We start from the raw sequence: 55,238 nt of genomic DNA, 5'->3' as shown, positions 1-55,238 counted from the left end.
CAGGCCCTGTCGGATCAGCGTCCAGCGCCAGGGCCCGCTGCTCGTCGAGGGGCCGGTCGAGGTGGAACTGGAGGACGGCACCACCGTCGCCTCCGACCGCTTCCGGGTCGCCCTGTGCACCTGCCGGCGCAGCCGCCGCTATCCCTGGTGCGACACCAGCCACCGGGAGCGGTCCTAGCGACCCGGCCCTGGCGACCCGGTCCTGGCGACCCGGTCCTAGCCGGTCCTGACGACGCGGCCTTGGCGACCGGCCCCGGCGACGCTGTCCCGGAAACCCTCCGGCGCGCCTTTCTGCCCGTTCCTCCCCTACGTGCACCGGAGACCGGCGGGCAGCCCCACACTGCCCGACCGGTCTCCGGGTACGGAATCGCGCTGCTCCCGTGCCAGGGGCTCGCACTCCCCACCTCACGAGCCTCTCTCGGCGTCCACGGGGACCACGCGATCCCGGTCTCAGAACGCGAAGAGGCTGCTCCTGGCAGCGTTCTTCACGCACTCGTTGGAGAAGGCGCGCTCGAAGGAGACGCGCTTGCCCTGCCATACGCCGTCGACGGTGACGACCACCGGGTCGTACTGCCTCGTACAGACGGCGTCACCCGGACCCGCCAGGGCGTCGAGGTCGCCGCCGGCGGCGCGCAGTTCGGCGCAGGCGAGGGCGGCCGCGGGATGCGTGCCAGAGGGCGTCGGGGCGCAGTTCAGGGTGACGGCCCGGGCCGCGTTGGCGGTGGCGGCGTTCTCTCCGTGACCCACGGTCAGCACGAAGGCCGACGGGGCGTAGAGGGAGGTCGGCGCTGCGGCCGGGGCGGCGAGCGCGGACCCGGTGAGGGATCCGCAGATGGTGGCGGCCGTGAGGCCGAGGGTCGCTGCCCAGCGCGCGGTGTTCCGCATTGTGTGCATCCTTCCGCTCGATTCGGGGGGTGCCGGTCCGGCTCGGTCGGTGTCGAACTCGGCGAGCGCGAGTCTGCCTAGTCCGGCGCCGAATCTCACATCGACCCCATGGGTTTCAGTAACCTTGCGTATTGAATCAGTGGCGAGAAGTGACGGAATTCGAACGTTCCAACGCCGGAAGCAAGCGCTTCATGATCCCGCCGGTCGACTGGATGACCGGTTTCCATAGCTTCGTTAATCGGCCTGAAACATTCCGCTCAAGCGCTCCGCTCCCTCCGCACACCCCTCGCTTCCGCTCTCGGCGGACTTCTTCTCGACCCCTTGCGTTCATGTACCAGCGGAGTAATCGTCATTACATGATTACGACCGAGCAGAAAGAGAAGCTGAGGGGCTGGTTCGCGGGCCGGCTGCCCGACGACCTCTTCGAGGGACCGGCCGAGGTGACGGTCGACCGCGAGGAGATCACCGTGATCGGACGCATCCCCGCACCCCGGCTCGCCGAGGACGCCCCGCCCGCCGAGCGCGAGGCGGCCGTCACCGCCCGTATCCAGGAGTTCCGGGAGCGCACCCGGGAGATCCGGATCGCCGTGGCCCGCGACGCCGAGCACCGGTTCCGGCGGAAGGTCGCCTGGGGTGTGGTGTGCGACGGGGAGCGCGCCCTGTTCACCCACATCGCCGCGCCCGTCATGACCCGGCTGCGCCAGCCCGAACGCCAGGTCCTCGACACCCTGATCGCCGCGGGCGTGGCCCGCAGTCGCAGCGACGCGCTCGCCTGGTGCGTGCGGCTGGTCCAGCGCCACACCGACGACTGGCTCACCGAGCTGCGGGACTCCCTCGAACACGTCCAGCGCGTGCGGGCCCAGGGACCGGACACGGGCCCCGATCCCCACCCCCACCCCGATCCCCACCCCCACCCCGGTTCCGACCCAGGCTCCGGCTCCGGCTCGGGCTCGGGCTCGGGCTCGGGCTCCGGCTCAGGTTCCGAACACGAAGGGGTGGCGGATTCGTCCACTCCCGGCACGGAAGAAGGATGATTCGTCCTCTGGTCGGGGTCTTGCCCCACGCCGTAGGTTCGGCAGACCCCGATCAGTGACGGCATCCGCCCGCGTCGCCCACCCCGCGACGGGACGGCCGTTCACCGTGCCGCGCCACCCCGCGCGCTCCACCGTCGACCGCCTGTTGCTGGAGCCCCCTTGACCCCGCCCTCCCCCGAACCCGCGCCGTCCGCGTCTCCCCCGTCGCTCACCGAGGTCGAGTCCCACGGCGTGGACCGCATCCCGGACGCCGAGCGCACCGCGACCCCCCTCGACCTGTTCCGGCTCGCCTTCGGCGGCGCGAACACCTTCTCCACCTGCGTGCTCGGCGCCTTCCCGATCCTCTTCGGCCTGTCCTTCTGGCAGGGCCTCGGCGCCACCCTCCTCGGGGTGGTCGTGGGCGCACTGATCCTGTGCCCGATGGCGGTGTTCGGGCCGGTCAACGGCACCAACAACGCGGTCTCCTCCTCCGCGCACCTCGGTGTGCACGGCCGCGTGGTCGGCTCGTTCCTCTCCCTGCTGACGGCGATCGCGTTCTTCTCCATCTCGGTGTGGAGCTCCGGCGACGCCCTGGTCGGCGGCGCGCACCGGCTCTTCGGCCTCCCCCGCGGCGATCTGACGTACGCCGTCGCCTACGCGTTGTTCGCCGGGCTGGTGCTCGCGGTCTGCGTATACGGCTTCCGGTTCATGCTGTTCGTCAACAAGGTCGCGGTCGCCTCGGCCACGGTGCTGTTCCTCCTCGGCGCGATCGCCTTCGCCGGTGATTTCGACGCGTCGTACGCGGGCGTCTTCACGGACTCCGCGGACGCGGCCACCGACGCGCTGTTCTGGCCGTCGTTCTTCGGCGCGGCGCTGATCGTGCTCTCCAACCCGGCGTCGTTCGGAGCGTTCCTGGGCGACTGGTCGCGCTACATCCCGGCCGCGACCCCGCGCCGCAGGGTGGTCGGCGCCGCGTTCCTGTCGCAGATCGCCACCCTGCTGCCGTTCGTCTTCGGCCTCGCGACGGCGAGCATCATCGCGTCGAAGGCCCCGGAGTACGTCGACCCGGCCGCGCCCGACTTCGTGGGCGGGCTACTGGCGATCTCACCGACCTGGTTCTTCCTGCCGGTGTGTCTGCTCGCCCTGATCGGCGGGATGTCCACGGGCACGACCTCGCTCTACGGCACCGGTCTGGACTTCTCGTCGGTGTTCCCGCGGCTGTCGCGGGTGCGGGCGACCGTGCTGGTCGGTCTGCTGTCGATCGTGTTCATCTTCGTCGGCCGGTTCGGCCTCGACCTCGTCCAGTCCATCTCGACGTTCGCCACGATGATCATCACGTGCACGACGCCGTGGATGGTCGTGATGATGCTGGGCTTCTACACCCGGCGCGGCTGGTACGACCCCGAGGCCCTCCAGGTCTTCAACCGCCGTCAGCGCGGCGGGCGTTACTGGTTCGCGCACGGCTGGAACTGGCGCGGCATGACCGCCTGGTGGGTGTCGGCGCTGCTCGGTGTGCTGTTCACGAACATCCCGGGCCAGTTCGTCGGCCCGCTGGGTGATCTCGCGAACGGCATCGACATCGGTCTGCCGCTGTCCCTGGCCGTCGCCGCCGTGCTCTACCTGGCGTTGCTGCGGCTCTTCCCCGAACCCCGGGCGGTGTACGGGCCCGAGGGGGCGCGGCTGGCCAGGACCGTGGAGGCCCCGGTGCCGCCGATCACCGGTCCGGGCACGAACGCCGGCGAACTCGCCGCCGTACCGTCCGGGTCGGCCGTCGACTGAACCGCCGGGCCCCCGCCACCGACCCGCCGGTATGGTCGCCCTGCGACGACGACCGCGACCGCGACTGCGACTGCGACTGCGACTGCGACGATCGACCACGGGACGGCGAGAGGCGGGACGTACGGATGGCGAAGCACTGGGCGGACTTCCAGTACGAGATCTATCTCAACGGGATGACGGGCGCGGTCCCCCGGCTGCCCACCGACCTGACCCGGCTCGAGGAACTCACCGAGCAGCGCCTCGGGCCCGGGCCGGTCGGCTACGTGGCGGGCAGCGCGGGGGACGGCAGCACGGCGCGGGCGAACCGTGCGGCCCTGGAGCGTCGCCGGATCGTGCCCCGCATGCTGCGGGACGTCCACGAGCGGGACCTGTCGGTCGAGGTGCTGGGCCGCGCCCTGCCCGCGCCGCTCGCTCTCGCGCCGGTCGGTGTGCTGTCGATCATGCATCCGGAGGCCGAGTCCGCGGCGGCCCGGGCGGCGGCGGCGCAGGGGGTGCCGTTCATCCTGTCGTCGGCGTCCAGCACGCCGATCGAGCAGGTGGCCGAGGCGATGGGGGACGCCGAGCGGTGGTTCCAGCTGTACTGGTCCAAGGACCGCGAGGTGACCCGCAGCTTCCTGCGGCGGGCGCGGACGAGCGGGTTCACGGTGCTCGTCGTCACCCTGGACACCCCGCTCCTCGCATGGCGGCCCCGCGATCTCGACCAGGCCTATCTGCCGTTCCTGCACGGCGTGGGCACCGCCAACTACTTCACCGACCCGGCCTTCCTGGCGGGCCTGGCCAAGCCGGTCCACGAGGACCCGAACGCGGCCGTCCTGCACTTCGTCAACCTGTTCGCCGACCCCGGCAAGACCTGGCCGGACCTGGCGTTCCTGCGGGAGAACTGGGAGGGGCCGATCGTCCTCAAGGGCGTTCTGCACCCCGACGACGCCCGGCTGGCCGCCGACGCGGGGATGGACGGCGTGGTGGTCTCCAACCACGGAGGCCGGCAGGTCGCCGGTTCGGTCGCGGCCGCCGACGCGCTGCCCCGGGTGGCGCGGGCGGTCGGCGACCGGCTGACGGTGCTGTTCGACAGCGGGGTGCGCACCGGCGACGACGTCTTCAAGACGCTCGCCCTCGGCGCGCGGGCGGTGCTGCTGGGCCGTCCCTACGCCTACGGTCTCGGCCTGGACGGACAGCCGGGCGTCGAGCACGTGATCCGCTGCCTGCTCGCCGAGTTCGACCTCACCCTGGCGCTGTCCGGCCACGCCGGCCCGGCGACCGTGGGCCCGGCGGACCTCGTCGAGGACGCCGGGTGACGACGGGCGGGTGACCGCGCGGCCACCGGTCGCCGCCGTACAGCCGGGCCGTGCAGCCGGCGGAGGCGGAGGCGGAGGCGGGGTCCTTCGCCCCTCAGGCGGTGCCGTCCGCCAGGTCGATCGGCTGGGCCGACGGGGGCGCGTCCGTGCCGGTGACCGCGAGGGAACCGGGGGTGGCGGAGGCGACGTCGGTGAGCCAGCGCTGGCCGGTGGAGTGGTCGCGGACCTTCACGACCACGTCCGCGCCCGGGTCCTCACCGGCCGGTGAGAGGGCGAGCGCGTCGTCCCAGCGGGGCAGCAACTCGCCCTGGACGGTCAGGTCGTAGCGGACGTCGTCCCCGCGGGCGTCGGTGTCGTCCACGCACGAGCCGAGGATGACCACCCCGGCGTCCGCGTGCGAGTCCACGCACAGGCCGGGCCCGGCGACGCTGCGCAACTGCCCGTCGTCGTCGTACGACCACTGCTGGGTCGCGTCGGAGGAGCAGTCCGCCAGTTCGACGGAGGCGCCCGCCCTGGCCTCGCCCCGGACGTCCAGGCAGAGGTCGGCGGCGGCGTTGCGCAGCCTGGTCTGCCGTGGCGCGGTGGGCAGTTGGGCGGTGTCCGGGGCGGTCGGCGAGGCGGTGGCGGCCTGCGAGTCGATGCCGGGGACGCTGCCGCTGGTGGAGGCGGCCGGGTCGGCGCCGCCGTCGTCCGACCACATGCCGGCGGCGAGCAGGGTGGTCAGCAGGCCCGCCGAGGCCAGGCCGACGCCGGTGAACAGCGCGCGCGGTGAGCGTCCCTCCCCCGACGACCGTCGGCGGGGCGAGGGGAGACGCGAGAGCAGGTTGCCGCCTCTGCCACGGCTGCCACGACCGCCGTGCCGTGCGGACCCCTTGAGCCGTACGGTCTGCTGCTTGGCGCGGCCGGGGCGGGTGTCGTGGTAGCGGCGGGCGCCCCAGCCGAGCACCGCCTCGGCGAGCAGCACGCCGAGGCCGCTCTCGAAGTGGCCGAGCTGTTCGGCGGCGGCCCGGCAGTAACGGCACTCGTCCAGGTGCTTGCGCACGTCCGGCAGGAGGTCCCCGCCGCGGCGGATCGGGACGTCGAGAAGCCGGTTGTAGAAACGGCAGTCCTTGCTCGGCGCGAGCTCCCGGTGGGCGCGGACCACACCCTCGCGCAGCTTGTCCCGGGCCTGCTCCAGCACGGCGGCCACGGTGTCGGTGTCCATGCCGAGCAGACCGGCGGCGGCGGTGACGTGTTCGGCCTCGACCTCCACATGCCACAGGGCGCACCGGGCGACCGCGGGAAGGCCCTGGAACGAGCGCTCCGCCAGCACCCGGTTCTCCGGGGTCATGGACTTCGCGGCCCGCATCCCCCGGGCGCCGGCCGGCTTGCGCAGCACCGGCAGCACGCCGGACAGTTCCTCGTCGGCGGACCACAGCCGGGCCATGTCCCGCACGGTCACCAGCAGTCGGGGCCGCAGCGCGGTCCCCGGCTCGCCCAGCTTCAGCCGGTCGAGGACCTGGTGGAAGGCGGCCGCGGTGACCATCGACGCGACGCTCCCGGAGGAGGCGAGGCAGATGACCGCGTACTCGTGCACCGGCCGCCAGTGCCGGGCTATCAGCAGAGCGGTGGACTGGGCGACCTCGCTGTCCGCGCCGCCGCGTATCCCCGCGGCGAGCGACTCGTCGGATTCTCCGGGGCCCCCGCCGGGCGGAGGGTAGGGCGGACGAGGAGGCTGAGGGGTGGGCACTGAGCGCATTCCTTTGGTACGTACCTGTCCGATGCGGCAGGGAGCGTGAATTCGCCTCCGCCGACGAACGCAAGGGGTGTGGTCATGACCCCCCGCACGGGCGGTTCACCTTTGCACAACTAAGTCGCGCACAACAAGGCGAGAGCTCAAGCTGCGCCTTGTTGATAAAAAGTCGATAGGTGGGGCCGACTCGCACCGGCCGTCGGGCCTTTCGACGGTCTCTGCCGGACCGGCCGAAATCCGCCCTTGCGCCCCGTGTGAAACACGCGCACACAGTGGGGCGCCGCACACGCTCCCGGCGCACCGGCCCACGCAGTTGGCTGGAACCGGCCACTTCCTCGGAGGCCCCGCGCAGGACGGCGGCTCTCCTGCGCGAAACGGCCGCCGGCCTTGTTCCTCCCGCCCTCGGCCGGCGGCCCGAAACTCTTTGCGGATGCCTAGGGTCTGTCGTTTGGATCATGCCGCGCGCCGGTCAGGCCGGCCTGATCCAAACGACAGGCCCTAGATCTGCCAGGACCGCAACCGGTCCGCCGCGCCGTAGACGTCCGTCTTACCGTCCAGCAGATCGCGGGCGAGGTCGACGAGCGCGCCGTACGGCGGATCGATGCCGACCCCGCTGGTGAACATGTACGCCACCGCCGTCGCGCAGGCGAAGCGGGCGTTGGCCGAGGGCAGGGGTTTGAGCAGGGTGAGGGTGTGCAGCAGCGCGGCGGCCCGCCACGCGGGGTCGGAGTCCACGCCGAGCTTGGGCGGATCGACCCGATGCCGGGCGACGGCGGCGACCAGCGCCGAGAAGTCGTTGACGGTGGGCTGCTCCGGGAGAACCTCTTCGTGGCGCTGGAGCAGCCAGGGGACGTCGATGTGGATGACGGAGGTCATCGGTCAGGCGACCCGCCCCTCGCCCCGCACGGAGCGTTCGTCCTCGGGGAAGGCGGCGGCGAACTCGTCCGCGTGCGAGGCGAAGAACCTGCGGAAGGCCTCCGCGCCCTCCTGGAGCGCCCGGTGCCGCGCGATGTCGGCGGCGGCCGCCTCCCGCACGAGTGCCTTCATCGACGTACCGCGTTCCTTGGCGATCTGCCGCAGGTCCTCCAGCTCGCGATCGCTGAATTCCACATTGAGGGCTGGCATGCCCTTCACGGTACCGCGCGGGTACTTACTCGTAAATATCCCCAGGTCAAACTGATGACCGCGCGGTACCGGAGAGTGTCCGACCCTGCACACAACTGATCAGGGAAGGTCAATTGCCGCTCTGCCCTATCCCTGATCCGCCACGAAGGAGGCCAGTCGGGCCAGCGCCGCGTTCCAGTTGATCGCGGTTTCGTTCGTGGACCAGGACTGGATGTCGTCGATGTAGCAGAACTGGCCCACGCAGCCCTGGAGCTTGCTCTGCGCGTAGGGGTCCTGAATGCTCGAGTTCGCGCCTCCCGAGAGGGTCCCCCGCGGCGGATCCGGCAGGCTGGGGTCCAGCTGGCCCGCGTACCAGCGACTGTGCTGGTGGTGGGCGTTCACCTCACCGTATCCGGTGACGTACGACAGGTTGAGCGCGTTGCGCCCGAGGACGTAGTCCATGCTCTGGACGGCCCCGGCCCGGTACTTCGAGGCGCCGGTGAGGTCGTAGGCCGTGGCGATGACCACCGCGTTGTTGAGGACCTGGTGGCTGGAGCCCCAGTCGTAGCGGTTGCCGTCGGGGGCGTAGGGCATGCCGTACGGCTGTCCGGCCAGCGTGGCGAGATAGGTGTCGGCGCCCCGCACGACCGACGCGCGGACCTTGTCGCGGCCGGGCAGCCTGTTCGGGACGGTCGCGAGGTCGAGACGGCCGGCGGCGGCCGTGCGGGACCAGTCGAAGCCGTTGGGGACGAAGAGGTCGGCCGTGTGCACCGGGGAGTTCACCACCCGGTCGGCGAACTGCTTCTCCCCCGTGCTGAGATACAGCTCGGCCGCCGCCCAGTAGAACTCGTCGGTCGCGTCGTCGTCGTCGTAGGCGCCGCCGCCGACGCCGTCGTTCGGGTCGGCGTACACGTCCGGATGCGCGAGGGCCGCCGTGAAGGCCTTGCGCGCCGCTGTCAGCGCCTTCGCCGCGAAGACCTTGTCGTAGGGCCGGTACAAGCGGGCCGCCTGGGCGGCCGTGGCGGCCAGGTTGAGGGTCGCGGTGGTGGTCGGCGGGTGCAGTTCGCGCTTCTGCGGATCATCGCTCGGCAGCAGTGGCAGGCCGGTCCACTGCTCGTCGTGGATCTTGTGGTGGGCCATGCCGGCGAGCGGCTGCCCGTCCGGCACCTGCATCTTCAGCAGGAAGTCGAGCTCCCAGCGGGCCTCGTCGAGGACGTCCGGCACCTTGTTGCCGCTCTCCGGGAGGGCGAGCGTGCCGTCGCCGAGAGCGGCCGGGTCGCCGGTGCGGGCGAGCAGCGAACGTTCGTAGGTGCTCAGCAGCTCCCAGGTGGCGATGCCGCCGTTGACGACGTACTTGCCGTGGTCGCCGGCGTCGTACCAGCCGCCGGTGACGTCGAGGGCGTAGTCGCACACCCCGGGCTGACACGGGACCGCGGAGTCGCCCTGGTTGGGGGCCGCGTTCACATGGCCGGCCGCCCTGCCGTAACCGGGCCGCAGGTCGTCCCGGATCGCGATGCCGCTGCGCTGCGTGTAGTAGTACTTCACCGCGTCCAGGCGCAGCTGGTCGTAGGCGGCGGTACCGATGTCGAAGGGGCGGCTGGTCTCGCCGTCGGCGACCAGCGTGAAGCCCGTCCCGCGCGTGCGGTAGGCCCCGAAGTCGATGGAGTGGACGTGCTGTCCGGAGGAGACGTCGAGGCCGCGCGGCACGCTCCAGCCGTGCGCGACCGTCGCCCCGGAGCCGTTCTTCAGCTGCCAGGGCAGCTTCGCGCCGGCCTCGGTGACCAGGGTGGCGTTCTTCGGTCCGGTGGGCAGATAGGCGACCTGGTTGACGCGCACGCGCGGCCCGGTGTCGGGCTCGTACACCTCCGGCGGCACCCCGCCCAGCAACGACACGTCGTCCAGGCAGAACCGCCAGGGATCGGCGCTGCCGCCGACCTGGAAGGCGACCTGCCCCTGGGTGCTGTCGACCGGCGAGGTGAACGTGTACGTGTAAGCGTCTCCCGACTCGCTCAGCACCGGGGTCGCCTCGTACCAGGTGTCGTACGGGGAGACGCCGAGGCCCACGATCGCCCGCACCACATGCCCCTCGGGCACTCCGGAGGCGCTGAAGGAGAACCGGTACGACGACCCCTTGACCAGGGTGATCGCGTCCTGACCGACGGCGGAGTCCCAGCGGTTGACGGTGCCGCCCGGCACGTCCGCGCACAGCCGGCCGTCGGCGGGAGCGGGGGTGACGTTGCTGGTCCACCAGGGGTCGGCGGTCGTGTCGAAGCCGCCGTTCCTGACCTGTTCGACCTCGTCGGCGCCGGCCTGCTGCACGGGCAGCGCGGTGAGCGCCGCGCCCAGCAGGGCCGCGAGGGACAGCAGGGTGGTTCTGCGTCGTTTCACGTCCGGGCTCCTCGGGGAGGTGCGGGACGCTCCGTACGGGATGCGGGTGCCATCTCGTGGGAGCGCTCCCAGGGCGGGGTCGCAGGACATGGTTGTTGGAGTCATGACGCCCCGTCAACCGTCCTGACGAGATGGCTTCGAGGCCGTTGTCAGTGGCGCGTCCTAATGTGGACCGTCCGAGCACCGATCACCCATGACGAGGAACCGGAGTTCTCCATGACCACCCTGCCCGACCGACCGAACACCGCCCTGCTCGTGATCGACGTCCAGAAGGGCCTGGTGGCGGGCGCGCCCCGGCGCGACGAGGTGATCGCGAACATCCACACCCTGATCGACGCGGCCCGCGCGCAGGAGGTGCCGGTCGTCTGGGTACAGCACTCCGACGACGACCTCGAACGCGGCAGCGAGAACTGGGAGTACGTCGAGGAACTGGTCCGCCTCGACGCCGAGCCCCTCGTCCACAAGAACTACCAGGACTCCTTCGAGGCCACCGAGCTGGAGTCGGTGCTCGCGGAGCGCGGGGTGGGCCGGGTCGTCGTCACCGGGGCGCAGACCGACGCGTGCGTCCGCTCCACGCTGCACGGCGCCTTCGTGCGGGGATACGACGTGACCCTGGTCGGCGACGCGCACACGACGGAGGACCTGAGCCAGTACGGCGCTCCGGCGCCGGAGCAGGTGATAGCCCACACCAACCTGTACTGGTCGTGGCAGAGCGCACCCGGACGCGCCGCGGGCACGGTGGACACCGCGAAGGTGACGTTCGAGGCGGCAGCCGACGCGAGCTGAGGAGCCTGCGGCGCGGGGCGATCGACGACGGCAGCGCCCGGCCGGACCGGACCGCCGCCTGGTCCGGCCGGCCGGGCCGCCTCGCCCGAGCCGTCCCCGGTCACCAGCGCGAGTCCGGGCCGGAGCGCTCCGGGCCGGGGCGGCGGCCCGGGCCGTGGGCGGCGGTCCGAGCTGGACGTGCGGCCGTGGCGGTCCGGGCCAGTGGTCCGGGCCGGGCGGTGCAGGCCAGCGGTCCAGGCCGGGCGGTGCAGGCTGGGCGGTCCTGCCTAGGCCGCATGGGAAACCCGCCGGCGAGCAGGCCGGCCGGTCAGCCGGTCATGATGCCAACTTGGTGATGCGGACCGAGCCTTGGGGTGTGCCGGGTGCGCTGCTGGTCAGGGTCAGCCGCAGCCTGGAGCCGCGGACCGGGTCGAAGGTGAGAGCCGTCGGCGCGTCCGATGCGGTGGCCCAGTCGACGGTCGCCCCGGTGACCGGCACATAGCGCTCGCCGTCCCAGACCTCCGCCTCGACCGCCGCGGGCAGACTGTGCGTGGCGTCCACGGTGAAGGACACCTCCACCCGGTCGAAGTCCCGGGTGCGCCCGTAGTCCACCGAGACCCAGTCCCGCGGCCGGGCCCCGGCGAAGGCGGGCAGCAGGGCGGTGGCCGCCTTGGTGAAGGCGTTGGACCAGCCGGTGGCCGGGTCGCCGTCCAGCAGGGCGGCGGGCAGCGTGTCCGGGCGGCCCGAGTAACTGGCGTCCGCGTAAGGGGGGTTCACGGGCGCCGGCAGGTCGGGAGTGAAGGCGGCGGGCGCAGTCGTCGCCTTCGAGCGGGCATGCGTGGTGCGCACGGTGGCCGTGCCCTTGCGCAGGCCGTCCACGCGCGCGGTCACTTTCAGGGCGCCGGTCCCGGTGCCGGAGCGGACGATGGCGAGGGCCTTGCCGTGGAAGGCGGTGCGCGTACTGGCCTGGTAGCGCTCGGCGCTCTCCTGGCGCCCGTTGTCGAGGCCGGCGAGGGAGCCGCCGGTCACCTCGAAGGAGATGAGGTGTTCGGCGTCGGGCACCACGGTCCCGTGCGCGTCGACCACGTCGGCGGTGACGAAGACCAGTGAACGCCCGTCCGCGGGAAGGGACTTGCGGTCCGGGGTGAGGCGTACGGCGTGCGGGGCGCCGGCCGTGCGCAGGACGTCGGTGGCGACCGTCCGGCCACCGCGACGGGCCACCGCCTTCAGCTCACCGGGCCGGTAGGGCACCCGCCAGGTCAGGTGCAGCTTGCCCGCGCTGCCGTTGGGACTGGTGTAACTGCCGGGATAGGGGCCGGTGGTGAAGGTCTTGTCGTCGCCGGTGGCCTCGGTGGTCTCCAGGTAGGCGCGGCCGTCGACGGTCCTCTTGGCGTCGAACTTCCGTATGCCCAGGGACTTTCCGTCGAGGTACAGCTCCACGGTGTCGACGTTGGAGTAGGCCCATACCTCGACCGTGTCGCCCGCCTCGTGGTTCCAGGTCGTCGGCAGCAGATGGACCATCGGCTCGTCGACCCACTGGCTCCGGAAGAGGTGGTACATGTCCTTCGGGAACCCGGCCGTGTCGACCGCGCCGAAGAACGACGCCTTCACCGGGAAGACGTTGTACGGGGTGGGCTCGCCGATGTAGTCGATGCCGGACCACAGGAACTGACCCGCGAACCACTTCCGGTCGCGGTCCTTCTTGTGCCCGTACTCGCCGCTCATCGTCCAGGAGGCGAGGTTGTTGTCGTAGGACGAGGTCGCCCGCCTGCCGGGGGTGTGGTTCTCGCCGGTGTTGAGGTGCTCGGGCTCCTGGTAGGCGCCGCGGGTCGAGGTCTCCGAGGACGACTCGGACTCGAAGAGGAACAGGTGCGGGTAGGTCGCGTGCAGGACGTCCACCGACTTGGCGGTGTTGTAGTTGAGGCCGAGGCCGTCCAGCTTGGCGAGCATCAGGTCGGCGGCGGAGCCCTTGGCGGGCGGGGTGCGGTACTTGTCCGAGCCGATGATGAGCGGACGGGTGTCGTCGGCCGCCCTGATCGCGGTGATGATCCGGTCCGCCATGGCGAGGCCGGCGGTGGAGGTGGAGTCGGTGATCTCGTTGCCGATGGACCACAGGAGGACGGCGGGCGAGTTGCGGGCCGCGAGCACCATCTCGGTGGCGTCACGTTCGCACCACTCGTCGAAGAACCGCCCGTAGTCGTACCGCGTCTTGCCGGTCCGCCAGCAGTCGAAGGCCTCCACCAGCATCACGATGCCCAGTTCTTCGCAGATCCGGATCATCTCCGGCGACGGCGGGTTGTGTGAGGTGCGGAAGGCGTTGACGCCCATCGACTTCATGATCGTCATCTGTCGGCGGACGGCGTCGACGCTGATCGCGGCGCCGAGCGCGCCCAGGTCGTGGTGCAGGTCGACGCCCTTGATCTTGGCGTACCTGCCGTTGAGGTGGAAACCCTCGTCCGGGTCGAAGCGGAAGGTGCGGATGCCGAACGGGGTGCGGTAGGTGTCGGTGACCCGGCCGGCGACGCGCAGTTCGGTCTCCAGGGTGTAGCGGCGCGGGGTCTCGAAGTCCCATCGCTGCGGATCGGTCACCGTGAGTTCCTGGGTCTCCGTGGCCCGGTCGGAGACGGCGACCGTGGAGGAGGCTCGGGCGACCGTGCGGCCGTTCGGGGCGAGGACGCGGGAGACGACCTCGACGTCCGCGCTCGCGCCGGACGCGTTCGCCACGGTGGTCGCGACCCGGACGACGGCCCGTTCGTCGGTGACCTCGGGGGTGGTGACGTACGTGCCCCAGCGGTCCACGTGGACCGGCTCGGTGACGACCAGGCGGGCCTCGCGGTAGATACCGCTGCCGGAGTACCAGCGACTGCTCGGGAGCCGGTTCTGCACCTTGACCGCGAGCACGTTCTCGGTGGTGCCGTCGGTGTGCAGCAGGTCGGTGAGATCGAGGGCGAAGCCGGTGTAGCCGTAGGGGTGCCGGCCGACCTCGGTGCCGTTGCAGTAGACGTACGAGTCCATGTAGACGCCGTCGAACTCGATCGAGACGCGCCGGCCGGCGTGGCCGGGGGGCAGGGTGAAGGCGAGGCGGTACCAGCCCAGGCCACCGGGGAAGAAGCCGGTGCCGCTGGTCGTGCCGTTCTGCGTGGTGGGGGTCTGCTCGATGCTCCAGTCGTGCGGTACCGCCACCGCACGCCAGGTCGAGTCGTCGTGGCCGGGGTCGGCGGCGTCCGCGTACTGGCCGGTCGGGTCGGTGATCCCGCCCGGATCGACCAGCGCGAAGCGCCAGCCGTCACGCAGCGCGACCGTGTGGCGGCCGGAGCCGCTCACGGCGGCCGCGGCGGCCTGCGCCGCCGGTGTGCCGAGGAGCGCTCCGGCGGCCGGTGCGGCCGCGGACGCGAGAAGGACCGATCTGCGAGTGACCGTCATGGTCGGCTCTCCCTCATCAGGAACCAGAAGTACTCACAACTGATCGTTAATAAACAGAATCTGACGACGGGCCGCTCCTGCCCGTCAAGGGGCCGGAGACCTCCACTCGTCCCGGCGGCGCACCGTGGCCCCTTCGCACGGGGATCGCACGGGGATCACGCGGGATAGGCCGGTTTTAGCCCTTGACCTCGGCGGGAACTCGCTGTTCAGCCGAGCTGTGGGGGTTCCCGTCCGCAGGGGAACGGGACACACTAGGCTGGAACGGAAGTGGCGTGCCTGTTCACTGTGAGTGTCCGCGATGGAGTGCCGAGATGAGTCCGGAGTATCCGTTCGACGAGGCCGCGACGGCCCGGGCGGTCGTCGACGACTCCGGCGCGCTGATCGGGTGGAACGAGGGCGCCCGGGCCCTGCTCGGCTGGAACCCGGCCGATGTCCTGGGCCGGCCCGCCGTGGAGCTGCTGACCGACGGGACGCCCGACTTCACCGGTGTGCGCTGGGACGGAACGGTCACTTTGCGCCATCGCGACGGTCGTCCGGTCCGGGTGTGGCTGCTCGCCCACCGCTTGCCCGCCCGTGCCGACGACCCGGGACACTGGCTCGTCGTCACCCCGCTGGCCGGAGGCGGCTCCGGCTCCTCGGACGGTCTCCTCGCCGCGGCGGGCCTCGTCCAGTCCCCCTGCGCGGTGGCCGTCTACGACGACCGGCTGCGGCTGCGCCGGATCAACGACGCGATGCGTGACGTCATCGGACTGCCCGAGGAGCGCATCCGGGGCCTGCGGCTCGCCGAGATCGGCGGCGGACCGCAGAGCACGGAGCTCGAACAGCACATGCTGCGGGTGCTCACCAGCGGCCGGGCGCAGGACGTGCAGACGTACATCCGCAGCGGCGGCGAGTCGCGGGCCCACGCCTGGCTGGCCCGGATGGCGCCCGTCACCGACGCGGAAGGCCGGATCCGGGGCGTGTGCCTGTCCGCCCACGACTTCACCGAGAACTACCTCGCACGCGAGCGGCTCCAGCTGGTCAACGAGGCCAGCGTGCGCATCGGCAGCACCCTGGACGTCATCCGGACCGCTCAGGAACTGGCGGAGGTCTGCGTGCCCGCGCTCGCCGACTTCGTCAGCGTCGACCTGCTCGACCCGCAGGACGGCGGGGAGCTGCCGAGCCGGTTCAACCCGCCGGTGGGGCTGCGGCGCGCCGCGCACCACTCGGTGAACCCCGGCAACCCGGAGGCGGTGGCCAAGCCCGGCGAGGTACAGGAGTACCCGACCGGGTCCCCGCAGGCCGACTCGCTGGTCGCGGGGCACACCATCATCGGCTCCCTGGCGGGGGGCGGTCTGGACGCGTGGCTCGCCTGGGACCCGGCACGCGGCGCCCGCGTGCGGGAGCTCGGCATCCACTCCACGATGTCCGTGCCGATCCTGGCGCGCGGTATGACGCTCGGCGTCGCCGTCCTCACCCGGTTCCGCCGGCCGGACCCGTTCACCCCGGACGACGTGCTGCTGGCCGAGGAGATCACGGCCCGGGCCGCCGTCTGCATCGACAACGCCCGCCGGTTCTCCCGCGAGCGCGAGACGGCCCTCGCCCTCCAGCGCAGTCTGCTGCCGCGCACCCTGCCCCGCACCGCCGCCGTCGACGCCGCCTCCCGCTATCTGCCGGCCGCCCGCGCCGGGGTCGGCGGCGACTGGTTCGACGTGATCCCGCTGTCCGGGATGCGCGTCGCCATGGTCGTCGGGGACGTCCTCGGGCACGGCATCCAGGCCTCGGCCACCATGGGCAGGCTGCGCACCGCCGTGCGCACCCTCGCCGACATCGACCTCGCCCCCGACGAACTGCTCACCCACCTGGACGACCTGGTCGTCCGGCTGTCGGAGGAGGCCGGCGGCGAGGGCAACCCCGGCGAGGTCGGCGCCAGCTGTCTGTACGCGGTGTACGACCCCGTGTCACGACGCTGCACGATGGCCAGGGCCGGGCACCCCCCGCCCCTGGTGCTGCGGCCGAACGGCCCCGCCCGGCGGGTCGACCTGCCGGCCGGTCCCGCGCTGGGCCTGGGCGGGCTCCCGTTCGAGTCGGCCGAGCTGGAGCTCGGCGAGGGCAGTGTGCTCGCCTTCTACACCGACGGTCTGGTCGAGTCCCGCGAGCGGGACGTGGACACCGGTCTGCGGCTGCTGAGCGAGACGCTGGCGGCGTACTCGGACTCCCTGGACGAGACCTGCGACCGGATCCTGCACGCCCTGCTCCCGCCCGGCGGCACCGCAGACGACGTGGCCCTGCTGCTCGCGCGCACCCGGGGGCTGCCCGCCTCCCAGGTCGCGACCTGGCACATCCCCGCCGACCCCTCGCTGGTCGCGCCCATCCGCAAACAGGCGGTCGAGCAGCTCTCCCGCTGGGGACTGAGCGAGGCGTCCTTCACCACCGAGCTGGTGGTGAGCGAACTGGTCACCAACGCCATCCGCTACGGCTCCCACCCCATCCGGCTCCGGCTGATCCATGACGCGACCACGCTGATCTGCGAGGTGTCCGACACCAGCCACACCGCCCCGCACCTGCGCCGGGCGAAGACCTGGGACGAGGGCGGTCGCGGCCTGCTGCTGGTCGCCCAGCTCACCCAGCGCTGGGGCAGCCGGCACACCCCCGAGGGCAAGACGATCTGGGCGGAGCTGAGCCTGCTCGACGAGGAGTGAGGCGGCCTCCCGGCCACTTGGCGGGCGCTTTACCCGCGCGTGTTTTCATGGACGGGCACCCGGACCAGCTCACTGGGCGGGCACCGCCGTACCCCGCTCCCGGAGATCCACATCAACGCCCCGCTCGCCGAAACGCTGTCCGTCGTCCTGCTCGCCGCCGCCCTCGGATGGGCCGTGCTGCGGCCCGCCGGGCGGTCCGAGGCCCTCGTCGCCGTCCCCGCCGCCGCCCTGGTGATCGCCCTGGGGGCGGTGTCGCCCGAGCACGCGCTGGCGGAGGCCGAACGGCTCGGACCGGTCGTCGGCTTCCTCGCCGCGGTGCTGGTGCTGGCGCACCTGTGCGACGTCGAGGGTCTCTTCACGGCCTGCGGGGCGTGGATGGCCCGGAAGTCGGCGGGCAGTCCCCGACGCCTGCTGGTCGCGGTGTTCGCGCTGGCCTCGGTGATCACCGCCGTGCTCAGTCTGGACGCGACCGTGGTGCTGCTGACGCCGGTGGTGTTCGCCACCGCCGCCCGGATGGGGGTGCGCGCCAGGCCGCACGTCTACGCGTGCGCGCACCTGTCGAACACCGCTTCGCTGCTGCTGCCGGTCTCCAACCTCACCAACCTGCTGGCGTTCGAGGCGAGCGGGCTGAGCTTCACCCGGTTCGCCGCTCTGATGGCGTTGCCCTGGGTGGTCGCGATCGGCGCCGAGTACCTGGTCTTCCGGCGCTTCTTCGCCGACGACCTGCCCGCCGCCGAGCCCGCCGAGGACGACGGCCCGGCACCCGAGCTGCCGCTGTTCGCGCTGGTCACCGTCGCCTGCACGCTCGTCGGGTTCGTGGTGGCGTCCGCGGTCGGGATCGAACCGGCGTGGGCCGCGTTCGCCGGCGCCCTGGTCATGGCGGGGCGCGCGCTGGTGCGGCGGCGGGTGACGCCGGTCGCCGTGGTGCGGGCGGCCGCGCCGGGGTTCCTGGCGTTCGTGCTGGCGCTCGGCATCGTGGTGCGCGCGGTCGTCGACAACGGGCTCGCCGACGCGCTGCGGCACGCCCTGCCGGACGGCTCGGGCCTGCTCGCCCTGCTCGCCGTCGCCGCGCTGGCCGCCGTCCTCGCCAACCTGATCAACAACCTGCCCGCGGTGCTGGTCCTGGTGCCGCTCGCCGCCCCGGCCGGGACCGGGGCGGTGCTCGCGGTGCTGCTCGGGGTGAACATCGGCCCGAACCTCACCTACGCCGGGTCGCTGGCCACGCTGCTGTGGCGGCGCGTGGTGCAGGCGCGTGAGGAGCGTGTCGGGCTCGGGGAGTTCACCCGGCTGGGGCTGCTCACGGTGCCGGCCGCGCTGGTCCCGGCCGTGGTGGCGCTGTGGGCGTCGCTCCAGGTGGTCGGGGTCTGACCGCTCGGGTCAGTTGTGCCCGCCGCCGAAGCCGGAGCCCGAGCCGTATCCCCCGTATCCGTTGCCGTACCCGGAGCCGCCGTAGCCGTATCCCGAGCCGCCGGACGAGCCCGGCTGGCCGCCCCACGAGCAGTAGTAGTACGAGTAGTACGAGCAGGACGTGGTGGTGTTCGAGCCGGACGAGGAGCTCGTCGGGCTCGTGGTGGTCGGGGCGGCGGACGGCGTGGGCGTCACGGGCTTCGCGGCCTTGGGCGTCGGGGTCGGCGCCGGGGTGTCCAAGGAGGTGCTGTCGGCGCCCCAGTTCACGAACTGCATCTGCGGGTCGGGCTGCGAGGTGTCGATCACCCAGCGCTGGGCGGCGCTGTCCACCCGGTTCTTCAGGACGAGGGCGCCCGATCCGTCGGTGGCGGCGGGCGCCAGCGCGAGGTTCTGACCCGAGCGCGGGACGAGCGTGCCCTGGAGCGTGAAGTCGTACCGGACGTTCTTGGGGTCGGGCTGGGAGGCGCCCGCGCACGGGGCCAGCCGTACCGAGAAGCCCAGGTGGGAGTCGAGGCACAGATCGCCGTTGGCGGCGCTGCGCACCAGTCCGTCCGGTTCGTACGACCACTGCTGGCCGGCCGCGGAGGAGCAGGCGGCGAGTTCGGTCTCGGCGCCGCTGACGGCCTTGGTGCCGACGATGCCGATGCACAGCCCGGAGGCCACGTTGTGCAGTCGGCCGCGCAGGGTGCCCTGGGCGTCCTCGCCGACGTCGACCCAGGACGGGTCGGAGGTGGCCGTGTCCGTCCCGGGGGCCGGGGTCTTCGCCGCCTTGCTGCCGGCGGCGGGGCCGGCTCCGTCCCCGGAGCCGACGACGGCCCACACGCCGAGCGGCAGCACGACCAGCCCGCTCACGGTCAGCACGGCGGCCGCGAGGTTGCGGCGGCGGGCGCGGCGGGCCGCCTTCTGGGCCGAACGGCTCGCGCCCGGGCGGGAGTCGGCGCCGGGCACGGCCCCGGCGCGTGCGACGGCGGCGACCCGCGATCCGATGCGGGAGATCGCCCCGGCGCGCAGCCCGGCGCGCGTGTCGGCTCCGGTGCCGTTGCCGAGCGCCGCGGGGGCGGGGGTCCCGTCGGTGAAGGCCTCGCCCGCGTAGCTCCGGGGCTGCTCCGCGGCGGTCTCGACGGATTCTCCGTCGCCCGCCACCCTGACCTCCACGTAGGCCGCGGCGGCCCAGCCGAGGACGCCCTCGGCCAGTGCGGCGCCGAGCAGACCCTCGAACTGCCGTAGCTGTTCGGCGGTGTGCAGGCAGTGCCGGCACTGCTCCAGGTGGGCGCGCAGATCGGGGTCGAGATCGGCGCCGCCGCGGCGGCAGGTGACGTCCAGCAGTCGGTCGTAGCGGTGGCACTCGTCGTCGGTGGCGAGCTCGCGGTGCACCTGGAGGCACTCCTCGCGCAGCCGCTCGCGGGCCCGGCGCAGTTCGACCCGGGCGCCCTCGTCCTCGAGGCCCAGCAGTCCGGCCGGGACGGCCAGGGGCTCGGCCTCGACCTCGATGTGCCAGAGCAGGCAGCGCGCGGACTGGGGCAGCCGCTGGAACGCCCGGGACAGGAGGCGCCGGTTCAGCGGCGGCAGCAGCCGGGCGGCGGCGCGGTCGCGGTCCTCGCCCTCGGAGCGAAGCGCCGGGTGCAGCAGGTCACGGCGGCCGTCGGCGTCCCATTCGCCGGCGATGCGGCGCACGGTGACCAGCAGGTGGGGTCGCCACGCGGCCGTCGGCCCGTTCTGCCGCAGACTCTCACCGAACAGCCGGGTGAAGGCGGCCGTGGTGAGCATGCCCGCCGCGCGCTCGCCGTCGGTGCACAGCCGTGCGTAGGCGAAAGCGGCCGCCCAGTGGCGGTCCAGGAGCTCACCGACGGGATGCAGTGCGGGTGAGGCCCCCGTCCACTTCTTCAGCTCGGAGCTCAGCTGTTCGTCCGTCGCGTCGAAGCGGCGCGCCGAAGGGGAATTCGACAGGCCTGCGTCATTCACGGTCTGCATTCCTTCCGGGGGCATGCGGCATAAAGTCCATACCAACGGGTATGCGATCCCGCCCACGAAGCGGGATCGGCTCGCACAGGGTTCGGCACCTCGAACGTCCGCGGGGGGTACCGCTCTTTTGAAGCGTGGGGGGTGTGAACGGGAGGTGTCTCGCGCGCACCGGGGAAAGCGTTGTCCGTGCGCCGACAGGGCTCACCTTTGCACAGCCGGACCAGGCGGAACAAGAGATCTCGCGGTTTCGTGCATTGCGTGCGGGCCGAATTGTCTTGACGAAACGTCAACGGCGGAACCTCTGTGGGGTGGTCACTGTATCGGTGTCCCTTTTGGTGCCCCATTCGACGTGCCTTTCCGGACGGTAATAGCCGGGCGCATTCCGTCCCGGTACGCGCCCGGCGGTGTGCCGTGACGGGCCCGGAAGACGCGACTGAAGTGGAACGCGCTCGCGAAGCCGCAGGCCGACGCCACGCGTTCCACGGACAGGTCGGTGCCTTCCAACAGCCGTGCGGCGTGGCGCAGTCGCGTCTCGAGCAGGGCCCGCATCGGGGAATGGCCGACCTGCTCCGTGAAGAGGTGGGCGAAGCGCGAGGGCGACAGCGCGACCTCCGCGGCGAGCGAGCGAACGGTGTGCGGGGCACCGGGATCCGCCGCCATCCGCGCCTGTGCGCGGCGGACCCGGTCGTCGAGGCCGGGCGGCGACGCGGGAGGCCGGGCGGAGGCGGCGGCGAGCAGGACGGCCTCCTCCAGTCCGCACAGGGCGAGTTCCCGGGCCGCGGAGCCATGGGCCACCACGATCCCCAGATCACCGGACGGCACGTCCGCGCCGGTCCACCGGGCGTCGGCGTGCGTGCGCCGCCAGGCTCCCTCCATCCGGTCGTGCAGGGTCGCCGGGACGGGGCCGACGGCGTACAGACCGTCCGGTCCTTCGCCGGTGGCGTACGGGCGGAGCCAGGGCGTCCAGGAGGGCCGGGCCTGGCAGTGGGCCCACCAGAACCGCCAGTGCCGGGCGCCGGGTTCGACGGCGTAGGCGTGCGGGACGCCCGGCGCGAGCACCACCAGGTCCCCGGCGCCCGCCCGTACCTCGCTCCCGCCCTGGCGCAGCAGGCCGCGCCCGCCCGTCGTCCAGGTGAACAGCCAACTGTCCGACCCCTGGGGCCGGTTGACGCCGTACCCGGCGCCCTCGTCGAAGTGACCGACCACCACCAGACCGGGCGGCGGGGACGGATCCGCGGGAACGGGCCCGGCAGTCCTGGGCAGGTCGTCAGCACGCATGGGCATCCTCCCTGAGGGCGCGTCGGCCTAGCGTGGCGGGTCGAGACCAGTGGACCGAGGAGGGCAAGTATGACCGTCACGGACATCGGCGCCGCCGGAGCACCCGTCCTGACCCGGGCGGGGCTGCGGCAGTACCGGGAGGACGGCTTCACCGTCGTACGCGGGCTGTTCGGGTACGACGAGGTCGACCGGTTGTGCGCGGAGTTCACCGAGTTGCACGCGGCCGGGCGGCCGGTGCCCGGACACTTCGAGCCGCGCCCCGGCGCCGCCGACCCGCTGCACGCGTACCCGAGGGTGATGCACCCGCACGAGATCAGCGCCCTGGCCCGGCAGGTGTTGCTGGACGCGCGGCTGCGGGGCGTGCTGGAGGAGCTGCTCGGCGAGGAGGCACTGGCCGCGCAGAGCATGTTCTATTTCAAGCCGCCCGGCTCCCGGGGCCAGGCGCTGCACCAGGACAACTTCTATCTGCGGGTCGAGCCGGGCACCTGCGTGGCGGCCTGGCTGGCCTGTGACGTGATCGACCGGGACAACGGCGGCCTGGAGGTCGTGCCCGGCACCCACCGGACGGGACTGTTCTGCCCGGAGGAGGCCGACGCGGAGGTGTCGTTCGCGCGCGAGTACGTGCCGCCGCCGCCCGGACTCGCCGCGGTGCCGGTCGACATGGCGCCGGGTGACGTGCTGTTCTTCAACGGCAGCCTGGTGCACGGGTCGGGGCCCAACCGCAGCGACGACCGCTTCCGGCGATCGTTCATCGGGCACTACGCCGGGCGGTCGGCGCGACGGATCGGCCAGTACTACCGGACGCTCTCCATGAGCGGGGAGCGGGTGCCGCTGGCGGTCAGCGAGGGGGCCGGGCCCTGCGGTACCGAGTTCGCACCGCAAGGCCCGCACTAGCGCTCCGCGCGTTCGCCGTTCCTCGACCTCGGGTCGGTCGGGGCCGGTGCAGGAGCCTGGCGAGGGCGACCCCGGGCGGGCGGGACCGGCTGATCGCGCCGTCCCGGCCGCCCTGCCTTGATTGAATGGGAGCGCTTTCACACAATCTGCCGATGGCCTTCACCTCCGGGCCTTCCCGAAGGGCGTGGGCGTGTTCCTCATAGGACGTGGACCGGAGCGGGAGCGGCTCGACGGCCTGGTCGCCGGAGTGCGGGAAGGGCTGAGCGAAGCGATGCTGCTGCGCGGTGACGCCGGCATCCGCAAGACCGCGCTCCTCGACCACGCGGCCCGCGAGGCCGGTGATCTGCGCGTGCTTCGGGTGGCCGGGGTCGAAGCCGAGTCAAGTCTGCCGTTCGCCGCGCTGCACCGGCTGCTCGTACCGCTCCTGGGGCACCTGAAGGAACCCGGCGCGCTGCCCGTGCCGCAGCACACGGCGCTGCGGGTCGCCAGCGGCCTGGCCGAGGGGCCCGCGGCCGACCGGTTCCTGGTGGGTCTCGCCACGCTCACCCTGCTGGCGGAGAGCGCGAAACGCCGTCCGGTGCTGTTGTGCGTCGACGACCTCCTGGGTCGACGACGAGTCCCTCGGGGCGCTCGCGTTCGTCGCGCGCCGGGTGCACGCGGAGGGTGTGGGCCTGCTGTTCGCGGCCCGCACCGGCTTCGAGGTGCCGGCGGGGATCACCGTCACGGACGTGACCGGGCTTGCGGAGCCGTTCGCGCTGGAGCTGCTGCGCGAGGCGGTCGGCGGGCCGCTGGACGCGCGCGTGGCGGCGCGGATCGTGGCGGCGACGGCCGGGAATCCGCTCGCCCTGGCCGATCTCGGCGCGGAGCTGTCGGCCGAGCAGCTCTCGGGCGGCCGGGCACTGCCCGAACCGCTGCCCATGGCGGCCGGTTGGAGGCGCACTACCTCCAGCAGGTCCGCGAACTGCCCGCGGCCACCCAGGAGTGGCTGCTGCTCGCCGCCGCCGAGCCGGGCGGCGACCTGGGGTACCTCACGCACGCGGCCCGGCTGCTCGGCTTCGGTCCCGAGGCGTCGGGCCCGGCCGAGGCCGCCCGGCTGGTGACGCTGCGGGCGCGGGCCGGGTTCCGGCACCCGCTGGTGCGGTCCGCGGTGTACGGCGGCGCGACCAGCGTGCGGCGCAGACGGGCGCACGGGGCGCTGGCCCGGGTCACCGACCGTCCCGCCGACGCCGACCTGCGGGCCTGGCACCGGGCCGCCGCCGCGCTCGGCCCGGACGCCCGGGTCGCCGAGGAGGCGGAGCGCGCGGCCGACCGGGCGGGCGCCCGGGGCGGCTACGCGGCCCGCGCCGCGTTCCTGACCCGGGCGGCCGAGCTGACGGCCGAGGCCGGGACACGGACCGGACGGCTGGTCGGCGCGGCCGAGGCCGCCCTCTCGGCGGGTGCGCCGTTGCAGGCGGAGTCGCTGCTGGACCTGGTCGAGGTCGATCTGCTCGACGGCGTCGGGCGGGGCCGGGCACTGCTCGTCCGCGCGCACGCGATCAGCCTGCTCGGCGACTCGGGGGCCTTCGCCCGCGCACCGGCGCTCTGCCTGTACGCGGCGCGCGCCTTCGGCGACGAGGCTCCGGGGTCCGCCAAGGAGGCGCTGCTGCGGGCGGTGGACCGGGCCGTCACCGCCGAGCACCTGATGCGGGACGTCACCCTGGCCGACATCGCCCGCGAAGTGGACGAACGGGTCCCGCGCGAGGGTCCCGCCACGGGTGTCGAGCTGGTGCTGCGGGCCTTCGCCGTCCTGGTCACCGACGGCTACGAGCACGCGGTCCCCCCTATGCGGGCGGCCCACGCGCACCTGCTGGCGCCGGACACGCCGGACGAGGAGGTGCTGCCGACCTATCTGCCCACCGTCACCCTGTCGATGATGATGTGGGACGAGGAGGCGGTGGCTGCCCCTCGGCACGGCGACGGACGTCACCGTATGACTCATTCGATCAGGTCCAGCGCCCGCTCCCAGTCGAACTCCTCACCCTGGGCACGGTCGTAGGGGTACCCGAACCGGACGCCCATGCCGCGCAGCCGTATCAGACTGTCCTGGTAGGCGGGGTGGCCCGCGAGGGTCTCGTTCACACAGGGCAGGACCCCGACGGGGATGCCCAGCCCGGAGACCTCGCACAGGGTGCCCAGCGCGAGGGTGTCGGCGATGCCCGCCGCCCACTTGTTGACGGTGTTGAAGGTGGCCGGGGCGACGACGACCGCGTCGGGCTCGGGGAACGGCCGCGGGTCGCCGGGGCGCCGCCAGGCGGAGCGGATCGGGCGCCCGGTCCGCGCCTCGACGTCGGCGGTGTCGAAGAAGCCGTTCATGGCGTGCGGCGTCGCGATGACGCCCACGTGCCACTGCCGTTCCTGGGCTGCGGCGATCAGCCTGCCGACGTCCGCGGCGATGCCGGCGGCGCAGACGACGACGTAGAGGAAGGGCGGCTGTTCGTCCTGTGCGGTCACCCGCGCACCCTACTCAAGCGGGAAGGACAGCCCTCGTTCGGCCTCGGGGCGCGGCCCGTGGATACGGCGGTCCGCCTCCGCGATCGGCACATCGTCGATGCTCGCCTCGCGGCGGGTCATCAGCCCGCGCTCGTCGAACTCCCACAGTTCGTTGCCGTAGCTGCGCCAGAACTGCCCGGCGGCGTCGCGCGACTCGTACTGGAAGCGGACGGCGATGCGGTGGCCGTCGTGGGCCCAGAGGTCCTTGCGGAGCGCGTACTCGTGCTCGCGGGCCCACTTGGCGGTGAGGAACTCGACGATCGCGGCACGGCCGGTGAGGAAGGTGTCGCGGTTGCGCCAGACCGAGTCCTCGGAGTAGGCGAGGGCGACCTTGTGCGGGTCACGGGTGTTCCAGGCGTCCTCGGCGGCCTGGACCTTCTGGGCCGCGGTCTCCCGGGTGAAGGGCGGCAGGGGTGGGCGGGCGTCCGACATGGCGTCTCCTGGCTCCTGACATGTGGAGAACGAGCGTTCTCCGGTGTGCCTGCTAACGTAGAGAACGCACGTTCTCCCGTCAAGGAAGCACGAACCCCGAGGAGCGGTGGTCGCCGTGGACAGCGCAACGGCCCGTGAGCAGGCGCTCGACGCCGCCGAGAAGCTGTTCTACGGACGCGGCGTGCAGTCCGTCGGGATGGACGACCTCCGGGGCGCCTCGGGGGTGTCGCTCAAGCGCCTGTACCAACTGTTCCCGGCCAAGGAGCAGTTGGTGGAGGCCTACCTGGAGCGGCGGGACGTGCGCTGGCGCGGGCTGCTCGCGGAGTACGTCGCCCGGCGCCAGGACCCCCAAGAGCGCATCCTGGCCGTGTTCGACTGGCTGGCGGAGTGGTTCCGCGAGCCGGACTTCCGCGGCTGCGCCTGGATCAACGCCTACGGCGAGCTGGGCGCGACCTCGGAGCGGGTCGCCCGCCGCGTACGGGAGCACAAGCGGGCGTTCCGGGAGTACCTCGGCGGGCTCGTGGCCGACGCCGGGCTGCCCGAGGCGCTCACCGGCGCGCTGTTCCTGCTGGCGGAGGGCGCGATGGTGACCGCCGGGATCGACGGCGGCGCCGCCCCGGCGACGGAGGCACGCGAGGCGGCGCGGCTGCTGCTGGGCTGAGGAGGGGCCCCGGGCCGGACGTCAGCCGGCGGCCGTCCCGGACACCTTGATCGCGCCGACCGGGCAGGCCCGCGCGGCCTCCCGGACCATCGGGTCGCCGCCGCCGTCCTCCCGGCCGGGCAGAAGGGCGCTGAAGCCGTCGTCGTCCTGGGTGAAGACGCCCGGGGCGGCCAGGGCGCACTGGCCGGCGCCGATACAGACGTCCGTGTCGATGTGAATGTCCGTCACGGGTGCCCCCTACCAGGTCACGGGGAGTTCCAGCATCCCCTGGATGGTGTCGCCCGGCTTCCAGCGGACCGCGTCGGCGGGCACGGCCAGCCGCAGGCCGGGGAGCCGCTCCAGGAGAGCGCCCAGGGCGATCTCCAGCTCCGCGCGGGCCAGGTTCTGGCCGAGACACTGGTGGATGCCGAAGCCGAACGCGACATGGTGGCGGGCGGAGCGGTGCCAGTCGAGGGTGTCCGGTTCGGGGTAGGCGCTCTCGTCGCGGTTGATGACCGAGGTCGCGAAGACCACGCCCTCCCCCGCCCGGATCGTCGTCCCGGCCACCTCGATGTCCTCGGTGGCCCGGCGCAGCAGCCCGTCGGCGATGGACAGCATCCGCATCAGCTCCTCGACGGCCGCCGGCAGTTTCGACGGGTCGGCGCGCAGCTCGGCCAGCCGCTCGGGGTGCCGGAGCAGGGTGTAGGTCCCCAGCGAGATCATGTTGGCCGTCGTCTCGTGGCCCGCGACCAGCAGGATCGTGGCCAGTGCGATCGCCTCCTCCCGGTCCACCGTGCCCGCGCGCACCTGCTCATGGACCAGGGCGTCCAGGACGCCGTCACCGGACGGCGCCGCCAGCTTCCGGTCGATCAGCGCGCCGAGGTAGGCGTCGAGCCGGTCGCGCGCCGCGCGCACCTCGTCCGGCACCCTGCTGCGCAGCAGCCGCCGCGACTGCTCCTCGAAGAACTCGTGGTCGGCGTACGGGACGCCGAGCAGTTCGCAGATCACCGTGGACGGCACGGGCAGCGCGAAGGCGTTCACGAGTTCCGCGGGCGGTCCCTGCGCCAGCATCGCGTCGATGCGCTCGTCGACGATCCGCCGGATGGCCGGGCGCAGGGCGGTGGCGCGTTTGAGGGTGAAGCTCGCGACCAGCAGCCGGCGTTGGACGTGGTGCTCGGGGTCGTCGACGTTGAGCAGGGCGGAGCGGCGGTCGCGCAGCGCCGCGAAGCGGGGCGAGGTCGCCGGGTAGCCGGGGCGGGTGCGGTCGGTCGACAGGCGGGGGTCGGCGAGGAGGGCGCGGGCCGCCTCGTGCCCGGTGACCAGCCAGGCGAGCCGGCCGTCGTAGAGGGTGACGCGGGCCAGCGGACGGGAGTCGCGCAGGGGGTCGTAGGCGGCGGGCGGCTGGTAGGGACAGGTGCGGTCCTGGGGGTAGGCGACGGGGGCCGGTCCGGACCGCCCATCCGTCAGATCCGATGCGTCCGTCGCGCCCGTCGTGCCCCTCGTATTCGTCGTGCCCGTCGTGCCCGTTACGCCCGTCGCGTTCCTCAGGTCCGTCGTGTCCGTCGTGTCCGTCATGGGTGACCTCGCAGACGAAGAGTGCGTCATGCCGATCTTCATTAGATGCCCCGGGCATCTATGGGGCGACGCGGAGTTCGGCCAGATCGACCAATGGGGCGATTCGGCCGGAACCATTCGTTCCGAAGCGTCACTCTTGGGACGGCGGCGGGAAAACCGGTTGCCGTCGCCCTGCCCTCACCCGCAGGATCCGGCCATGTCCACATTCGACGCCCTCCTGCCGCTGACGCCCGCCACCGCTCTCGCGGCGCGCAGCCGACAGCAGCCCGGCCGTCCCCGGAGGCCCGATACCGCGCGACCGTGACGACCGCGCTCGTCGCGGGCCTGGTCGCGGGCTACGGCATCGCCGTACCCGTCGGCGCGGTCGCGACCTACCTCGTCTCCCTCACCGCCCGCACCTCCCTGCGCACCGGCGTGTGCGCCGCGCTCGGCGTCGCCCTCGCGGACGGCCTCTACGCCCTGGTCGCCACGGTCGGGGGCGCCGCCGTCGCCGCCGTGCTGCGGCCGGTGCTGACGCCGTTGCGCTGGGCCTCGGCCCTGGTCCTGCTGGCGCTGGCGGCGCGCGGCGCGGCGACAGCCGTACGCCGGTACCGGGCCCGGTGGCTCGGCACCCGGTCCGCTCCCCCGCCGCCGAGCCCGGCCCGGGCCTGTCTGAGCCTGTTCGGCATCACCCTCCTCAACCCGACGACCGTGATCTACTTCGCCGCGCTCGTCCTCGGCACCGGCGCCACCGAGTCCGTACGACCCCTGGAACAAGGCGTGTTCGTGCTGGCGGCCTTCCTCGCGTCCGCGAGCTGGCAGGTGTCGCTCGCCGGCGGCGGCGCGCTGCTGGGCCGGCTGCTCACCGGCCATCGGGGGCGGCTGCTGACGGCGCTCGTGTCGAGCGGGGTGATGACGGTGCTGGCCGTGCGCATGATGACCTAGGTCGTGGGGCGGATGAATCTCGCGGCCACCGATGTTGAACCAGGTTGCGAGTCTGACGTACGTGACGCGAACGACGCGGCGCGATGACGAAGGGGACGGATGCCATGCCTCTCGAAGGCGAGTACGAAGCCAGCCCGACGCAGTGGGTGCGCGAGCAGGTGGAGCAGTACGAGCGCTCCGGCGGCACCGAGGCGACGACGCTGGGGGACACCGGAATGCCCGTCATCCTGCTGACCACCCGGGGCGCGAAGAGCGGGAAGCTCCGCAAGACGCCGCTGATGCGGGTGGAGCACGACGGCCGGTACGCCCTGGTCGCCTCGCTGGGCGGGGCGCCCAAGCATCCGGTCTGGTACTTCAACGTCAAGGCCGACCCGCAGGTGGAGCTCCAGGACGGGCCGCGCAAGCAGGACATGACGGCCCGTGAGGTCACCGGCACGGAGAAGGCCGAGTGGTGGGAGCGCGCCGTCGCGGCGTACCCGCCGTACGCCGACTACCAGGAGAAGACGGACCGGGAGATCCCGGTGTTCGTCGTGGAGGCCGCCGCCGGCAACTGAGACGTCGGCCTCCGCCCGGGCACGGAAGGGGGTCCTGCGGGGGCCGTTCGAGCGAGGCTGGACGACTCCTCGAGCGTCTTGTAGAAAAATCTGTCGCGGACAGGCATGACGGTGCTCCCACCGGGCACCCGACTGTCAGGCCCCGCCGCGTTCCCCCGTCGCGGCGGGGCTTTCCGCTGCCTCGCGCGCGCCGCGGTCGGTCACGTCGAGGAAGATCTGGTCCGCCTCGGGCACCGTCGCCGCGATCGAGCGCTTGATGCGCACCGCGACCTCCTCGACCCGCTCGCTGTCCAGGCCCGGCATGAGGTCGACGCGGGCCGCCACCAGGGCCGCGTCGAGACCCATCTTCATCGTGAACAGCGCTTCCACGCTGTCGATCTCGGGCTGGGCGTCGAGCAGCGCGCGGATCCGCGCTCCGGTCTCCGGGTCGGCGGCCTCGCCGATGAGCTGGTCGCGGGCCTCGCGTCCGAGCCGGTAGGCGACGTAGACGAGCAGCACGCCGATCGCCAGCGAGGCGGAGGCCTCCCACACGACCTGTCCGGTCACCATGTGCAGGATCATGCCGATCGCGGCCAGGGTGACGCCGAGCACGGCGGTCCCGTCCTCGGCGACGACCGTGCGCAGGGCCGGGTCGCGCATCCCCGCGACCCCGCCGCCCTGTTTGTGCACCTGGTGCAGGGCCCGGGCCAGCGAGGCGCCCTCGGCGACGAAGGCGACCCCGAGCACGATCAGGCCCACCACATAGCCGCTGAGCTTCTCGTCGACGCCCGACCGGAGAGCCTCGACGCCCTGGAAGAAGGAGAAACAGCCGCCCATGACGAAGATCCCCACGGCGGCCAGCAGCGACCAGAAGAAGCGCTCCTTGCCGTAGCCGAAGGGGTGCCGGGCGTCGGCCGGGCGTCGGCTGCGGCGCAGTGCGGCGAGGAGGAAGACCTCGTTCAGACTGTCGGCCACGGAGTGCGCCGCCTCCGACAGCAGCGCGGGCGAGCCCGCGAACAGACCGCCCAGCGCCTTGGCGACGGCGATCACCAGGTTGGCGGCGAGCGCCACCAGTACGGTGACGCGGGTCTTGCGGTCGGCGGCCGACTCGCCGGTGCCGTCGTCTCCTCTCCCTCGCTCCTTCTCCTCGGCCGCCCGCTCGGCGTTCGCATCGGCGGTCCGTTCGGCGGTCCGTGTGGTGTGCCGTTCTGAAGATGTCCGTGTCACCCTCGCCGAATGCCCAGGCGGGTCGAGCTCATACCGTGCCGTCGGCGGAAATCGGGGAACGCGTTCAGCAGGACATGCACGCGAACAGGACACGCACGAGACGACGCGACGTCGACAGGAGGCACCATGAGCGGCGGGGGCGACGGCAACAGCGCGTACGGCCACAAGGCGTTCCAGCGGTCGAAGAGTCACTTCACCGACCGGATCACCGCGGACGGCCGGGACGGCTGGCCGGTGACGGCGGGCCGCTACCGTCTGGTGGTCAGCCGTGCCTGCCCGTGGGCGAGCCGGGCGGTGATCTCCCGGCGTCTCCTCGGCCTGGAGGACGCGCTGCCGATGGCGATCGCCGACCCCATCCAGGACGACCGCAGCTGGCGCTTCACCCTCGATCCGGACGGCCGCGACCCGGTCCTCGGCATCCGCTACCTCAGCGAGGCGTACGACCGCCGGGGCCCCGACCACGGGGACGGCGTCAGCGTGCCGGCGATCGTGGACGTGCCCAGCGGCGAGCTGGTGACGAACGACTACCAGCAGCTCACCCTGGACCTCGCCACCGAATGGACCGCACTGCACCGTCCAGGTGCCCCCGAGCTCTACCCCGACGGGCTGCGCGACGAGATCGACACGGTCATGGCCGACGTGTACGAGGACGTCAACAACGGGGTGTACCGGGCGGGTTTCGCCAGTGAGCAGGGCGAGTACGACCAGGCGTGCGCGGCGGTGTTCCGACGGTTGGAGCTGCTGGCGTCCCGACTGGCCCGGCAGCGCTACCTGGTGGGGGACACGATCACCGAGGCGGACATCCGGCTGTTCACCACACTGGTGCGTTTCGACGCCGTCTATCACGGCCACTTCAAGTGCAACCGCTGGAAGCTGACGGAGAACCCGGTCCTGTGGGCGTACGCCCGGGATCTCTTCCAGACGCCCGGCTTCGGCGACACCGTCGACTTCGATCACATCAAGCGGCACTACTACCAGGTGCACACCGGCATCAACCCGACCCGGATCGTCCCCCTCGGCCCGGACCTGGCCGGCTGGCACGCCGCCCACCACCGCGAGGAACTCGGCGGCCGTCCGTTCGGCACCGGGACACCGCCCGGTCCGGTCCGCGTCGACGAAGAGGTTCCGGCGCGGGGACGACCCTGAGACCCCCTCCACGCAGCACCGAAAGAAGGAGTGAGACACACGTGGCCAAGAAGAAGAAGCTCCCCCTTGCCTACAAGCCCATCGGATTCGTGCTCGGCTGGGCGAGCGGCGCCCTGGCGGGAGCCGCGTTCCGCAAGGCGTGGAAGGCGATACGACACGAGGACAACGCTCCGGACGCCCTGGACCGGGACCGCGGCTGGGGCGAGATCCTGCTGGCCGCGGCGGTCCAGGGCGCGATCTTCGCGGCGGTCCGCAGCGCCGCGGACCGCACCGGCGCGAAGGCGATCGAGCGCTCCACGGGAGTGTGGCCGGCCCAGGACAAGGGTGGCCGGGACTGAGCGGTCGACTGAGCGGTCGACTGAGCGGTCGACTGAGCGGTCCGCCCGGGGGCGGCCGCGGTCGGCGGTGGGTCCGCGGCGCCCCTCGGGGCTCCGCGGACCCATCGCCGGTCCGGTTCCGGCCCGGCCCTGCCCGGCGCCGTCCGGGTGGGGGCCGGGCCGTTCCCGTTCCCGCTCCCGGTTCCGGCTTCAGCCCTGCTTGGGCGCCGTGGGGGGCTCGAGGCGGATGGTGAAGGAGTGTCCGGACGGGTCGGAGTAGCCGCGCTCCTCGTGCGGGCCGGGGGCACCCCTGGTCTCCAGGGGGCGGCCCCCCAGACCCACGACCCTGCGTTCCACCTCGTCGAGGTCGTCGACGAGGAAGTCCAGGTGGGCCTGAAAGGAGTTCTCGGGGCGGGGCCAGCTCGGCGGGGTCGCGTTCACGTCGCGCCGGAAGGCCAGGCGGGTCCCGTCGTCGCCCCTGATCTCCACGCGGTTGGCGGACGCGACGATCTCCTCGGCGTCCAGCAGCCCCTTGTAGAACTCGGCGAGCTTCTCGGGCTCGGCACAGTCGAGCACCACGACGCCCGCTTTCACCAATGCCATGTCGTCGTCTCCTCCGCGAGATCCGGAACGGGGCGGGCGAGTCCCGTCCCCGAACCTTGCGGATACCCCGGTTTCAGTCGGCCACCAGCCACGTCCCGTCCCGCATCAGCTCCCGCCCCTGGATCTCGTCGGCCGCCCGCCAGGCCTGGATCCGGCCGGGGAGGACTCGGAAGTACAGGTAGGGCGCGGCCAGTTCGCGCGGGTCGAAGCCGGTCTTGCCCGCGAAGATCTCGGCGTCCTCCTCCGGCAGCTCGACGGGCGGCACGGCCACGGCGGTGCCCTCGATCATCACGACGTCCTGGGTGGGGCCCACGGCGATGCGCGCGACGCCGGTGGCCAGCAGGTTGCGTCCGGTGGGGCTGGTGGCGGGCGTGGCGAAGAGCAGGGTCGCGCCGTCCCAGACGAAGGAGAGGGGGACCAGATAGGGGGCCGCACCCCCCTCGGCGGCCGTGGCGACCCAGGCGTCGACGTCGTGTTCGAGCCGGTGGAGGGTGTCGTGCTTGCGCTGCTTCGCGGGGCGTGCGGGTGCTGGCGTCATGGTTTCAGTGTGGCCGTCATCGTCCGGTTCGCACCAAATGTCCTGAGCCTGAGGTCACGCGTCCCACCGGTGACTGGACTTCTTGGACAGGTGTCCCGCTATAGTGGACACCTGTCCAAGAAATTGAGGGAGACATGGAAATCCTGGCGAACGTGCTGGTCGCCCTGGTGGCCGCGCTGCATCTCTACATCCTGGTGTTGGAGATGTTCCTGTGGCAGAAGAAGCCGGGGATGTCGTTCCACGGCCTGGACGCGGAGATGGCGAAGCGGACCGCCGCCCTGGCCGCCAACCAGGGGCTCTACAACGGCTTCCTCGCGGCGGGCCTGGTGTGGGGGCTGATCGCGGCCGACCCGACCGGCTTCCGCGCACAGGTGTTCTTCCTGTCCTGCGTGATCGTGGCCGGCGTGTACGGCGCGGCCACGGCGAACCGCCGGATCCTGGTCGCCCAGGCCCTGCCCGGCGCGCTCGCCCTGGCCGCCGTCCTGATCGCGCAGTGACCCGCGGCGAGCCCGAGGACCCGCGCGCGGCCCGCACCCGGGCGCGGCTGCGTTCGGCACTGCTGGAGGAATGCGCCGAGCGGCCGCTGGAGGAGGTCGGCGTCGCCGCCCTGGTGCGGCGGGCCGGGGTCGGCCGGGCCACCTTCTACGTCCACTATCCCGACCTGGAGGCGCTCGCGGTCGACGCCTGCGCGGACGTCGTGCGCGAGGCCGTGGAGGCGCTGCACGCCTGGCGGGGGCGGCCCGACCCGGTACGGGCGCCGGCCGCTCTGCCGGAGTTCTTCGGCTCGCTGACGCCGCACGCCACGCTGTACCGCACCCTGCTGGCGCCGGGCGGCGGCGGGCCGCTCGGCCGCGTGCTGCACCGGGATCTACGGGCCTACAGCCTGCGGGAGCGGGAGCGGGCGGGAGCGGCCGACGCGCCCCTGGTCGCCTCGGCCGTCGCCGCGACCTTCGCGGGGGTGCTGGCGGACTGGCTGCACGGCGACCTCGAAGGCACGCCCGGTGAGATCGCCGACCAGGTGTGGCAGTTGCTGGTCGCGCTGCACGCGAGCCGCTGACCGGCGGTCACGCGCACGCCACCATCTCCTTCGCCAGGGGCCAGGCCTCGACACCGTCGGCGGTGCGGACGTACGCCGTCGAGGCGTCGTCCGTCAGCCACAACCGCCAGTCCTCGTAGCGGTATCCGGTGTCGTGGGCGTCCGCCGGCATCACGGCGTCGCCGTCGTACGGGGAGGTCAGCAGGGACTCCTCGATCACGCCGTCGGGGTCGCGGACGTACTGCCGGTAGTTCTCCCCGCGGCCCGTCCCCAGGAAGTGCGCCGTCTGCCAGTCGCAGTGCTCGGCACCGGGGTAACTGCTCAGCGTCGTGGTCGCGACCCGCTCACCGTGCTCGTCGGTCCAGATCTCCTCGTCGCCGGCGTCGGTGACGCTCGCGGGCAGTTCGGCCGGATCACAGGAGGCGTGGGTCTCCGGACCCCAGCCCGGCCGGTCCTTCTGATCCCGGGCGACGACGACGGCGATCTTCGTCCGGCCGTCCACGTCGTACGAGTACAGCACCCGGTCCGCCTCCTCGCGCTCCACCCGGAAGCCGGAGTGCGGGCCCGTCGGCTCGAACAGGTCGAACCAGAGCCGCAGCCCCTCCTCCGGGGTGTCACCGCCGTCGCGCTCGCTCCAGCCGTCCGGCCCGCCGCCCCAGAAGATCTCCCCGTCGCACTCCAGCGCCCGGCCGGCGGCGCCGGACGAGCTGCGCATGGCCTGCGGGGTGCTCTCGTCCAGCTCCTTGGTGACGATGTCCAGCGGACCGGTGTACGGCGTCGCCGGTGGCGTTCCCGCGACGACCACGTCCGTCTCGACCCCGGTACCGCATCCCACGGCCGCCAGTACCACCAGCAGCCCCGACGCCACGAACCGTGCGCGCATACCCGCCCCCCGTTTCCGTTACCCGGCCGCCCGTTCGCGCCCGCTCCTGTGACGCGGCAGCGATCCGGAACGTTCACCGGGCCGTCTGGAACGTCCTGCGGTACGCCTGGGGGGAGACCCCGATGGCCGCGTGCAGGTGCTGGCGCAGCGAGGCGCCGGTGGCGAAGCCGACCCGGCCCGCGATCTGGTCGACGGAGAGATCGCTGGCCTCCAGCAGGTGCCGGGCGTGCACCACACGCTGCTGGATCAGCCAGCGGCCCGGGCTGATGCCCACCTCGTCGTGGAAGCGGCGGGCGAAGGTGCGCGGGCTCATCCTGGCGTGCGTGGCGAGGTCGGCGAGGGCGAGGGGCTCGTCGAGGCGCTCCAGGGCCCAGGCGCGGGTGGCCGCCGTGCTCGCCGCGCCGGCCTCGGGAACGGGCTGTTCGATGTACTGCGCCTGGCCGCCGTCGCGGAACGGCGGGACCACGCAGCGGCGGGCCACCTTGTTGGCGAGTTCGCTGCCGTGGTCCTTGCGGACGAGGTGCAGACAGATGTCGACCCCGGAGGCGGCGCCCGCCGAGGTCAGCACCCGGCCGTCGTCCACGAAGAGGACGTCCGGGTCGAGGTCGACCCGCGGGTACATCCGGCCGAACGCCTCGGCGACCTGCCAGTGGGTGGTGGCCCGGCGGCCGTCGAGGAGACCGGCGGCGGCGAGGACGAACGCGGCCGTGCAGATGGAGACGATGCGCGCGTCGGGACGGATCAGGGCGAGCGCCGCGGCCACCCCGTCCGGAAGTTCGGCGGTGACCCAGTCGGACGCCACCGGGGCGACGACGACCGTGTCGGCCGTGGCCAGGACCTCCGGGCCGTGCCGCACGCCGATCGTGAAGTCGGCGTTGGTCTGCACCGGACGGCCGTCGACCGAGCAGGTCAGGGTCTCGTAGTGACCGTCGGCCGCGCCGAGGATCCGGCTGGGGATGCCGAGTTCGAAGGGGTAGACGCCGTCGAGGGCGAGGACGACCACCCGGTGCTTGCGCTGCTGTGCCTGCATGGCACGATCCTATCGAAGCTTGGCAATCTTGCCATTTCCCGGCCGGGTGCGGCCCGGCAGGCTGGTTCACCATGAGCACTGTGAACACCATGCGCGTCATCGGCCAGAACGTCCTCGGCGGTCCCGAGGTCCTGAGGGAGACGGAAGTGGAGCGGCCCGCGCCGCGTCCGAACGAGGTACTGGTCCGGGTGCGCGCCGCCGGCGTCAACCCGACCGACTGGAAGCACCGCGCCACGGGCGGGTTCCTGGGCGAGCCGCCCTTCGTCCTGGGCTGGGACCTCTCCGGGACCGTCGAGGCGGTCGGCATCGGGGTGGCGACCTTCGCGCCCGGCGACGAGGTCTTCGGCATGCTGCCCTACCCCTACGGCCACGGCTCGCACGCCGAGTACGCCATCGCCCCGGTCCGCGCCCTGTGGCACAAGCCGGCCGGGATCGACCACGTCCAGGCGGCCGCGCTGCCGCTGGTCTCGCTGACCGCCTGGCAGGCCCTGGTGGAGAACGCCGGCCTCGAGGCCGGGCAGCGGGTGCTGATCCACGCGGCCGCGGGCGGCGTGGGCCATGTCGCCGTGCAGATCGCCAAGGCGCGCGGCGCGTACGTGATCGGCACGGCCAGCGCGGGCAAGCACGACTTCCTGCGGGAGCTCGGCGTCGACGAGGTGATCGACTACCGGGAGAACGACGTCACCGAGGCCGTGAAGGACGTCGACGTGGTCCTGGACACGCTGGGCGGGGACACCTCCGTGCGGTCCCTGCGCGTGCTGCGGCCGGGCGGGGTCGTGGTGTCGATCCTGCCGGTGGGGTCGGACGAGTTCTACGAGGAGGCGGAGCGGCTCGGCGTCCGGGCGGTGCGGATGCTCGTGGACGCCGACCGGGCCGGGATGCGGACGATCGCCGAGCTGGCCGGGACGGGGAAGCTGCGGGCCACGATCGCGGGCGCCTTCCCGCTGGCCGACGCCGCCGAGGCGCACACGCTCGGCGACACCGGCCGGACCACCGGGAAGCTGGTCCTGACGGTCGACTGACGCGCCGTCGGCGAATGACCGTCAGAAGATCGCCGTCAGGCCGACGGTCAAGATGACCGTCAGAAGATGAGCACGGGCTTGATGGTCCTGCCCGCGGTCATGTCCCGTACCGCCTGGTCGATGTCCGCGAACGGATAGGTGCCGATCAGGCGGTGCAGCGGGAGCCGCCCCTCCTTGACCAGCTCGACCAGGGCCGGGATGAAGGCCTGCGTCTCGCTGTCGCCGAGGGTGAGCCCGACGACCCGCTTGCCGCCCAGCAGCCCGTTGACGTCCAGGGCGACCTCACTGCCGAAGGGCGGTGCGCCCACGACGACGAGGGTGCCGCGGGCGGCGAGCGCGTCGACGCCCTGCCGGAGCACGGCCGTGTTGCCCGTGGTCTCCACGATGCCGTCGGCGCCCCGCCCGCCGGTGATCTCCGCGACCGCCTCGCCCAGCGGGGTGCCGCCCGCGTCCACGGTGTGCGTGGCGCCCAGCTCCTTGGCCAGCTGGAGGCGTTCGGCGACCCGATCGACCGCGATGATCGTGGTGGCCGGGGTGAGGGCGGCCGCCATGACCGCCGACAGGCCGACGGCGCCCGCGCCGAGGACGACGATCGTGCTGCCGGTCGCCGGCTTCAGCACGTTCCAGACCGCGCCGACGCCGGTCTGGACTCCGCAGCCCAGCGGGGCGATCGACGCCAGCGGTACGCCGGGGTCGACCTTGACGAGGCTGCGCTCGTCGACCAGGGCCCGCTCGGCGAAGGAGGACTGGCCGAAGAAGTGGCCGCCGAGGGGCTCGCCGTCCCGGCTGATGGTGCTGGTGCCGTCGGCGCGGCGGCCGCCGATGAGGTTCAGCGGCAGCCAGGTGGCGCAGTAGGCGGGGTGGCCGCCGTGACAGTTGCGGCAGTCGCCGCAGGAGGTGAAGGACAGCACGACGTGGTCGCCGGGGGCCACGCCTGTGACGGCGGAGCCGACCGCCTCGACGACGCCCGCGCCCTCGTGGCCGAGGACTCCGGGCAGCGGGAAGGGCAGGCCGCCGCTCGCCACCCCGAGGTCGGTGTGGCACAGTCCGGCCGCCACCAGACGGACGACCGCCTCGTGCGGGGCGGGGTCGTCCAGGACGACCTCGGACAGGGTGAAGGGGGCTCCGCCGGACTCTACGACGGCGGCGCGTGTGGTGATGGACATGGGTTGAACTCCCTGTGCTTCGCGGCGCGTTCAGTCGAGCGAGACGACGACGGACTTGACCTTGGTGTACGCGTTGAGCGCCTCGGGGCCGTACTCGCGGCCGAAGCCTGAGTCCTTGACGCCGCCGAAGGGGACGGCCGGGTCGAGCATCGCCCAGTCGTTGACCCAGACGATGCCTGCCTGGAGCCGGTCGGCGACGCGGTGCGCGCGGGCCAGGTTGCCGGTCTGGACGCCCGAAGCCAGGCCGTACGGCGTGGAGTTGGCCAGCGCGACGGCCTCGTCCTCGCCGTCGAAGGGCTGGACGGTGAGGACCGGGCCGAAGATCTCCTCCTGGACGACCCGGGAGTCGTTCGCGAGGTCGGCGATCACGGTGGGCTTGTAGTAGTAGCCGCCGTCGAGGTCGAGCCGTTCGCCGCCGCAGACGATGCGGGCGCCCTCCTTGCGGGCCAGTTCGACGTACTCCTCGACCTTGCGCAGGTGCTTCTCCCCGGCCATCGGGCCGACGACGGTCCCCACCTGCCGGGGGTCGCCGACCGGCACCCCGGGGACGGCCTCGGCGAGGATGTTCAGCAGGGTGCTGTAGACCGGGCGGGCCACCAGCAGACGCGGGCCGCCCATGCAGAACTGGCCGGTGTTGAAGACGAAGCCCTTGATGACCGCGCCGACGGCCTTCTCCAGGTCGGCGTCCTCGAAGACGAGGTGCGCCGCGTTGCCGCCCAGTTCCATGGTCACCGGCTTGAGGTTCTCGCCCGCGACGCTCGCGGCGTGCCGGCCGATCGCGGTGGAGCCGGTGAAGGCGATCTTGCCGACGCCGGGGTGCCGCAGCAGTGCCTCACCGACCACCGGGCCGGCGCCGGTGACGACGTTGACCACCCCGTCGGGGACGCCGGCCCGCTGGAACAGTCCCGCCATGTACAGGGCGCTGAGCGGGGTCTCGTCGGCGGGCTTGTGGACGACCGTGTTACCGGCGGCGAGCGCCGGGGCGATCTTCGAACCGGCCAGGATCAGCGGGAAGTTGAACGGGGTGATCGCGGCGACCACACCGATCGGGCCCCGCTTGGTGTAGGCGAGGGCGTTCATCGGGGTGTCGCGGGTCGCGCCGTCAAGGGAGAAGGCGAGGGCGGCGAAGTACTCGTAGTCGTTGGCCGCGTTCGTGACGTCGACCGCGTGCGCCAGGGTGATCGGCTTGCCGACGTCCAGGCTCTCCAGCCGCGCGATCTCGTCGGCCTCCGCGCGGATCAGCTCCGCCACCCGGAGCAGCACGCGGCCGCGCTCCCGGCCGCTCAGTGCGGACCACGTGCCGGCGTCGAAGGCCGCACGCGCGGCCCGTACGGCGGCGTCGACGTCGGCGGCGCCCGCCTCCGCGACGGTGGTGACGACCGCGCCCCGGGACGGGTCGACCACCTCGGTCCGCGCCCCGTCCGCGGCCTCGCGCCACTGTCCCCCGATGAACAGCCGACCGGGGTCGATCTCGAAGGTGGTCATCACCACTCCTCAGCATCGTCGCCAAGATTTCAACAAACAGGATTCCTGTTGGTCCGCAGTCTCATTACAGACAGGTTTCCTGTCAATGGTCTACGCTCGACCTCATGGCCGGCACCCAGACAACCAAGGCATCGTCCGCACCTCAGCCCCACAAGGCGCCCCCGTCCCTGCTCTACATGGTGAAGCAGGTGGAGCTGGTCGTGCGATCCCACCTGGACGAGCTGGTCAAGCCGTCGGGGATCACGGCCCTGCAGTACACGGCGCTCACCGTGCTGGAACGCCACGACGGCCTGTCCGCCGCCCAGCTGGCCCGGGACTCCTTCGTGACCGCCCAGTCCATCGCCGACCTGGTGCGCTCCCTGGAGACGCGCGGCCTCATCCGCCGCGAACGCAATCCACGCAACCGGCGCGAGCTGCTGATCCTGCTCACCGCGGAGGGGCGCGCACTGCTGGAGCGGCACGCCGGGCCGGTGCGGGAGCTGGAGGAGCGCATGGTGCGGGAGCTCACCGCACACCAGGCGGAGCAGTTGCGCACAGCGCTCTCCAAGGCGTGGCACGCACTGTCGTAGCACTCGGCGCACCCCTTCGCTCACGGCGCGAAAAAACTCCGGCAGAGTCGGTTGTAATTTCGAAGACATATGTCAATCGAACATGCTGGAATTCACTCGATCGGGGGTAACTTGCTGGGGCGGGGAACTGCTGTCCGCTCCCCGCCCGTTGGAGGCTCCCGACCGGTGGAGCGGGTTGGAGGCGATGTCGTCGTGCTGGAGAAACCCGCAGCGGACACCCCGCATCTGCGCGTCCGCGAGGACCGGGGGTACACGGTGCTGGAGTTCCGCGGCGAGATCGACATCGTCGCGGCGACCGAGATCGGCCCGCTCCTCGACGAGGCGACCGGCGGTCCGGCGCCCCGGATCGTGATCGACCTGAGCCGGATCCAGTTCTTCGACTGCTCCGGGCTGCGCCTGCTGTACCGCGCACGCCGGCGCGTCCTCGACCACGGCGGGCATCTGCACCTCGTCTGCACCCATCGGCTCACCCTGCGGATCCTGCGGGCCACGGGGCTGTACCGGCTGCTGCCGCCCGCCACGACGCTGGACGCGGCCCTGGAACAGCCCGAGGCCACCTCCGGCACGTTATGACGGCGCTCGAAGCGCTCCTCCCGGTATCCCGGTCCCCGGCTACGGGCCGCGCGCCGCGTCGAACAGGGCGCTGACGGACTCACCGTTGTGAATACGGCGCACCGCCTCCGCGAGGGCGGGCGCGATGGACAGGATCCGCAGCTTGTCGGTGTGCTCCTCGACGGGCACCGGCACCGTGTTGGTGCACACGATCTCCAGCACGTCGGGCTGCTCGCTGAGCCGCTTGAGCGCACCGGCCGCGAAGAGGCCGTGCGTGCACGCCACCCGTATCGACCTCGGCTCGGATTCCCGCAGCCGGTCGAGCAGCTCCAGGACCGTGCTGCCCTTGGCGATCTCGTCGTCCAGGACGATGACGTCCCGCCCGGCCACCTCGCCGATCACCGCGCTGATACTGACCCGGTCGTCGGGGTACCGCTGCTTGGCGCCGGCCGCCACCTGGGCGCCGATCATCCGGGCGAAGGCTGCCGCCTCCTTGGCGTTGCCGAGGTCCGGCGAGACCACGGTCGTACGGGTGAGGTCGTAGCGGCGGAAGTGGGCGGCCAGCTCCCGGTGGGCGTGCAGGTGGTCCACGGGCATCGAGAAGAAGCCGTGCACCTGGGGCGAGTGCAGGGTCATGGCGAGGACCCGGTGGACGCCGGCCGCCGCCATCAGGTCGGCGACCAGGCGTCCGCCCAGGGAGATGCGGGGCGCGTCCTTCTTGTCGGAGCGGGCGTAGGAGTAGTGCGGCATGACGACGGTGATCCGGCCCGCCGACGCCCCACGGGCCGCGTCGCACATCAGCAGCAGCTCGACGAGGTGCTCCTGCACGGGCCGGACCAGGGGCTGGACCAGGAAGACATCCCGTTCCCGGCAGTTCGCCTGGAGCTGGACCTCCAGGCAGTCGTTGGCGAACCTGCTGAGTCGGGTGGGGCTCAGGGGCACGCCGAGGTGGGCACAGACCTCGGCGGCCAGCTCGGGGTGGGCACTACCGCTGAACACGGAGATGTCTCGCACGATCGGCTCCTCGCTGATCATGTCCGGCTGGGGCGGGAGCTCTCATGCTACGGACCGGGTCCGTTTTGCCCACCCTCAGGAGTGCGCGGGAGTCCCGCCCGGTCACTCGACGTCACTCGGAGTCCCTCGGACCCCGCGAAAACCGGTCGCCGCCTGCCGTCGCGCCCCGACCCGCTCGAAGCGGCCAACCGGGTGGACCGGCCGGACCCGAGCCGCTCACGGCCCCGAACACCGTCGCCACGCCCCGGCCGGCCACCGGGGCGGCGGGACGGTGGGGCGGTGGGGCGACGGGCCTACGGAGCTGCGGGCTGGCGGGCCTGCGGGGCGGCGGGCCCACGGGCCGTAGTGCCTGCGAGGCGTCGGGGCGGGGCGGTCACCCGGCGGCGCCCCCGGGGCGCCTCGCGGCGCGCTCCAGGACGCTCATCGGGCCGGCCTCCGTGCCCGCACTGTCACAGCTTGTCAACAGCGCGGTCTGACGGGGCAATTGGCGGGCATCCGGACAGCAGGAAGGAGGGCCGCATGACGACTTCCGTCAAGCCCGACAAGCCCACCACGCGCCTCCCCCGGCGTATGCCCGGCTGGGCCAAGGTGCTCACCGCCGTCGTGGTCGTACTCGTCGTGATGTTCGCCGGGATCCGGCTGAGCCTGCTGCCGGGACTGCGCGACTTCTTCGGCACCGAGACCCACGACCGCTCGGGCCCCGCCCTGCTGGAATCCATCCAGGACATGAGCCGTTACGACGCCGCCTCCGGCAACTTCCAGGTCGTCGTCGACCTGGAGAAGGACGCCAAGTACCTCCCCGACGCCATCCGCGGCACCCGCACCCTGTACGTCGGCGCGGGCACCGTGGACGCCTACGTCGACCTCGGCAAACTCGGCGACCAGGACGTGACGGTCAACGACGACCGCACCTCGGCCACGCTCCGGCTGCCGCACGCCCTGCTCGGCAAACCGGCGCTCGACCCCGACCGCTCCTACGCGGTCTCCAAGCAGCGCGGCCTCTTCGACCGCCTCGGTGACCTCTTCTCGGACAACCCGAGCGGTGAGCAGGCCGTGCAGAAGCTGGCGGTCAAGCACATCAGCGAGGCGGCGAAGGAGAGCGAACTGATCGCGCGCGCCGAGACCAACACCACCGACATGCTGCAGGGGCTGCTGCACTCCCTCGGCTTCACGGCGGTGAAGGTGACGTACCACACCTGACCGCCTACGCCCCGGTCCGTCTTGCCGCGGCCCGTCTTGCCGCGGCCCGTGGCAAGACGGACCGCATCCCTCGGCCGTTCGGGGGTAACCGCCCTACTACGCAGGGAAGTTGCAGACTGGAGGACCGGATGGCCCGTACAGCCCTACGTCCGCTTGCCGTGTTCCGCCCACGCGCAGGCAGGACCAAGGAGCCCGCCCCGCCGAAGAACGGGGCCGGGAAGTCGGGCCCGAAGCGCGGCTTCCCCTTCGGGCCGCGCTCGAAATCCGGCTCGAAGCCCGGCTCGACGTCGGGACCGACGTCGGGACCGAAGCCCGGCTCGACGTCGGGACCGACGTCGGGACCGAAGCCCGGCTCGAAGTCGCGCTGGAAGTCGGGACCGAAGCCCGGCTCGTCGAAGAAGGCGGAACGCGCCGAACGCCGGCCGTTGCCGCTCCCGCTCCGACTGCTGGCGATGCTGTTCGCCTTCGCCTTCATGGTGGCGTTCGCCGTCGTGCTCGCCCGGCTCACACTGGAGCCGTCACCCGCCTCCGTGGCGCTGGTGCACTCCAACCTGCGTCCGGGCGACTCCCTGCGCGCCTACCTCGACCAGCCCGAACTCCGCGACGCGGTGAAGCAGATCGGCGGGAACATCCTGCTCGGCGTGCCCTTCGGCGTCCTGGTGCCGGTGGTCGCGCCCCGGGCGCGCGGGGTACTGCGCGTGCTGCTGCTGACCGCGACCGTCATGCTGCTGGTGGAGTTCGCCCAGGGCGCGGTGGTGACCGGACGCGCCTTCGACATCGACGACGTCATCCTCAACACCACGGGCGCCCTGATCGGTTACCTGCTCGTGGGCCGTCGGATGAGCCGTGCGGTGCACGCACGGGAACGGCACCTGCGGCGGAGCGCCCGAGAGGGAGCCTGACCGCCGCCGTCAGTGACGCGGGGTCCAGGTGTACCGGTCCCCGCCCACCCATCGCACGACGTCGGGGTCGTCGAGGTCGTGGACCGTGATCCCGAACGCGGCGGCGATCTCGAGGACGTCGGTCACGTCCCTCGCCTCGCCGACCACCTCGGTGTCGATTTCCACGATGCGGAACGGCGCCGGGCCCGGCTGCACCCCGAGCACCATGATCCGCGGGTGGGAGATACGGAGACTCGCGATTTCGGTCATGACATAGAGGGTAAAGCGGAATCCATCGGTACGAATCATCTGATTTCCTGGTGCGGTCCGGGCGCGGGTGGGGAACTCTGGAGCCAGGAGGTGGCGATGGATCCCGTCGAAGCCCTGGACCGGATCGCCTTCCTGCTGGAGCGCTCCCTGGCGCCGACCTACCGGGTCCGCGCCTTCCGGACCGCGGCCGGCGTGCTGACCCCGCTGCCCGCGGCCGAGGTCGCGCAGCGGGCGGCCGACGGGACCCTGGAGTCGCTGAAGGGCGTGGGCCCCAAGACCGCCCAGGTGGTGCGCGAGGCGCTCGCCGGGCAGCGGCCGTCCTATCTGGAGAAGCTGGAGGACGAGGCCGGCGGGCCGCTCACGGACGACGGTGCGGGGGCCGGGCTGCGGGCGCTGCTGCGCGGGGACTGCCATGTCCACTCCGACTGGTCGGACGGCGGCAGCCCCATCGAGGAGATGGGCCGGGCCGCGGCCGCGCTCGGCCACGAGTGGGCCGTGCTCACCGACCACTCCCCCCGTCTGACCGTGGCCCGCGGGCTGTCGCCCGAACGGCTGCGCCGGCAGCTGGAGGTGGTCGAGGAGCTCAACGCGACCTGGGCGCCGTTCCGGCTGCTGACCGGCATCGAGTGCGACATCCTCGACGACGGGTCGCTGGACCAGGAGCCGGAGCTGCTGGAGCGGCTCGACGTGGTGGTCGTGTCCGTGCACTCCAAGCTGCGCATGGAGTCCCGTGCGATGACGCGCCGCATGGTGAACGCCGTGCGCGACCCGCACGCCGACATCCTCGGCCACTGCACCGGGCGGTTGGTGACCGGCCGGAAACGGCCGGAGTCGGAGTTCGACGCGGACGCGGTGTTCGCCGCGTGCGCCGAGTCCGGTACGGCGGTCGAGATCAACAGCCGGCCCGAGCGGCTCGACCCGCCGCGCCGGCTGCTGCGCCGGGCCGTGGAGGCGGGCACCCTGTTCTCGGTCGATACCGACGCCCACGCGCCCGGCCAGCTGGACTGGCAGATCCTGGGCTGCGCGCGGGCCGAGGAGTGCGGGGTGCCGGAAGAGCGGATCGTGACCACCTGGTCGCGGGCGGACCTGCTCGCCTGGACGCGGGAGGGGCGGGTACCGGCGGGCGTGACCGGTGCCTGAGGTGGTACCCGGGGGGCTCGAGAGAAAGGACCCGTGATGACACGCGCCGCCGTGTTCGACGTCGACGGCACCCTGGTCGACACCAACCACCTGCACGTGACGACCTGGTGGGAGGCCTTCCGGCAGGCGGGCCACCGGGTTCCGATGCACGCCGTGCACCGGGCGATCGGGCTGGGCTCCGACGATCTCGTCGCCCATCTGCTCGGCGACGACCGGGACAAGGACGAGGACGCCGAACTGAGCGCCGCGCACAAGGCGCTCTACGGGCAGTACTTCGACCGGCTGCCGGCCCTGCGGGACGCCGGCCCGCTGCTGCGCAGGCTGCACGACGACGGCTGGACGGTCGTGCTCGCCACCTCCGCGAGCGGGGCCGAGCTGTCCGCCCTGCGGCGCGCCATCGACGCCGACGACGTCATCGCCGCGACCGCGAGCGCGGACGACGTCGAGGAGGGCAAGCCCGCTCCGGAACCCGTGGAACACGCGCTGGAACTGGCCGGGGCGACCGCCGAGGGAGCGGTGTTCGTCGGGGACACCGTGTGGGACATGCGGGCCGGGCGCCGGGCCGGGGTGCGCTGCGTGGGCGTCCTGTGCGGCGGCATCCCGCGCGCCGACCTGCTGGAGGCGGGTGCGGAAGCGGTCTACGCGGACCCCGCCGAGCTTTTGGCGTCCCTGTCGGACAGCCCGCTGGCCTGAGGGACGGCGATCCACGCGGGCCCTTCGGGGCCTTCAGTGCCTTCAGGGCGGCCGGTGACACACATCACCGCGCGTGGCCGCGGACCCGGGAACACCCTTAGGAAGTTCTCCGTTGAACGATTCGTGGGTGTGGATGGGACAGTGTCCCCGGGCCTCACCTTTTGCCCACAGGGACGATCGTTCGGCTGAAGCCCTGTGGAGCCTTTCGCCGAGAGGCGACCGCCATCCGCGCCCACGCTCAGACCGCCCCGACCGTGATTCCCCCGTCCGGTCGGGGCTTTCCCCTGTCCGCGCGACTCGGACCCCACGGCTGCGCCGCTCGCACCGGAGCGCTTGACTTCGAGCGCACTCCAATCCGTAGCGTTCTGGGCATGAGCGACACCGCACAGCACAAGATCGGCTCGGGCTTCGGCGCCACGAGCACCGCCGACGACGTCCTGCGGGACATCGACCTCAGCGGGAAGCTGGCCATCGTCACCGGCGGATACTCCGGCCTCGGTCTGGAGACCACCCGCGCGCTGGCCAAGGCCGGCGCCCAGGTCGTCGTGCCCGCGCGCCGCCCGGACACCGCCCGCGAGAACCTCGCCGGCCTCGACGGCGTCGAGACGGACACCCTCGACCTCGGCGACCTGGAGAGCGTGCGCGCCTTCGCCGACCGGTTCCTCGCCTCCGGCCGGAGCATCGACCTCCTCATCGACAGCGCCGGGATCATGGCCTGCCCTCAGACCCGGGTCGGCCCCGGCTGGGAGGCCCAGTTCGCCACGAACCACCTCGGCCACTTCGCCCTCGCCAACCGCCTCTGGCCGGCGATCGAGCCCGGCGGCGCCCGGATCGTCTCCGTGTCCTCGCGCGGCCACCACTTCTCGGGCATGCGCTGGGACGACGTCCACTGGCGCGACGGCTACGACAAGTGGGAGGCGTACGGACAGGCCAAGACCGCGAACGTGCTGTTCGCCGGGCACCTGGACCGGCTGGCCCGGGACCGGGGCGTCCGCGCGTTCTCCCTCCACCCCGGTGGCATTCTGACGCCCCTCCAGCGGCATCTGCCGAAGCAGGAGATGGTGGACCGGGGCTGGATCGACGAGGACGGGAACGTGCTCGACGTCGAGGGCTTCAAGACCCCGGAGCAGGGCGCGGCGACCCAGGTGTGGGCGGCGACCTCGCCGCAGCTGGCCGGTATGGGCGGCGTCTACCTCGAGGACTGCGACATCGCCGAGCCCGCCCCGGCGGACGGCGAGCGGGTCGGCGTCAAGGACTGGGCGACGGACCCGGAGCAGGCGGCTCGACTGTGGGAGCTGTCGGCACGGCTGACCGGTGTGAACGCGTTCGCGTAGCCGGACGCCTGGCCGGCACCCGGCCGTGAACCTCCGCAGATCCGCGGTGAGGCGGTCGGCGCGGGCCATGAGCGGATCCGGTCGGCCCTCCCCCGTGAGGTGGTCCTCAGGCGGACGGCTCGTCGGGCACGGGGTGGTCGGACTGACCGCTGCCCGCGTGGGGCGCGCCCTGCCGGCCGGTGCCCGACTCGTCGGTGTCGGGAACGTCCGGGACGTCCTCCGCGGACCCGTCGGACTCGTCGGGTCCCTCGGGGGTGTCGACGTCCCAGGGGTCCTCTCCCCCGTCGGCCTGCTGGTCCGGCAGATCGCGCGGGACCGGCGTGCCGTTCTCGCCGGGGCCTTCGGGGCGCTGTGCGGCCACGACGTCCTCCCTTCACCGTCGCGCCGCGCGGGACGCGGGCGACTTCCCCGGGCGACGGTCGCCCGGGCGAGGAGGCGAGTACCTCCACGGTGATCAGCGAAACGTGACGGCACGGCCGGGCGTACGGAGGCGGTCCGACCGGCGAGAGCGGGTCAGCGGGGGGCGCGTTCCCGTAGGACCGTGCGCCAGGCGGGGGCAGGGCCGGTGGGGGTGGGCTCGGGGCGTCGGCCGCCACGGGCGAAGAAGTCGGCGAGCGGAAGGATCGCCGCGCCGACGGTGACCGCGTCGGGGCCGAGCCGTCCCAGTTCGACGGTGACCTTCTGCGCGGGGTGACGCAACGCGTACGCGGTCGCGTGGCGGCGTACGGCGGGCAGGAAGCGGGCGCCGAGCTGAAGTCCGGCCCAGCCGCCGATGAGGATGCGCTCGGGCTGGAAGAGGTTGATGAGGTCGGAGAGACCGGCGCCCAGGTACTCGGCCGTCTCCTCCAGCACCTCAAGCGCCACGGGGTCGGCGGCCTCCGCGCCCCCCGGCGGATAGGCGGCGCCGAGCATCGCCGTCAGCGCGGTCTCCTCGTCCACGCCCTCCGGCGGCCGGCCCCCCTGCTCCCGCCAGCGTTCCAGCAGCGCCTCCGCGCCCGCGTAGGCCTCCAGACAGCCGAGGGCGCCGCACCGGCAGCGGCGGCCCCGCACCCGTACGGTCAGATGCCCCCATTCGACGGCCCGGCCGTGTTCCACCTCGGGCGTGACGAGACAGGCGCCGACCCCCGAGCCGAAGAGGACGACGACCGCGTTGTGCGCACCGCGTCCGCCGCCGAACCACATCTCGGCCTGGCCGAGGGTCTTGGCGCCGTTGTCGATGAAGTACGGCACGGTCTCGGGAAGGATGGAACGCTCGCGGAGCAGCGCCTCCAGGGGAACGGCGTCCCAGCCGATCGTCTGGCCGTGCACGACGGCTCCGCGTTCGGGGGTGTGCTCGACGATGCCGGGGACGCCGATGCCGACACCGAGCAGTTGTTCCGGGCCGATGCCGGCGGCGCCCAGCACCTCGGCGACGCCGTCCCGGATGTGCCCGACGATCCCGTCGACCTCGTACCGCCGATGCTCCAACGGCCTTTCCACCCGCGCGAGTTCGGTGAGGGTCAGGTCGAACAGCTCGATCCGCACCCGGGTCTCGCCGACGTCCACGCCGATCATGTGACCGCTGGCGGGGACGACGCGCAGCAGGATGCGGGGGCGGCCGCCGTCGGAGTCGACGCTGCCGGCCTCCTCGACCAGCCCGTCGGCGACCAGGTCGGCGACGACGTTGCTGACCGAGCCGGAGCTCAGGCCGGTGGCCGGGCCCAGCTCGAAACGGCTGAGGGGTCCGTCGAAGTAGAGCCGTTGCAGCACGGCCGTCCTGTTGGCCCGCCTCAGGTCGCGTACCGTGCGCCCGTTCCGCCCCGTCATGTCGCTCCCCTTCGCGCCCTGCCCGACCTGCAACATACCCTTGCGGGCGGGCGCACGCGACATTCCTCCAACCCTTAGTTCACGATGTGAGCTAAGAGACGTCCGTGGCCTCGATCTCGTCCAGTGCCGCCACGAGCTGCGGGGCGACCGCTTTCTGCACCCACTCCAGGTGATCCGCGCCGACCGCCCGCGGAATCGTCTCGGTCAGCATGATCAGGTAGAGGTACGCGCGGTAGAGGGCGAGCCGGAGCCGGGCCGACGCGTCGAACACGGCCTGCCCTCCGGCGTCCCGGTAGCCCGCCAGGAACGCCTCGTCCTGCCTGATGTCCTGCAGCAGCGCCAGCGAGACGAAGTCCGCGAGGGGATCGCCCCAGAACATGCGCTCGCCGTCGATGAGACCCCCGATCCGCGGCTTCGCGCCGGCGCGGTCGACCAGGACGTTGCCCGGCCACAGGTCGAAGTGGACGAGGCGGGCGACGGTCACCTCGTCGAGGGCGTCGTACGCGGCCCGCGCGACGGCGGCCACCTCGTCGGCGGGGCGGGGCAGCCGGGCGCCGAAGCGGCGGGCGTCGTCGAGAACGGCGTCGAACATCGCCGTGAACGCGGTGCGCCAGTCGGGGGCGAGCGGGCCGAAGACACCGGAGGGGTAGCCGAAGCCCGGCCCGGTCACCCGGTGCAGCCGGGCGACCTGACCGCCCAACTCCCGCCGCAGCTCGGCCTGTTCGACGGCATCCAGTGATCCGTCCCAGGGTTCGCCGGGGCACACCGTCATCAGCAGCCACTGCCCGTCGAGGGCTATGACCCGCGGTGCCGTCACTTCGGCCCGGGCCGCCCCGCGGCAGAACTCCGCCTCTGCGGACAGCAGTCGGATCTCGTGGCTCAGGCCCGGCGCCGTGGGCGCGACCTTCAGTACGTAGTGGCCGCCGTCCGTCAGGCGGAGCTCCTCGACGGTGTTGTACGTGCCGCCGCCGAGCGGCCCCACGTGGGCCAGCCGGTCGGGCGGGACGCCCGCCGCCGCCAGCACGCTCCGGCCCCGCTCCCAGGAATCCGTCACCCCGCCCGTTCCTTCCCCCGGTCACCCGGCCGCGTAGACGTCCTCCACTTAACGGCCGTCCGCGATCAGCCCGTCGAGCCACGCCTCGGCGGCCGTGTCATCGGCGCCGGGTGCGCGGTCCCGGTACAGGGTACGGAACGCCTCCCGGACACCCGACGCCATGCGCCATGCGCGAACCGTCGCCGCACACATACACCCGCGCCCCGCCGGCCGGCAGCCCCCACACCGCGTCGGACCCGGCGGCGACACGGTGCCGGACGAACATCGCCCCGTTCTCGGGGGCCGCACCGAAGGCAGGACGCAGCGAGACCGCTCCGCGGGGCTCGGCGGCAGCGTAGGCGTCGCGCACGCGACGGGAGCGCGACGAGCGCCCTGCCGCCGTCCGGCTCAGGACGTGCGCGGGGACCAGCGCGGGTCGCGGCCGAGGAAGGCCAGCAGCGTCGCCGACGGGTCGTGGCCGTCCGGGGCCTCGCGCGCCGGGGCGAAGACCTGGTACGCGTCGCGCAGGTGGTCCACGAGGTGCTGCGCCGCCGGCCCGATCCCCTCGGCCGTCCCGGCCGGGAGGGGACGGTCCTGGCCGGTGGCCACGGCGATGTCCCAGGCGTGCACGGCCGCGTCCATCGCGGCGGCGCCGATCGCGAGGGGCAGCGGCAGCGGGCCCAGCGGGGTCGGCACCTGCTCGGTGTCCGCGGGCAGCCCGGCGTACGCCCCGGCCACCGCGTCCAGCACCTTCGCCAGCTCGACCGCCGGGTCGCCGTCGAGCGCGTCGGCCGGGTGGAACGGGTCGCTGTCGGGCCGCCCGCCGGTCAGCGCGAGGCCGTAGCCCTGCTGGTCGATGCGGGCGTGGTTGAGCACCTGGCGTACCGTCCACGCGTCGCACGGGGTCGCCGCGCCCCACTGCTCGTCGCCGACCGCCGCGACCACCTCGCGCAGGTAGGCGTGCGCCCCCGTGAGGACCTCGATGCCCGGCGTGCCCGCCCCGTCGGCCCGGTCGGCCGAGACCGCTTCTTCCGCCCCGGCCGCCTTTTCCGCCTTGTCCGCCTTGTCCGCCATGGAGTTTCCCCCTCCGTCGCATGTACCCGGTGTCTTCCCCGGCTGACGAGATCAATCTATGGTCACTTGCGGACAGGGACAGTCCTCGATGCGGCCGATCGAGGCAGCCGGCCGCCGTCGCGTGTCGCGAGGTGGTGAAGAAACGTTCGAGGCCGCCGGGTAAGGGGAACTGGACTGTCAATGCAAGAAGAAGTACGTGAGCGAGCGGCACCGCTCGTGCGATTGGTACAGCGCCACCGGGAACCCGTCGTCGTCCAGGCATTGCGGTCCGCCACCGCGGCGACGATCGCCTATGTCATCGCGCTGCGCCTGAGCCCCGAGGCGCTGCCCCTCACCGCGCCGCTGACCGCGCTGCTCGTCGTCCAGGTCACCCTGTACGCGACGCTCACCAACGGCATCCGCCGGGTGAACGCCGTGGTCGCCGGCGTGCTCGTGGCCATCGCCTTCAGCCTCCTGGTGGGTCTGACCTGGTGGAGCCTCGCGCTGCTGATCGTGTCCTCGCTGGCGGTGGGGCATCTGGTGCGGGTCGACGAGTACGTCCCCGAAGTGGCGATCAGCGCCATGCTGGTGCTGGGCGTGACCACCGTCGGGGACACGGCGTGGGCGCGCGTGGTGGAGACGCTGATCGGCGCTTTCGTCGGGCTCGGCTGCAATCTGCTGCTGCCGCCTCCGGTGTGGGTGGAGGAGGCGGGCGAGTCGATCGACGGGCTGGCCCGCCGGCTGCGCCGGCTGATGCTGCGCATCGGCGAGGAGGCCGCGGGCCGTACCGCGGTGGAGCAGGCGGCCGCCCGGCTGCACGAGGCGCGCCGCCTGGACCACGACATCGTCCAGGTGGACGCGGCCCTGCGGCAGGCCGAGGACAGCCTGCGGTTCAATCCACGCGTGCGGGAGGGGCTGCTGCACCGGGTGGTGCTGCGCACCGGTCTGGACACTCTGGAGATCTGCACGGTCGTGCTGCGGGTGCTCGCCCGGACCCTCACCGATCTCGCCAAGGAGCGCGAGCCGCAGCCGCTGTTCCCGGACGGGACCGGCGAGGTCGTGGAGCGGCTGCTGTCCGAGATCGCCGACGCGGTGGTCAGCTTCGCGGTGCTGGTGACCACGAGCGTCAGCCTCAACGCGGACGCCGCGGAGGAGCGGCTCACCGCCGAGCTGCGGCAGGCCGCGGCCACTCGCGACAAGCTCGCCCAGCTGCTGCTGGAGCAGCTCCAGCACGACGCGCGCCAGTGGCAGCTGCACGGCGCGCTGCTGACCGAGGCCACCCGCATCATCGACGAGCTCGACACCGAGCACCGCTCCCGCCGCCTCCTGGAGGAACTGGACCGCAACAGCCGTGAGCAGCGTGCCCGGATGCCACGGCTGAACCGGCTGCGCGAGCGCCTGGGCGTGCAGGACGAGCTGTGGCGCAGCCGTACGGGGTTCGGCCGGCGTTCTTCCTGAGCCGGGCCCGGACGGGGTCGGCGTGGGGTCCCGTCCGGTGGCCCGGACCCGCGTCGGCCGCCCGCCCCCGCTCCACACCGGGTGACGGGCACACCCGGGAGGCCGCCGGTGCCACACGTACGGCACCGGAAGCCGGGTTCCCCGCGCCCGTCCCTCCGCCTCGGCGCACCCGGCGCCGCCACCCGGCCGCCCGGCCGATCCTCGGCGTACCCGGCCGCCCGCTGGGCCGAGGTCCGCTTTTGCGTTCGACGGCCCGTCCGGGTCAAGGTGGCTGTCACGGCGGAGGCGTACGACGACCTGAGGTGCGGGCATGGGCAGTGGTACGGAAGCGGCGCACCGGGGGTCCCCCCGCCCCGGTCGAAGCCGCGAGCCCGGCGGAGGCTGGAGCAGGCGCGGCTTCGTCGGGATGCTCGGCGGCGCGGCCGCCGCGTCGGCCCTCGCCGGGTGCGCCGGCGGCACGGACGGCGACGGCGGCCCGGCGAAGAGCCAGGACCCGCCGCACGCCGCACCGCCCGGGCAGCCCTCGCCGTCGGCGTCCGCCGCCCCGGATCCCTCGCGGAGCTCTTCCGGCCCCCGCCCTCTCTACCTGGGCACCTACACCTCCGCCGAGGGCGGCGGCAAGGGCATCGGCATCGCCTCGTACGACCCCGCCTCGGGGCGGATCACCGGCCGGGGCACGATCACCGGCGTCCAGGACCCGTCGTATCTCGCGGTGCACCCGGACGGCGGAACGCTGTACGCGGTGAACGAACGAGAGCGGGGCGCGGTGACCGCCGTGCGGCTGTCCGACGGGAAGGTGCTGGGCAGCCGGCCGACGGGCGGGGCGCACACCTGTCACCTGTCGGTCCATCCGGGCGGCCGGTGGCTGCTGAGCGCCGACTACGGCTCGGGCAGCGTGGCCGTGCACCCGCTCGACGCCTCGGGGGCGCTCGGTGAGCGCACCGACAGGGTGACGCACCGCCGTCCGGCTCCCCGGTCGGGCCAACAGGGGCCGCACGCGCACCAGTTCATCACGGCCCCGGACGGCGGCCATGTCCTCGCCGTCGACTTCGGCACGGACACGGTGTACAGCTACCGCCTGGACGAGCGGGCCGGGACGCTCACGGAGGTCGCGCAGGCGCACACCCGGGCGGGCGCCGGTCCGCGCCACCTCACGTTCCATCCCGGCGGCCGGTACGCCTACCTCGCCGACGAGGCCGACGACACGGTCTCGGTCTGCGCGTACGAGCCGTCGAGCGGCCGGCTGACGATCGGGAGGCCGCAGTCCACGGGCGCGGAGGCGGACACCAACTACCCGGCGCAGCTGGCGGTCACGCCGGACGGCGCGCACGCCTTCCTCGCCAACCGCGGGGACAACACACTCGCCCGCTACGCAGTGGAGGCGGACGGGGCCCGGCTGCGGCTGCTCGGCACGGTGCCGGTGGAAGGCGACTTCCCCCGGCAGGTCGCCCTCTCGCCGGACGGCGGGCTGCTGTTCGCCGCCAACCAGCGCTCCGGCACGGTCAGCGTCTTCCGGGTGGACGGCGCCGACGGTGAACTGCGGCTCGCGGGCGAGCCGTTCGCGTCACCCGTCGCCGTCTGTGCGCTGCCGCTGTAGGGCGCGGGGGCAGGCGGCGGTCGCCGCCTGGGTGAGCAGGACGTGCATGCGCTCGGTGAGCTGGCCGACGTCGTCGGCGGGCGCGTGGAAGGGCAGGCGTACGTCGCCGTGGGCGCGGGAGCGCTCGATGCGCAGCGTCAGTCCGTGCCGGTCGACGGCGAGCGGCTGGACCCGGACGGCGCCGTGCAGACTGTCCCGCCGGACGAGCCGGGTGAGCCGCTCCACCGCGTCGGGGTGGGCGTCGGCGAGATGCGTGAGCAGCTGTGCCTCGGCGGTGGCGAGCGGGTCGGGCTCGGCGCCGGCGAACTCCTCCAGGTCGACGACGACCGCGCCGGTGGACTCCTTGAGCACGACGCGGGTGGCGTGGAAGGCGAGATGGCCGTCCTCGGGGGTGAACCAGCCGGCGAGCCAGAGCCGGGCACGGATCCGGCCGCGTACGGGTACGGGCGCCGCGTCCGCGAACTCCAGCACGGCGGACGGCTCGCCGCGGGGCGCGCAGATCGCGGCCGTGAGCAGGGCGCTGTCCTCGGGGACGTGCAGGATGACCCGACCGTTCCCGTCGACGGTGTGCGCACCGACGAACTCCTCGCGCCCGCCGTCCGCGGTCACCGCGCAGGACCACGAGGCCGCGAGTACCGAACGGGCCCGCTCGGCAGCGGCAGGCACGGCCGCCCAGCTTTGGCTGTCACCCATCCCAAAACCTCCTTAGGTAAGCCTTGCCTAACCTATCGGAGATCCGGGTGTTCGCCAACCACGGCGACACCACGTCGGACCCGGGCATCGGCCGCCGGACCCCGGTGAGCGAGGGCACGGCCGTCCCGTCGATGATCACGCCGGGCCTGCGATGACCCCCAGCAGCGCCCGCGCGCACAACTCCCCCACCTGTTCCCGCGACAGGTCCGACCCCCGCAGCCACTCCAGGCAGACCGCCGTCGTGAACGCCAGC

53 protein-coding genes and 2 pseudogenes (2 of these 55 only partly in view) are annotated in these 55,238 nt (G+C 72.8%); 28 read left to right on the top strand and 27 right to left on the bottom strand.

Translation table 11 applies throughout. The features are described from left to right. On the top strand, positions 1-178 hold the 3' portion of the coding sequence (locus ACIRPU_RS38135) for a CDGSH iron-sulfur domain-containing protein (RefSeq protein WP_057604023.1). Its footprint begins 20 nt before the window's first position; 178 of the gene's 198 nt are visible here — the last part of the coding sequence; its start codon lies off the left edge, out of view; its stop codon occupies positions 176-178. 272 nt (positions 179-450) lie between these two features. On the opposite strand, the gene ACIRPU_RS38130 is transcribed toward ACIRPU_RS38135, so the two are convergent. Next, positions 451-885 (bottom strand): subtilase-type protease inhibitor, encoded by a 435-nt coding sequence (locus ACIRPU_RS38130; protein ID WP_403875823.1) that lies wholly within the window; start codon positions 883-885, stop codon positions 451-453. Positions 886-1,241: 356 nt separating this feature from the next. On the opposite strand from ACIRPU_RS38130, the pseudogene ACIRPU_RS38125 reads away from it, so the two are divergent. The 3 genes and pseudogenes from ACIRPU_RS38125 to ACIRPU_RS38115 form a co-directional block, all read left to right on the top strand. Next, positions 1,242-1,781, top strand: a pseudogene (locus ACIRPU_RS38125) (hypothetical protein); the annotation flags it as partial. A 297-nt stretch (positions 1,782-2,078) separates the two neighbouring features. After that, entirely contained in the window at positions 2,079-3,677 is a 1,599-nt protein-coding gene (locus ACIRPU_RS38120) for a purine-cytosine permease family protein (protein ID WP_403875820.1), read from the top strand. A gap of 125 nt (positions 3,678-3,802) precedes the next feature. Continuing rightward, positions 3,803-4,972, top strand: a complete 1,170-nt coding sequence (locus ACIRPU_RS38115; protein WP_403875818.1) for a lactate 2-monooxygenase — start codon at positions 3,803-3,805, stop codon at positions 4,970-4,972. Positions 4,973-5,066: 94 nt separating this feature from the next. Here the strand turns inward: ACIRPU_RS38115 and ACIRPU_RS38110 are convergent, their stop codons facing one another. The 4 genes from ACIRPU_RS38110 to ACIRPU_RS38095 all read right to left on the bottom strand — a co-directional run bounded on the left by ACIRPU_RS38110 (position 5,067) and on the right by ACIRPU_RS38095 (position 10,196). Next, the gene (locus ACIRPU_RS38110) at positions 5,067-6,701 is read right to left on the bottom strand and encodes an RICIN domain-containing protein (protein ID WP_403875815.1); all 1,635 of its coding nucleotides are present in this window, start codon (positions 6,699-6,701) and stop codon (positions 5,067-5,069) included. A 501-nt stretch (positions 6,702-7,202) separates the two neighbouring features. After that, positions 7,203-7,580 (bottom strand): hypothetical protein, encoded by a 378-nt coding sequence (locus ACIRPU_RS38105; RefSeq protein WP_062643323.1) that lies wholly within the window; start codon positions 7,578-7,580, stop codon positions 7,203-7,205. Between the two features lie 3 nt (positions 7,581-7,583). Further along, positions 7,584-7,829 (bottom strand): hypothetical protein, encoded by a 246-nt coding sequence (locus tag ACIRPU_RS38100; RefSeq protein ID WP_037735240.1) that lies wholly within the window; start codon positions 7,827-7,829, stop codon positions 7,584-7,586. Between the two features lie 126 nt (positions 7,830-7,955). Then, positions 7,956-10,196: a glycoside hydrolase family 9 protein gene (locus ACIRPU_RS38095; RefSeq protein ID WP_403875810.1), complete on the bottom strand. Its 2,241-nt coding sequence runs from the start codon at positions 10,194-10,196 to the stop codon at positions 7,956-7,958. A 216-nt stretch (positions 10,197-10,412) separates the two neighbouring features. On the opposite strand from ACIRPU_RS38095, the gene ACIRPU_RS38090 reads away from it, so the two are divergent. Continuing rightward, on the top strand, positions 10,413-10,982 hold the full coding sequence (locus tag ACIRPU_RS38090; RefSeq protein ID WP_403875807.1) for a cysteine hydrolase family protein: 570 nt from the start codon (positions 10,413-10,415) through the stop codon (positions 10,980-10,982). Positions 10,983-11,297: 315 nt separating this feature from the next. Here ACIRPU_RS38090 and ACIRPU_RS38085 read toward each other — a convergent pair whose 3' ends face one another. Beyond that, the gene (locus ACIRPU_RS38085) at positions 11,298-14,384 is read right to left on the bottom strand and encodes a glycoside hydrolase family 2 TIM barrel-domain containing protein (RefSeq protein WP_403875804.1); all 3,087 of its coding nucleotides are present in this window, start codon (positions 14,382-14,384) and stop codon (positions 11,298-11,300) included. Between the two features lie 311 nt (positions 14,385-14,695). On the opposite strand from ACIRPU_RS38085, the gene ACIRPU_RS38080 reads away from it, so the two are divergent. Together ACIRPU_RS38080 and ACIRPU_RS38075 are read left to right on the top strand one after the other, a co-directional pair. Next, on the top strand, positions 14,696-17,065 hold the full coding sequence (locus ACIRPU_RS38080; RefSeq protein ID WP_403875802.1) for a SpoIIE family protein phosphatase: 2,370 nt from the start codon (positions 14,696-14,698) through the stop codon (positions 17,063-17,065). Positions 17,066-17,137: 72 nt separating this feature from the next. Then, positions 17,138-18,433 (top strand): arsenic transporter, encoded by a 1,296-nt coding sequence (locus ACIRPU_RS38075; RefSeq protein ID WP_403875853.1) that lies wholly within the window; start codon positions 17,138-17,140, stop codon positions 18,431-18,433. Positions 18,434-18,442: 9 nt separating this feature from the next. Here the strand turns inward: ACIRPU_RS38075 and ACIRPU_RS38070 are convergent, their stop codons facing one another. Together ACIRPU_RS38070 and ACIRPU_RS38065 are read right to left on the bottom strand one after the other, a co-directional pair. After that, the gene (locus tag ACIRPU_RS38070) at positions 18,443-20,443 is read right to left on the bottom strand and encodes an RICIN domain-containing protein (protein WP_403875850.1); all 2,001 of its coding nucleotides are present in this window, start codon (positions 20,441-20,443) and stop codon (positions 18,443-18,445) included. Between the two features lie 303 nt (positions 20,444-20,746). Continuing rightward, a complete protein-coding gene (locus ACIRPU_RS38065) occupies positions 20,747-21,712 on the bottom strand; it encodes a helix-turn-helix domain-containing protein (protein ID WP_403875799.1) in 966 nt (321 codons plus the stop codon). A gap of 69 nt (positions 21,713-21,781) precedes the next feature. Between ACIRPU_RS38065 and ACIRPU_RS38060 the strand changes: the two genes are divergently transcribed. The 3 genes and pseudogenes from ACIRPU_RS38060 to ACIRPU_RS38050 all read left to right on the top strand — a co-directional run bounded on the left by ACIRPU_RS38060 (position 21,782) and on the right by ACIRPU_RS38050 (position 24,641). Continuing rightward, a complete protein-coding gene (locus ACIRPU_RS38060; protein WP_403875796.1) occupies positions 21,782-22,606 on the top strand; it encodes a phytanoyl-CoA dioxygenase family protein in 825 nt (274 codons plus the stop codon). 184 nt (positions 22,607-22,790) lie between these two features. Continuing rightward, a pseudogene (locus ACIRPU_RS38055) lies at positions 22,791-23,147 on the top strand (ATP-binding protein); the annotation flags it as partial. 387 nt (positions 23,148-23,534) lie between these two features. Then, positions 23,535-24,641, top strand: a complete 1,107-nt coding sequence (locus tag ACIRPU_RS38050) for a hypothetical protein (protein WP_403875865.1) — start codon at positions 23,535-23,537, stop codon at positions 24,639-24,641. Here ACIRPU_RS38050 and ACIRPU_RS38045 read toward each other — a convergent pair. Together ACIRPU_RS38045 and ACIRPU_RS38040 are read right to left on the bottom strand one after the other, a co-directional pair. Further along, on the bottom strand, positions 24,581-25,096 hold the full coding sequence (locus tag ACIRPU_RS38045; protein ID WP_403875793.1) for a flavoprotein: 516 nt from the start codon (positions 25,094-25,096) through the stop codon (positions 24,581-24,583). The genes ACIRPU_RS38050 and ACIRPU_RS38045 overlap by 61 nt on opposite strands. A gap of 9 nt (positions 25,097-25,105) precedes the next feature. Continuing rightward, entirely contained in the window at positions 25,106-25,567 is a 462-nt protein-coding gene (locus ACIRPU_RS38040; protein ID WP_403875790.1) for a DUF1348 family protein, read from the bottom strand. 115 nt (positions 25,568-25,682) lie between these two features. Here ACIRPU_RS38040 and ACIRPU_RS38035 point away from each other — a divergent pair, with 115 nt between their 5' ends. Next, positions 25,683-26,228, top strand: coding sequence for a TetR/AcrR family transcriptional regulator (locus ACIRPU_RS38035; protein WP_403875787.1), 546 nt, complete (start codon positions 25,683-25,685; stop codon positions 26,226-26,228). Positions 26,229-26,249: 21 nt separating this feature from the next. Here ACIRPU_RS38035 and ACIRPU_RS38030 read toward each other — a convergent pair whose 3' ends face one another. Next, entirely contained in the window at positions 26,250-26,456 is a 207-nt protein-coding gene (locus ACIRPU_RS38030; RefSeq protein WP_385565339.1) for a ferredoxin, read from the bottom strand. A gap of 9 nt (positions 26,457-26,465) precedes the next feature. Next, a complete protein-coding gene (locus tag ACIRPU_RS38025; RefSeq protein WP_403875784.1) occupies positions 26,466-27,782 on the bottom strand; it encodes a cytochrome P450 in 1,317 nt (438 codons plus the stop codon). 300 nt (positions 27,783-28,082) lie between these two features. Between ACIRPU_RS38025 and ACIRPU_RS38020 the strand changes: the two genes are divergently transcribed. Further along, on the top strand, positions 28,083-28,706 hold the full coding sequence (locus ACIRPU_RS38020) for a LysE family transporter (RefSeq protein ID WP_403875780.1): 624 nt from the start codon (positions 28,083-28,085) through the stop codon (positions 28,704-28,706). Between the two features lie 104 nt (positions 28,707-28,810). Beyond that, a complete protein-coding gene (locus ACIRPU_RS38015) occupies positions 28,811-29,260 on the top strand; it encodes a nitroreductase family deazaflavin-dependent oxidoreductase (protein ID WP_403875777.1) in 450 nt (149 codons plus the stop codon). Positions 29,261-29,395: 135 nt separating this feature from the next. On the opposite strand, the gene ACIRPU_RS38010 is transcribed toward ACIRPU_RS38015, so the two are convergent. Then, positions 29,396-30,313, bottom strand: a complete 918-nt coding sequence (locus ACIRPU_RS38010) for a cation diffusion facilitator family transporter (protein WP_403875847.1) — start codon at positions 30,311-30,313, stop codon at positions 29,396-29,398. Between the two features lie 279 nt (positions 30,314-30,592). Between ACIRPU_RS38010 and ACIRPU_RS38005 the strand changes: the two genes are divergently transcribed. Continuing rightward, complete coding sequence (locus tag ACIRPU_RS38005; RefSeq protein ID WP_403875774.1) at positions 30,593-31,612, top strand: glutathione S-transferase family protein; 1,020 nt, start codon at positions 30,593-30,595, stop codon at positions 31,610-31,612. Positions 31,613-31,653: 41 nt separating this feature from the next. After that, positions 31,654-31,950 (top strand): DUF4235 domain-containing protein, encoded by a 297-nt coding sequence (locus ACIRPU_RS38000; RefSeq protein WP_384121080.1) that lies wholly within the window; start codon positions 31,654-31,656, stop codon positions 31,948-31,950. Between the two features lie 189 nt (positions 31,951-32,139). Here ACIRPU_RS38000 and ACIRPU_RS37995 read toward each other — a convergent pair whose 3' ends face one another. Further along, complete coding sequence (locus tag ACIRPU_RS37995) at positions 32,140-32,532, bottom strand: VOC family protein (protein ID WP_384114691.1); 393 nt, start codon at positions 32,530-32,532, stop codon at positions 32,140-32,142. Positions 32,533-32,605: 73 nt separating this feature from the next. After that, positions 32,606-33,070 (bottom strand): pyridoxamine 5'-phosphate oxidase family protein, encoded by a 465-nt coding sequence (locus tag ACIRPU_RS37990; protein ID WP_384114694.1) that lies wholly within the window; start codon positions 33,068-33,070, stop codon positions 32,606-32,608. 134 nt (positions 33,071-33,204) lie between these two features. Between ACIRPU_RS37990 and ACIRPU_RS37985 the strand changes: the two genes are divergently transcribed. Continuing rightward, positions 33,205-33,567 carry a DUF1304 domain-containing protein gene (locus ACIRPU_RS37985; protein WP_355702764.1) on the top strand — a complete coding sequence of 121 codons (363 nt, stop codon included), beginning with the start codon at positions 33,205-33,207 and terminating at the stop codon, positions 33,565-33,567. After that, entirely contained in the window at positions 33,564-34,127 is a 564-nt protein-coding gene (locus ACIRPU_RS37980; protein ID WP_403875769.1) for a TetR/AcrR family transcriptional regulator, read from the top strand. The genes ACIRPU_RS37985 and ACIRPU_RS37980 overlap by 4 nt, the downstream gene beginning before the upstream one ends. Positions 34,128-34,134: 7 nt before the next feature. On the opposite strand, the gene ACIRPU_RS37975 is transcribed toward ACIRPU_RS37980, so the two are convergent. Together ACIRPU_RS37975 and ACIRPU_RS37970 are read right to left on the bottom strand one after the other, a co-directional pair. Next, entirely contained in the window at positions 34,135-34,989 is an 855-nt protein-coding gene (locus ACIRPU_RS37975) for a hypothetical protein (RefSeq protein WP_403875766.1), read from the bottom strand. 73 nt (positions 34,990-35,062) lie between these two features. Further along, positions 35,063-36,019, bottom strand: coding sequence for a GlxA family transcriptional regulator (locus tag ACIRPU_RS37970; protein WP_403875763.1), 957 nt, complete (start codon positions 36,017-36,019; stop codon positions 35,063-35,065). Between the two features lie 71 nt (positions 36,020-36,090). Here ACIRPU_RS37970 and ACIRPU_RS37965 point away from each other — a divergent pair, with 71 nt between their 5' ends. Further along, the gene (locus tag ACIRPU_RS37965; protein ID WP_384114706.1) at positions 36,091-37,041 is read left to right on the top strand and encodes an NADP-dependent oxidoreductase; all 951 of its coding nucleotides are present in this window, start codon (positions 36,091-36,093) and stop codon (positions 37,039-37,041) included. Between the two features lie 59 nt (positions 37,042-37,100). Here ACIRPU_RS37965 and ACIRPU_RS37960 read toward each other — a convergent pair whose 3' ends face one another. Continuing rightward, complete coding sequence (locus ACIRPU_RS37960) at positions 37,101-38,207, bottom strand: NAD(P)-dependent alcohol dehydrogenase (RefSeq protein ID WP_403875759.1); 1,107 nt, start codon at positions 38,205-38,207, stop codon at positions 37,101-37,103. A 30-nt stretch (positions 38,208-38,237) separates the two neighbouring features. Further along, complete coding sequence (locus tag ACIRPU_RS37955; RefSeq protein ID WP_403875756.1) at positions 38,238-39,692, bottom strand: aldehyde dehydrogenase family protein; 1,455 nt, start codon at positions 39,690-39,692, stop codon at positions 38,238-38,240. A 104-nt stretch (positions 39,693-39,796) separates the two neighbouring features. Here ACIRPU_RS37955 and ACIRPU_RS37950 point away from each other — a divergent pair, with 104 nt between their 5' ends. Together ACIRPU_RS37950 and ACIRPU_RS37945 are read left to right on the top strand one after the other, a co-directional pair. Next, positions 39,797-40,261: a MarR family winged helix-turn-helix transcriptional regulator gene (locus ACIRPU_RS37950; protein ID WP_403875754.1), complete on the top strand. Its 465-nt coding sequence runs from the start codon at positions 39,797-39,799 to the stop codon at positions 40,259-40,261. Positions 40,262-40,426: 165 nt separating this feature from the next. Then, complete coding sequence (locus ACIRPU_RS37945; protein ID WP_384114715.1) at positions 40,427-40,834, top strand: anti-sigma factor antagonist; 408 nt, start codon at positions 40,427-40,429, stop codon at positions 40,832-40,834. 39 nt (positions 40,835-40,873) lie between these two features. Here the strand turns inward: ACIRPU_RS37945 and ACIRPU_RS37940 are convergent, their stop codons facing one another. Then, the gene (locus ACIRPU_RS37940; RefSeq protein WP_403875750.1) at positions 40,874-41,827 is read right to left on the bottom strand and encodes a ribose-phosphate diphosphokinase; all 954 of its coding nucleotides are present in this window, start codon (positions 41,825-41,827) and stop codon (positions 40,874-40,876) included. 519 nt (positions 41,828-42,346) lie between these two features. Between ACIRPU_RS37940 and ACIRPU_RS37935 the strand changes: the two genes are divergently transcribed. Next, positions 42,347-43,027 carry a DUF4230 domain-containing protein gene (locus ACIRPU_RS37935; RefSeq protein ID WP_403875747.1) on the top strand — a complete coding sequence of 227 codons (681 nt, stop codon included), beginning with the start codon at positions 42,347-42,349 and terminating at the stop codon, positions 43,025-43,027. Positions 43,028-43,452: 425 nt separating this feature from the next. Then, positions 43,453-43,929 (top strand): VanZ family protein, encoded by a 477-nt coding sequence (locus tag ACIRPU_RS37930; RefSeq protein ID WP_355702986.1) that lies wholly within the window; start codon positions 43,453-43,455, stop codon positions 43,927-43,929. Positions 43,930-43,938: 9 nt separating this feature from the next. Here ACIRPU_RS37930 and ACIRPU_RS37925 read toward each other — a convergent pair whose 3' ends face one another. Continuing rightward, positions 43,939-44,178, bottom strand: coding sequence for a hypothetical protein (locus tag ACIRPU_RS37925; protein WP_355702753.1), 240 nt, complete (start codon positions 44,176-44,178; stop codon positions 43,939-43,941). A gap of 96 nt (positions 44,179-44,274) precedes the next feature. Between ACIRPU_RS37925 and ACIRPU_RS37920 the strand changes: the two genes are divergently transcribed. The 3 genes from ACIRPU_RS37920 to ACIRPU_RS37910 all read left to right on the top strand — a co-directional run bounded on the left by ACIRPU_RS37920 (position 44,275) and on the right by ACIRPU_RS37910 (position 47,345). After that, a complete protein-coding gene (locus tag ACIRPU_RS37920) occupies positions 44,275-45,318 on the top strand; it encodes a PHP domain-containing protein (RefSeq protein WP_403875744.1) in 1,044 nt (347 codons plus the stop codon). Between the two features lie 36 nt (positions 45,319-45,354). Next, on the top strand, positions 45,355-46,011 hold the full coding sequence (locus ACIRPU_RS37915) for an HAD family hydrolase (protein ID WP_403875742.1): 657 nt from the start codon (positions 45,355-45,357) through the stop codon (positions 46,009-46,011). Between the two features lie 371 nt (positions 46,012-46,382). Continuing rightward, on the top strand, positions 46,383-47,345 hold the full coding sequence (locus ACIRPU_RS37910; protein WP_403875740.1) for an SDR family NAD(P)-dependent oxidoreductase: 963 nt from the start codon (positions 46,383-46,385) through the stop codon (positions 47,343-47,345). Between the two features lie 106 nt (positions 47,346-47,451). Here ACIRPU_RS37910 and ACIRPU_RS37905 read toward each other — a convergent pair whose 3' ends face one another. The 4 genes from ACIRPU_RS37905 to ACIRPU_RS37890 form a co-directional block, all read right to left on the bottom strand. Continuing rightward, on the bottom strand, positions 47,452-47,706 hold the full coding sequence (locus tag ACIRPU_RS37905; RefSeq protein ID WP_403875738.1) for a hypothetical protein: 255 nt from the start codon (positions 47,704-47,706) through the stop codon (positions 47,452-47,454). A gap of 152 nt (positions 47,707-47,858) precedes the next feature. Beyond that, positions 47,859-49,151, bottom strand: a complete 1,293-nt coding sequence (locus tag ACIRPU_RS37900) for an ROK family protein (protein ID WP_403875735.1) — start codon at positions 49,149-49,151, stop codon at positions 47,859-47,861. 91 nt (positions 49,152-49,242) lie between these two features. Beyond that, on the bottom strand, positions 49,243-50,205 hold the full coding sequence (locus ACIRPU_RS37895; RefSeq protein WP_403875732.1) for a phosphotransferase family protein: 963 nt from the start codon (positions 50,203-50,205) through the stop codon (positions 49,243-49,245). Between the two features lie 387 nt (positions 50,206-50,592). Next, a complete protein-coding gene (locus ACIRPU_RS37890; RefSeq protein ID WP_403875729.1) occupies positions 50,593-51,258 on the bottom strand; it encodes a TIGR03086 family metal-binding protein in 666 nt (221 codons plus the stop codon). Positions 51,259-51,438: 180 nt separating this feature from the next. Between ACIRPU_RS37890 and ACIRPU_RS37885 the strand changes: the two genes are divergently transcribed. Further along, a complete protein-coding gene (locus ACIRPU_RS37885) occupies positions 51,439-52,695 on the top strand; it encodes an aromatic acid exporter family protein (protein WP_403875726.1) in 1,257 nt (418 codons plus the stop codon). A 406-nt stretch (positions 52,696-53,101) separates the two neighbouring features. Continuing rightward, the gene (locus tag ACIRPU_RS37880) at positions 53,102-54,292 is read left to right on the top strand and encodes a lactonase family protein (RefSeq protein ID WP_403875843.1); all 1,191 of its coding nucleotides are present in this window, start codon (positions 53,102-53,104) and stop codon (positions 54,290-54,292) included. Here ACIRPU_RS37880 and ACIRPU_RS37875 read toward each other — a convergent pair. Beyond that, positions 54,260-54,985, bottom strand: a complete 726-nt coding sequence (locus tag ACIRPU_RS37875; RefSeq protein ID WP_403875724.1) for a DUF2470 domain-containing protein — start codon at positions 54,983-54,985, stop codon at positions 54,260-54,262. The two genes, ACIRPU_RS37880 and ACIRPU_RS37875, sit on opposite strands and share 33 nt — an antisense overlap. A 23-nt stretch (positions 54,986-55,008) precedes the next feature. On the opposite strand from ACIRPU_RS37875, the gene ACIRPU_RS37870 reads away from it, so the two are divergent. Then, a complete protein-coding gene (locus ACIRPU_RS37870; protein WP_403875721.1) occupies positions 55,009-55,140 on the top strand; it encodes a hypothetical protein in 132 nt (43 codons plus the stop codon). Here ACIRPU_RS37870 and ACIRPU_RS37865 read toward each other — a convergent pair. Continuing rightward, a protein-coding gene (locus ACIRPU_RS37865; protein ID WP_384114748.1) for a TetR/AcrR family transcriptional regulator crosses the window boundary here: on the bottom strand, positions 55,121-55,238 show its 3' portion. The gene runs 497 nt beyond the window's last position; 118 of the gene's 615 nt are visible here — the last part of the coding sequence; its start codon lies beyond the right edge, outside the window — the gene reads right to left on this strand; the stop codon is at positions 55,121-55,123. The two genes, ACIRPU_RS37870 and ACIRPU_RS37865, sit on opposite strands and share 20 nt — an antisense overlap.

Source organism: Streptomyces sp. NPDC102259, assembly GCF_044766465.1.
Lineage (GTDB): Bacteria > Actinomycetota > Actinomycetes > Streptomycetales > Streptomycetaceae > Streptomyces.
Note: the sequence above shows the minus strand (reverse complement) of the source record. Positions and strands in the feature narration are given on the sequence as shown.

Coding starts and splice junctions, on each gene's coding strand:
- ACIRPU_RS38130 (WP_403875823.1), bottom strand. CDS start 885: ATGCGGAACACCGCGCGCTGGGCAGCGACCCTCGGCCTCACGGCCGCC.
- ACIRPU_RS38115 (WP_403875818.1), top strand. CDS start 3,803: ATGGCGAAGCACTGGGCGGACTTCCAGTACGAGATCTATCTCAACGGG.
- ACIRPU_RS38105 (WP_062643323.1), bottom strand. CDS start 7,580: ATGACCTCCGTCATCCACATCGACGTCCCCTGGCTGCTCCAGCGCCAC.
- ACIRPU_RS38100 (WP_037735240.1), bottom strand. CDS start 7,829: ATGCCAGCCCTCAATGTGGAATTCAGCGATCGCGAGCTGGAGGACCTG.
- ACIRPU_RS38090 (WP_403875807.1), top strand. CDS start 10,413: ATGACCACCCTGCCCGACCGACCGAACACCGCCCTGCTCGTGATCGAC.
- ACIRPU_RS38085 (WP_403875804.1), bottom strand. CDS start 14,384: ATGACGGTCACTCGCAGATCGGTCCTTCTCGCGTCCGCGGCCGCACCG.
- ACIRPU_RS38080 (WP_403875802.1), top strand. CDS start 14,696: ATGAGTCCGGAGTATCCGTTCGACGAGGCCGCGACGGCCCGGGCGGTC.
- ACIRPU_RS38070 (WP_403875850.1), bottom strand. CDS start 20,443: ATGCAGACCGTGAATGACGCAGGCCTGTCGAATTCCCCTTCGGCGCGC.
- ACIRPU_RS38065 (WP_403875799.1), bottom strand. CDS start 21,712: ATGCGTGCTGACGACCTGCCCAGGACTGCCGGGCCCGTTCCCGCGGAT.
- ACIRPU_RS38060 (WP_403875796.1), top strand. CDS start 21,782: ATGACCGTCACGGACATCGGCGCCGCCGGAGCACCCGTCCTGACCCGG.
- ACIRPU_RS38040 (WP_403875790.1), bottom strand. CDS start 25,567: ATGTCGGACGCCCGCCCACCCCTGCCGCCCTTCACCCGGGAGACCGCG.
- ACIRPU_RS38025 (WP_403875784.1), bottom strand. CDS start 27,782: ATGACGGACACGACGGACACGACGGACCTGAGGAACGCGACGGGCGTA.
- ACIRPU_RS38015 (WP_403875777.1), top strand. CDS start 28,811: ATGCCTCTCGAAGGCGAGTACGAAGCCAGCCCGACGCAGTGGGTGCGC.
- ACIRPU_RS38005 (WP_403875774.1), top strand. CDS start 30,593: ATGAGCGGCGGGGGCGACGGCAACAGCGCGTACGGCCACAAGGCGTTC.
- ACIRPU_RS37995 (WP_384114691.1), bottom strand. CDS start 32,532: ATGGCATTGGTGAAAGCGGGCGTCGTGGTGCTCGACTGTGCCGAGCCC.
- ACIRPU_RS37990 (WP_384114694.1), bottom strand. CDS start 33,070: ATGACGCCAGCACCCGCACGCCCCGCGAAGCAGCGCAAGCACGACACC.
- ACIRPU_RS37985 (WP_355702764.1), top strand. CDS start 33,205: ATGGAAATCCTGGCGAACGTGCTGGTCGCCCTGGTGGCCGCGCTGCAT.
- ACIRPU_RS37975 (WP_403875766.1), bottom strand. CDS start 34,989: ATGCGCGCACGGTTCGTGGCGTCGGGGCTGCTGGTGGTACTGGCGGCC.
- ACIRPU_RS37970 (WP_403875763.1), bottom strand. CDS start 36,019: ATGCAGGCACAGCAGCGCAAGCACCGGGTGGTCGTCCTCGCCCTCGAC.
- ACIRPU_RS37965 (WP_384114706.1), top strand. CDS start 36,091: ATGAGCACTGTGAACACCATGCGCGTCATCGGCCAGAACGTCCTCGGC.
- ACIRPU_RS37960 (WP_403875759.1), bottom strand. CDS start 38,207: ATGTCCATCACCACACGCGCCGCCGTCGTAGAGTCCGGCGGAGCCCCC.
- ACIRPU_RS37955 (WP_403875756.1), bottom strand. CDS start 39,692: ATGACCACCTTCGAGATCGACCCCGGTCGGCTGTTCATCGGGGGACAG.
- ACIRPU_RS37950 (WP_403875754.1), top strand. CDS start 39,797: ATGGCCGGCACCCAGACAACCAAGGCATCGTCCGCACCTCAGCCCCAC.
- ACIRPU_RS37935 (WP_403875747.1), top strand. CDS start 42,347: ATGACGACTTCCGTCAAGCCCGACAAGCCCACCACGCGCCTCCCCCGG.
- ACIRPU_RS37925 (WP_355702753.1), bottom strand. CDS start 44,178: ATGACCGAAATCGCGAGTCTCCGTATCTCCCACCCGCGGATCATGGTG.
- ACIRPU_RS37920 (WP_403875744.1), top strand. CDS start 44,275: ATGGATCCCGTCGAAGCCCTGGACCGGATCGCCTTCCTGCTGGAGCGC.
- ACIRPU_RS37915 (WP_403875742.1), top strand. CDS start 45,355: ATGACACGCGCCGCCGTGTTCGACGTCGACGGCACCCTGGTCGACACC.
- ACIRPU_RS37910 (WP_403875740.1), top strand. CDS start 46,383: ATGAGCGACACCGCACAGCACAAGATCGGCTCGGGCTTCGGCGCCACG.
- ACIRPU_RS37900 (WP_403875735.1), bottom strand. CDS start 49,151: ATGACGGGGCGGAACGGGCGCACGGTACGCGACCTGAGGCGGGCCAAC.
- ACIRPU_RS37890 (WP_403875729.1), bottom strand. CDS start 51,258: ATGGCGGACAAGGCGGACAAGGCGGAAAAGGCGGCCGGGGCGGAAGAA.
- ACIRPU_RS37885 (WP_403875726.1), top strand. CDS start 51,439: ATGCAAGAAGAAGTACGTGAGCGAGCGGCACCGCTCGTGCGATTGGTA.
- ACIRPU_RS37880 (WP_403875843.1), top strand. CDS start 53,102: ATGCTCGGCGGCGCGGCCGCCGCGTCGGCCCTCGCCGGGTGCGCCGGC.
- ACIRPU_RS37875 (WP_403875724.1), bottom strand. CDS start 54,985: ATGGGTGACAGCCAAAGCTGGGCGGCCGTGCCTGCCGCTGCCGAGCGG.